The 57,671-nt window shown below is 59.1% G+C and carries 48 protein-coding genes and 4 pseudogenes (1 of these 52 running past the window's edge); 16 read left to right on the top strand and 36 right to left on the bottom strand.

Annotated elements, in window-relative coordinates; genetic code table 11:
- From ACPYOI_RS07140 to ACPYOI_RS07130, 3 genes and pseudogenes are all read right to left on the bottom strand, one after another.
- Positions 1-457, bottom strand: the 5' end (the start) of a protein-coding gene (locus ACPYOI_RS07140; protein ID WP_481422720.1) for a sugar ABC transporter ATP-binding protein. Its footprint begins 1,133 nt before the window's first position; 457 of the gene's 1,590 nt are visible here — the first part of the coding sequence; the start codon lies at positions 455-457; its stop codon lies beyond the left edge, outside the window.
- Positions 458-1,025: 568 nt separating this feature from the next.
- A pseudogene (locus ACPYOI_RS07135) lies at positions 1,026-2,580 on the bottom strand (ISL3 family transposase).
- Between the two features lie 287 nt (positions 2,581-2,867).
- Positions 2,868-3,623, bottom strand: a complete 756-nt coding sequence (locus tag ACPYOI_RS07130; protein WP_481422719.1) for an SDR family oxidoreductase — start codon at positions 3,621-3,623, stop codon at positions 2,868-2,870.
- A gap of 750 nt (positions 3,624-4,373) precedes the next feature.
- On the opposite strand from ACPYOI_RS07130, the gene ACPYOI_RS07125 reads away from it, so the two are divergent.
- Positions 4,374-4,577, top strand: a complete 204-nt coding sequence (locus ACPYOI_RS07125) for a cold-shock protein (RefSeq protein WP_481422718.1) — start codon at positions 4,374-4,376, stop codon at positions 4,575-4,577.
- Positions 4,578-4,927: 350 nt separating this feature from the next.
- Here ACPYOI_RS07125 and ACPYOI_RS07120 read toward each other — a convergent pair whose 3' ends face one another.
- The 5 genes from ACPYOI_RS07120 to ACPYOI_RS07100 form a co-directional block, all read right to left on the bottom strand.
- Positions 4,928-6,025 (bottom strand): ABC transporter ATP-binding protein, encoded by a 1,098-nt coding sequence (locus ACPYOI_RS07120; RefSeq protein WP_481422717.1) that lies wholly within the window; start codon positions 6,023-6,025, stop codon positions 4,928-4,930.
- Between the two features lie 5 nt (positions 6,026-6,030).
- Entirely contained in the window at positions 6,031-6,882 is an 852-nt protein-coding gene (locus tag ACPYOI_RS07115; protein WP_481422716.1) for an ABC transporter permease, read from the bottom strand.
- Positions 6,879-7,829: an ABC transporter permease gene (locus tag ACPYOI_RS07110; RefSeq protein WP_481422715.1), complete on the bottom strand. Its 951-nt coding sequence runs from the start codon at positions 7,827-7,829 to the stop codon at positions 6,879-6,881. Before ACPYOI_RS07110 ends, ACPYOI_RS07115 begins: the two co-directional genes overlap by 4 nt.
- Before the next feature lie 22 nt (positions 7,830-7,851).
- The gene (locus ACPYOI_RS07105; RefSeq protein WP_481422727.1) at positions 7,852-8,964 is read right to left on the bottom strand and encodes an extracellular solute-binding protein; all 1,113 of its coding nucleotides are present in this window, start codon (positions 8,962-8,964) and stop codon (positions 7,852-7,854) included.
- A 75-nt stretch (positions 8,965-9,039) separates the two neighbouring features.
- A complete protein-coding gene (locus tag ACPYOI_RS07100) occupies positions 9,040-10,128 on the bottom strand; it encodes a mandelate racemase/muconate lactonizing enzyme family protein (protein WP_481422714.1) in 1,089 nt (362 codons plus the stop codon).
- A gap of 259 nt (positions 10,129-10,387) precedes the next feature.
- Between ACPYOI_RS07100 and ACPYOI_RS07095 the strand changes: the two genes are divergently transcribed.
- Positions 10,388-11,278 (top strand): LysR family transcriptional regulator, encoded by an 891-nt coding sequence (locus ACPYOI_RS07095; protein WP_481422713.1) that lies wholly within the window; start codon positions 10,388-10,390, stop codon positions 11,276-11,278.
- Positions 11,279-12,054: 776 nt separating this feature from the next.
- On the opposite strand, the pseudogene ACPYOI_RS07090 reads toward ACPYOI_RS07095, so the two are convergent.
- A pseudogene (locus tag ACPYOI_RS07090) lies at positions 12,055-12,477 on the bottom strand (LysR family substrate-binding domain-containing protein); the annotation flags it as partial.
- A 398-nt stretch (positions 12,478-12,875) separates the two neighbouring features.
- Between ACPYOI_RS07090 and ACPYOI_RS07085 the strand changes: the two are divergent.
- A pseudogene (locus ACPYOI_RS07085) lies at positions 12,876-13,171 on the top strand (transposase); the annotation flags it as partial.
- On the opposite strand, the gene ACPYOI_RS07080 reads toward ACPYOI_RS07085, so the two are convergent.
- From ACPYOI_RS07080 to ACPYOI_RS07065, 4 genes are all read right to left on the bottom strand, one after another.
- Positions 13,159-14,229 (bottom strand): ABC transporter ATP-binding protein, encoded by a 1,071-nt coding sequence (locus tag ACPYOI_RS07080; protein WP_481422712.1) that lies wholly within the window; start codon positions 14,227-14,229, stop codon positions 13,159-13,161. The pseudogene ACPYOI_RS07085 and the gene ACPYOI_RS07080 overlap by 13 nt on opposite strands.
- Positions 14,230-14,250: 21 nt before the next feature.
- Positions 14,251-15,099 carry a carbohydrate ABC transporter permease gene (locus tag ACPYOI_RS07075; protein ID WP_481422711.1) on the bottom strand — a complete coding sequence of 283 codons (849 nt, stop codon included), beginning with the start codon at positions 15,097-15,099 and terminating at the stop codon, positions 14,251-14,253.
- Positions 15,092-16,030: a carbohydrate ABC transporter permease gene (locus ACPYOI_RS07070; RefSeq protein ID WP_168832915.1), complete on the bottom strand. Its 939-nt coding sequence runs from the start codon at positions 16,028-16,030 to the stop codon at positions 15,092-15,094. The genes ACPYOI_RS07075 and ACPYOI_RS07070 overlap by 8 nt, the downstream gene beginning before the upstream one ends.
- 69 nt (positions 16,031-16,099) lie before the next feature.
- Positions 16,100-17,359, bottom strand: coding sequence for an ABC transporter substrate-binding protein (locus tag ACPYOI_RS07065; RefSeq protein ID WP_481422726.1), 1,260 nt, complete (start codon positions 17,357-17,359; stop codon positions 16,100-16,102).
- 261 nt (positions 17,360-17,620) lie between these two features.
- On the opposite strand from ACPYOI_RS07065, the gene ACPYOI_RS07060 reads away from it, so the two are divergent.
- From ACPYOI_RS07060 to ACPYOI_RS07045, 4 genes and pseudogenes are all read left to right on the top strand, one after another.
- On the top strand, positions 17,621-18,826 hold the full coding sequence (locus ACPYOI_RS07060; protein WP_481422710.1) for an ROK family protein: 1,206 nt from the start codon (positions 17,621-17,623) through the stop codon (positions 18,824-18,826).
- A 39-nt stretch (positions 18,827-18,865) separates the two neighbouring features.
- A complete protein-coding gene (locus ACPYOI_RS07055) occupies positions 18,866-19,966 on the top strand; it encodes a Gfo/Idh/MocA family protein (RefSeq protein WP_481422709.1) in 1,101 nt (366 codons plus the stop codon).
- A gap of 16 nt (positions 19,967-19,982) precedes the next feature.
- Positions 19,983-20,624 carry a ThuA domain-containing protein gene (locus ACPYOI_RS07050; protein ID WP_168832919.1) on the top strand — a complete coding sequence of 214 codons (642 nt, stop codon included), beginning with the start codon at positions 19,983-19,985 and terminating at the stop codon, positions 20,622-20,624.
- Between the two features lie 169 nt (positions 20,625-20,793).
- Positions 20,794-21,791 (top strand): annotated as a pseudogene (locus tag ACPYOI_RS07045) (IS5 family transposase).
- Between the two features lie 154 nt (positions 21,792-21,945).
- Here ACPYOI_RS07045 and ACPYOI_RS07040 read toward each other — a convergent pair.
- The 12 genes from ACPYOI_RS07040 to ACPYOI_RS06985 form a co-directional block, all read right to left on the bottom strand.
- The gene (locus ACPYOI_RS07040; RefSeq protein WP_481422708.1) at positions 21,946-22,941 is read right to left on the bottom strand and encodes an ABC transporter substrate-binding protein; all 996 of its coding nucleotides are present in this window, start codon (positions 22,939-22,941) and stop codon (positions 21,946-21,948) included.
- 80 nt (positions 22,942-23,021) lie between these two features.
- Positions 23,022-24,368, bottom strand: a complete 1,347-nt coding sequence (locus ACPYOI_RS07035) for an amidase (protein ID WP_481422707.1) — start codon at positions 24,366-24,368, stop codon at positions 23,022-23,024.
- 11 nt (positions 24,369-24,379) lie between these two features.
- Positions 24,380-24,760, bottom strand: a complete 381-nt coding sequence (locus tag ACPYOI_RS07030; RefSeq protein WP_168832867.1) for a cupin — start codon at positions 24,758-24,760, stop codon at positions 24,380-24,382.
- Positions 24,761-24,786: 26 nt separating this feature from the next.
- On the bottom strand, positions 24,787-25,713 hold the full coding sequence (locus tag ACPYOI_RS07025; protein WP_481417868.1) for an ABC transporter substrate-binding protein: 927 nt from the start codon (positions 25,711-25,713) through the stop codon (positions 24,787-24,789).
- Positions 25,714-25,771: 58 nt separating this feature from the next.
- Positions 25,772-26,602 carry an ABC transporter permease gene (locus tag ACPYOI_RS07020; RefSeq protein ID WP_481417869.1) on the bottom strand — a complete coding sequence of 277 codons (831 nt, stop codon included), beginning with the start codon at positions 26,600-26,602 and terminating at the stop codon, positions 25,772-25,774.
- A gap of 28 nt (positions 26,603-26,630) precedes the next feature.
- Positions 26,631-27,413 (bottom strand): ABC transporter ATP-binding protein, encoded by a 783-nt coding sequence (locus ACPYOI_RS07015; protein ID WP_481422706.1) that lies wholly within the window; start codon positions 27,411-27,413, stop codon positions 26,631-26,633.
- A gap of 14 nt (positions 27,414-27,427) precedes the next feature.
- The gene (locus ACPYOI_RS07010) at positions 27,428-28,420 is read right to left on the bottom strand and encodes an ABC transporter substrate-binding protein (RefSeq protein ID WP_481422705.1); all 993 of its coding nucleotides are present in this window, start codon (positions 28,418-28,420) and stop codon (positions 27,428-27,430) included.
- Between the two features lie 73 nt (positions 28,421-28,493).
- Positions 28,494-29,207 (bottom strand): cysteine hydrolase family protein, encoded by a 714-nt coding sequence (locus tag ACPYOI_RS07005; RefSeq protein WP_481422704.1) that lies wholly within the window; start codon positions 29,205-29,207, stop codon positions 28,494-28,496.
- Positions 29,208-29,418: 211 nt separating this feature from the next.
- On the bottom strand, positions 29,419-30,768 hold the full coding sequence (locus ACPYOI_RS07000; RefSeq protein ID WP_481422703.1) for an amidase: 1,350 nt from the start codon (positions 30,766-30,768) through the stop codon (positions 29,419-29,421).
- Positions 30,768-31,997 (bottom strand): FAD-dependent oxidoreductase, encoded by a 1,230-nt coding sequence (locus ACPYOI_RS06995; protein ID WP_481422702.1) that lies wholly within the window; start codon positions 31,995-31,997, stop codon positions 30,768-30,770. Before ACPYOI_RS06995 ends, ACPYOI_RS07000 begins: the two co-directional genes overlap by 1 nt.
- Complete coding sequence (locus ACPYOI_RS06990; protein WP_481422701.1) at positions 31,994-32,725, bottom strand: GntR family transcriptional regulator; 732 nt, start codon at positions 32,723-32,725, stop codon at positions 31,994-31,996. Before ACPYOI_RS06990 ends, ACPYOI_RS06995 begins: the two co-directional genes overlap by 4 nt.
- Entirely contained in the window at positions 32,725-33,420 is a 696-nt protein-coding gene (locus ACPYOI_RS06985; RefSeq protein ID WP_481422700.1) for a DUF2848 domain-containing protein, read from the bottom strand. The genes ACPYOI_RS06990 and ACPYOI_RS06985 overlap by 1 nt, the downstream gene beginning before the upstream one ends.
- 321 nt (positions 33,421-33,741) lie before the next feature.
- Between ACPYOI_RS06985 and ACPYOI_RS06980 the strand changes: the two genes are divergently transcribed.
- The 4 genes from ACPYOI_RS06980 to ACPYOI_RS06965 all read left to right on the top strand — a co-directional run bounded on the left by ACPYOI_RS06980 (position 33,742) and on the right by ACPYOI_RS06965 (position 36,546).
- A complete protein-coding gene (locus ACPYOI_RS06980) occupies positions 33,742-34,218 on the top strand; it encodes a MarR family winged helix-turn-helix transcriptional regulator (RefSeq protein WP_481422699.1) in 477 nt (158 codons plus the stop codon).
- A gap of 43 nt (positions 34,219-34,261) precedes the next feature.
- Complete coding sequence (locus ACPYOI_RS06975) at positions 34,262-35,239, top strand: hypothetical protein (protein WP_481422698.1); 978 nt, start codon at positions 34,262-34,264, stop codon at positions 35,237-35,239.
- Positions 35,187-35,369 carry a hypothetical protein gene (locus ACPYOI_RS06970; protein ID WP_481422697.1) on the top strand — a complete coding sequence of 61 codons (183 nt, stop codon included), beginning with the start codon at positions 35,187-35,189 and terminating at the stop codon, positions 35,367-35,369. The genes ACPYOI_RS06975 and ACPYOI_RS06970 overlap by 53 nt, the downstream gene beginning before the upstream one ends.
- A 184-nt stretch (positions 35,370-35,553) precedes the next feature.
- Positions 35,554-36,546 carry an ABC transporter substrate-binding protein gene (locus tag ACPYOI_RS06965; protein WP_481422696.1) on the top strand — a complete coding sequence of 331 codons (993 nt, stop codon included), beginning with the start codon at positions 35,554-35,556 and terminating at the stop codon, positions 36,544-36,546.
- A gap of 1,201 nt (positions 36,547-37,747) precedes the next feature.
- Here the strand turns inward: ACPYOI_RS06965 and ACPYOI_RS06960 are convergent.
- Positions 37,748-38,818: a Bug family tripartite tricarboxylate transporter substrate binding protein gene (locus ACPYOI_RS06960; protein ID WP_481422695.1), complete on the bottom strand. Its 1,071-nt coding sequence runs from the start codon at positions 38,816-38,818 to the stop codon at positions 37,748-37,750.
- A gap of 184 nt (positions 38,819-39,002) precedes the next feature.
- On the opposite strand from ACPYOI_RS06960, the gene ACPYOI_RS06955 reads away from it, so the two are divergent.
- On the top strand, positions 39,003-40,979 hold the full coding sequence (locus ACPYOI_RS06955; RefSeq protein ID WP_481422694.1) for a tripartite tricarboxylate transporter permease: 1,977 nt from the start codon (positions 39,003-39,005) through the stop codon (positions 40,977-40,979).
- An 88-nt stretch (positions 40,980-41,067) separates the two neighbouring features.
- Here the strand turns inward: ACPYOI_RS06955 and ACPYOI_RS06950 are convergent, their stop codons facing one another.
- From ACPYOI_RS06950 to ACPYOI_RS06910, 9 genes are all read right to left on the bottom strand, one after another.
- Positions 41,068-41,616, bottom strand: coding sequence for a LeuD/DmdB family oxidoreductase small subunit (locus tag ACPYOI_RS06950; RefSeq protein WP_481419366.1), 549 nt, complete (start codon positions 41,614-41,616; stop codon positions 41,068-41,070).
- A gap of 9 nt (positions 41,617-41,625) precedes the next feature.
- Complete coding sequence (locus tag ACPYOI_RS06945) at positions 41,626-42,888, bottom strand: aconitase/3-isopropylmalate dehydratase large subunit family protein (protein ID WP_481422693.1); 1,263 nt, start codon at positions 42,886-42,888, stop codon at positions 41,626-41,628.
- A 53-nt stretch (positions 42,889-42,941) separates the two neighbouring features.
- Positions 42,942-44,195, bottom strand: a complete 1,254-nt coding sequence (locus ACPYOI_RS06940) for a CaiB/BaiF CoA transferase family protein (RefSeq protein WP_481419368.1) — start codon at positions 44,193-44,195, stop codon at positions 42,942-42,944.
- Positions 44,192-45,352 carry a beta/alpha barrel domain-containing protein gene (locus ACPYOI_RS06935; RefSeq protein ID WP_481419369.1) on the bottom strand — a complete coding sequence of 387 codons (1,161 nt, stop codon included), beginning with the start codon at positions 45,350-45,352 and terminating at the stop codon, positions 44,192-44,194. Before ACPYOI_RS06935 ends, ACPYOI_RS06940 begins: the two co-directional genes overlap by 4 nt.
- A gap of 104 nt (positions 45,353-45,456) precedes the next feature.
- Positions 45,457-47,133, bottom strand: coding sequence for a thiamine pyrophosphate-binding protein (locus ACPYOI_RS06930; protein WP_481422692.1), 1,677 nt, complete (start codon positions 47,131-47,133; stop codon positions 45,457-45,459).
- Between the two features lie 209 nt (positions 47,134-47,342).
- Entirely contained in the window at positions 47,343-49,106 is a 1,764-nt protein-coding gene (locus ACPYOI_RS06925; RefSeq protein ID WP_481422691.1) for an ABC transporter permease, read from the bottom strand.
- Positions 49,107-49,118: 12 nt separating this feature from the next.
- The gene (locus ACPYOI_RS06920; protein ID WP_481419372.1) at positions 49,119-50,237 is read right to left on the bottom strand and encodes an ABC transporter ATP-binding protein; all 1,119 of its coding nucleotides are present in this window, start codon (positions 50,235-50,237) and stop codon (positions 49,119-49,121) included.
- Between the two features lie 80 nt (positions 50,238-50,317).
- Entirely contained in the window at positions 50,318-51,439 is a 1,122-nt protein-coding gene (locus ACPYOI_RS06915; RefSeq protein WP_481419373.1) for an ABC transporter substrate-binding protein, read from the bottom strand.
- Positions 51,440-51,644: 205 nt separating this feature from the next.
- Positions 51,645-52,508 (bottom strand): IclR family transcriptional regulator, encoded by an 864-nt coding sequence (locus ACPYOI_RS06910; RefSeq protein ID WP_481419374.1) that lies wholly within the window; start codon positions 52,506-52,508, stop codon positions 51,645-51,647.
- Between the two features lie 218 nt (positions 52,509-52,726).
- On the opposite strand from ACPYOI_RS06910, the gene tcuA reads away from it, so the two are divergent.
- A complete protein-coding gene (tcuA, locus tag ACPYOI_RS06905) occupies positions 52,727-54,223 on the top strand; it encodes an FAD-dependent tricarballylate dehydrogenase TcuA (protein ID WP_481419375.1) in 1,497 nt (498 codons plus the stop codon).
- A gap of 44 nt (positions 54,224-54,267) precedes the next feature.
- Here tcuA and ACPYOI_RS06900 read toward each other — a convergent pair whose 3' ends face one another.
- Positions 54,268-55,254, bottom strand: a complete 987-nt coding sequence (locus ACPYOI_RS06900) for an isocitrate lyase/PEP mutase family protein (RefSeq protein WP_481422725.1) — start codon at positions 55,252-55,254, stop codon at positions 54,268-54,270.
- Positions 55,255-55,394: 140 nt separating this feature from the next.
- Here ACPYOI_RS06900 and ACPYOI_RS06895 point away from each other — a divergent pair, with 140 nt between their 5' ends.
- The 3 genes from ACPYOI_RS06895 to ACPYOI_RS06885 form a co-directional block, all read left to right on the top strand.
- Entirely contained in the window at positions 55,395-56,666 is a 1,272-nt protein-coding gene (locus tag ACPYOI_RS06895) for a 3-isopropylmalate dehydratase large subunit (protein WP_481419376.1), read from the top strand.
- A complete protein-coding gene (locus ACPYOI_RS06890; RefSeq protein ID WP_481419377.1) occupies positions 56,663-57,205 on the top strand; it encodes a LeuD/DmdB family oxidoreductase small subunit in 543 nt (180 codons plus the stop codon). Before ACPYOI_RS06895 ends, ACPYOI_RS06890 begins: the two co-directional genes overlap by 4 nt.
- 20 nt (positions 57,206-57,225) lie before the next feature.
- A partial coding sequence (locus ACPYOI_RS06885) for an electron transfer flavoprotein subunit beta/FixA family protein (RefSeq protein ID WP_481422690.1) occupies positions 57,226-57,671 on the top strand: 446 nt, incomplete at its 3' end.

Raw genomic sequence — 57,671 nt, 5'->3', positions numbered from 1 at the left:
AAGACACCGGAAGCGATGGATCAACCTCGACGCCCAACTGACGAAACAAGTCGCCCGCTTCGCGTTCCGCGGAGCGGTCGTCTACCATACCGAAACGGTCCCGCTTCTCCCGCGTGAGAAAAATATTCTGAGCAACCGTCATATTCGGGACTAGGCTGCCGTCTTGAAAAATCATCGCAACCCCGAGGTCGCGGGCTGTAACCGGATTCAAATTTCCGGCCGGTTTCCCACCGACTTCGATGGAGCCATCGTCACAAGCGACGACACCGCACAACACCTTGAGAACAGTCGATTTGCCAGCGCCGTTTTCGCCAAGCAGAGCACGAATTTCGCCAGACTTGACCTCGAACGAAACGTCGCGCAGCGCCTTGATGCCACCGTATGACTTGGTGACATTCGTCAAGCGAACAGCAACTTCGCCTTGAGGCTTTGCACGATCTTCAAATTCTTTGGACATCGAAACCTCCCTTGGAACAAACATTCCGGAATTCTCCTCGCCGGTTAGTTCATTCCAAAATTAGGTAACACTCGGTCCACAATTTTGCAAGCACCACGATGTTGAGTTTTTGCTTTCACATGCGCCGGGCCTAAAGTTCTTTTAGTTACAGCGGGCTAATCAACTACTTTGAATCAATCTCGTCAGAGAATCGTGTTTAACGCCAAGTCCGAGACAGAATGGTTGTATTGCGCCCTGGGAAAAACAAGCGGAGAGGGTTGGAGAGCCAGACGAAATTGCTTCGAAACTCGAAATGATTTCGGATGCCACGGCCATCGCATTACGAGCTTAGCGGGCAGCGCGTTTTGCATGCGGAGCGGCAGAGGACGGCCTTTCTGTCTCCAGTCGTCGACAAAATTTGAAGTCGATAGATATTTCGAATTTCGAACTAATCCGTGTCGGAATTTTAGGAAGAATCGTCTGATTCTTAGTATAGTTGGAGCATCTGCCCGATCGATTCGCCCGCAGAATCCGGAGCTTAGCTAGGGTTCGAATTTGGCTCTGACGCAGTTTTGCTGAAGTGGAACTCTTAGCTCGCGCCGATCAATCGCGCCTGTAGAAGATCGAGTTTTGCACGTCCGTACATCTGGCGCTTGATGAGTTTCAGGCGCGTGATCTGACCTTCGGTCTGCCCATTAGACCAAGGGGAGACTATGGCGTTTCTGACTGCGTCGATATCCTTTTCGACTCCGCCAGCGAAAGATCCAACCAGGCTGTTCGTGGCTCCCTCAAGTTAGCCATTGAGCCTATGCGCTGTCTTCGAGCGCATCATGGATTGGAAGTCGCCAATGGTTTTGCGGGCGACGACCAACTCCGGAACGCTCACTTCAATTGCCGCCACCAGGATCGCCTCGGATTTCGCCAAGTCATCGCGTGCGGTGGTCATCAGCCGGGCGATCACCCGTGCCGATGGCGTTCGCGCAAGGCCGCTTTGATTGGCTTTCTCCGCGAGACGTTGCCGTTGAGCCCATTGCGAGATGACACCGCTCTGTCCGGGGAAACCCTTCGCTTTCATCTCGCGCCAGAGCGCCAAGGCGTTTCGAGCCCCTTCCTCCCAGCGCCTATTGAGCCACGGCAGCCAGCTCTCCAACGAGCTGGGCCGCGTTCGGAAAACATCGAGGCGCTGACCCCTCAAGACGTCACGGACTAGCTTCCGGCTATGGCCGGTTTGCCGGACAATCTGCCGAATTGCGATTCCTTTCTTCGACAGTTCCCGGATCGCCTCATTCGTCTCCTGGCGGCGCAAATATCCATCGTATTGCAGCCTTTCCGCGTAAGTCAGGAGCTTGGGATCAACAACATTGCTGCCGACCGCCTGCTTGATCTGGCGCATCGACTTGCCGACAGCATCGAGAAATGCCCGGCTGGAATTCTCCATCAGGTGCCATCGGTCGGCGACCTGCTCAGCATCAGGCAGGGCCTTCGCGATGGCCTCACCATAGCCGCCGCCCCGATCGCGCGCGACGATCGATATCGACTGGTGTTCGGCAAGCCATGACCGAGACGTATCCAACGCACGATCCGGCAATAGCGTGACAGGCCTCCGCCGCTCCAGGTCGCAAACAATTGTTCCGTAGGTCTGGCCGCGTCTCAAGGCAAAATCATCAATGCCTATGACGGTGAGCTCATCGTTCTGATCGGCAATACGTCGGCGAACCACCCGCAAGAGTATGTCGTTGCTCACCGGCATCATGAGACGATTGGCAAAGGCCGGCCGGTCTGCCGCCGAGCGCCAAACCGAGGTGGTGGACGATTGTCTCCAGCCGTTGGGTCCGCCGACTATAACGAGCTAATACGCCGTCACCAAACTGCTCGCAGAAAATACGCCGGCCGCACAGGACGGCATCACACTAGAACCGACGTGCCACGATCGTCAGTTCCACGCGCCGGCCGCTGAGGGGTAGGTCAGCGGGTCGCCGCATATATCGACTTTGAACTCTCTCGCTTGGCCGTCCGCAGTCTGGACAAGTTCCCGAAGGGCGGCGCGATCGCAGCCGAATTTGCACGCTCTCCGCGGCAATCTTCACGTCGTCTACTGCAAAGCCGTTAGGCGCGAGGCTCGCGCGCCGGAATCGATGCTGCATATGCTGATATCCTCCGATGAATCAGCCAAAGCGTCGCCCGCAACAGCAGCAGTTCTGAGTCAGAGCCAAACCTGCAAGCAAGCTCAAGGGGGTCGCCTGCAATTGATACTTTTTTTCGTCGAAAATACTTGTGTCAATGCTGATAGCGCTGATCGTACCGGCGGCTAGCAGTGAGGTAATATAGTGGATTTCTATAACTGGCATGCTGTCCTCAGGATGTAACAGAATCGCCAGCGTTGGCGGAGGCGCGAACATCGCTCACCGGATTCGCGCCAATCTCCCAATTGCTACGCCGCAAAGCCGCCGTCAATGCGCAGGTTCGCGCCGGTCACCATTCCAGCTTCCGGTCCAGCAAGATAGGCGACCATCCCAGCAATCTCCTCTGGCCGAGCATGACGTCGGATCGCCATGATATCGTGAAGGCCCGGCGCGTGGTCGCCCTTCTCGGGGTTCATGTCGGTGTCCGTCGGGCCAGGTTGCACGTTGTTGACCGTGATGCCCTTAGGGCCGAGGTCACGCGCCATCCCAGCCGATAGCCCCACCAGAGCCGACTTGCTCATCGCATAGACGCCGCCGCCAGCGCTGGGAACGCGATCGGCGTTGCAGCTACCGATGTTGATGATGCGACCGCCCTCGCCCATGTGGGCCGATGCCGCCTGGGATGCCACGAAGACCGAACGAACATTGACAGCCAGTGTACGGTCGAAATCCTCGAGCTTGAAGGTCTCAAAAGCCGACCAATGAAGAACACCAGCATTGTTGACCAGTATGTCCAGTCGACCGAACACCTCGACTGTGAGGCCGATGGCATGCTGTACCGCAGTGGCATCGGCGGCATCCGACTTGATTGCCATAGCCTTGCCGCCCCCGGCAGCAATCTCATTGACCAGCTCTGTCGCGACACTCTCGGAAGACGCATAGGTAAATGCCACGGACGCGCCGTCGCGCGCCAGTCGCTTTACGATGGCCGCGCCGATGCCTCGCGCGCCGCCCGTGACAATCGCGACTTTGCCAGCCAGCGGTAGTTCTCTTTCAATAGCCATATCTTCTCTCTCTTGTAAGGGGTGATCGCGTCATTATGTAATCTTCGGTCCACAACTATGCAAGCGCTTCTCGCGGTCATGGAGAATAACAGAAGCGCAACAAACCCTTCGACGGAACCGAGTATTTGTACCACGCATCCTCGGTCTGTTTGTTGCCCTTGCTTAACTTGTGGGTAGGTCCGAACATCTTCACTCAGTTCAAGCAGCTGTTCGAGGCAGGCACGTGATAAAGTGGGGACGGAGATACGGATCCTGGACCGGCAGATCCTCATTGAACTCCAGACGGCTGCTATGGCGCGCCGGAGGCAAAGTGCGAACAGCTGATCGCGCCGGAGCATTCGCCGAAAAACAACTGGCGGAATTAACTGCAGTGTTGGATCGCGAAGGCTCCTCCCTCGCGACCCGAACTAAACAAACTGTTTTGCGTAGCAACAGTTCCAGCACGCTTCCGCACGGCGACGCTTGTGTGGGCGAAATGGGTCAATGCCGATGGCAAACTGCGTGATCAGTGATGCGAGTTCGTCGCCACGAATGGACGCCAGTGGGCCAGTTGCGATAACGGTATAGATGATGTCCCGGGCATGACGAAAATCCATTCTTCGGCGCCAGCAAGCTCACCGGAATTGATCATGAGCACCATCGCAGTTCGCCACAAAGCGGCCACCTGCATGCTCACTGTTGATCAACGAGCGTTGGCGCTGTAGCTTCCGCTGCGAAATTTGGACAAACGACACAGGGAATAGATTTCTCATGCCAACGGGTACGGTCAAATTTTTCAACGACGACAAGGGCTTCGGCTTCATAACGCCTGATAGTGGTGAACAAGATGTATTTGTTCACGTGTCTGCTTTGCAACGCGGCGGTTCCCTCCGCGAAGGCGATAAGGTCAGCTTCGAGATCGGACAGGACCGCAAGACCGGAAAATCGAAGGCGGAGAACGTCTCGGTCCTCTGACTAGTGGATTTCCCAGCCTGCCTAAGGCAGGCTGGGCTCAGCATCACGATGTCGTTGCAGACCGACTTGATGGCGCCGAGATCTGTGAGCAGCCTTTTCGGGTGTAGGACAGCGTCATGGCCCGCGATCCTCACTTACTGCGTGACGCAGTGTGAGCCGATTCCATCTATCGCCAAGCAACATCGCTCGAGTGAGCACCCCCTGCTCTTGAAGAAATCTGAACTAACGAACACGCTATTCCGATCGCGACCATTCCCATTCGGTGAACGCGCCAGCGTCGAGCCGACACAGTACCTACAGATGTTTCGACCGGCTTTCGTCTGCTGATCCGGATCGACCGGCGAGCCCCCTCAAGGTGTACGGGGCACAGCGTGCGCCTGCTCGAAGACGACACTCACGCTCTGGCCGATATCGATACGATTCGCCTCGGATGTCGGCCGCTCAGCCCGCATCCGTTCCACGCCGGGGATTTCGATGTCCAGTAGTATTGTCGTTCCCTGGTAAATCTTGTCGGTCACCCGGGCTAGAATACCGCTTTGCGGCCCTGTCTCCGCAGGCGGTCGAATTGCGACATGCTCAGGGCGAACGCAGCACCAGATATCCGGTCCAGTGACCAACGGAGACACTGTCGGCAACCAGATCGACAATCCGGCTCCTTCCACATGCGCGTGCGGATCGCTGTCGATGCCAGTGATCGTGGCCTTCAGGAGGTTGTTGGCGCCAACGAAACGCGCACCGAATTCCGTTGCGGGTGTTGTATAGAGATCGACAGGCGTACCGACCTGATCGATCTGGCCAGCGTTCATCAGCACGATCCGATCACTCATGACCAGTGCTTCCACTTGGTCGTGCGTCACGAACACGGTCGTCTGCCCAGCCTTGCGCTGGATATCCCGAAGGTCGATGCGCACCTGTTCGCGCAGCTTGGCGTCCAGGTTTGACAGCGGTTCATCGAGCAGGACGAGATCAGGCTTGAACGCAAGGGCACGGGCGACAGCGACACGCTGTTGCTGACCACCACTCAGTTGTTCCGGGCGCCGGTCGGCAAGCTTTTCGAGGCGAACGAGAGCGAGGAGCTCGTCGACCCGGTTTTTTTTGTCTGCATTGCTCCAGCTGCGCATGCGTAAGCCGAAAGCAACGTTCTCGGCGACCGTCATATGGGGAAAGAGTGCGTAATTCTGGAAGACCAGCCCGATATTGCGCTTGTTCGCCGGCAGCAGGTCGATGCGCCTGTCCCCGAAGCGGATTTCGCCCGCATCCTGCGGCATCAATCCCGAGAGGATCTTCAGCGTCGTCGATTTTCCGCAACCGCTCGGCCCAAGGAAGGTGACGAACTCGCCGGCGGCAATATCGAGCGAGAAATCGCGAAGCACGTTGACGGCGCCGAATGATTTGCGGATGCGGCTGATATGCACCGGCTGCGAATGGTTGTGGTCTTGCGAAATCATGATGTTCAACCTTTACGGCTCATGACGGAGCCCGCCATGTATTTGGGGCCTAAGACGACCGCGACCATCGTGTAGAAAGCGATCGCGACGTAGACGAGAATTCCGGCCATGGCGACGGCATAGGGAACCACGCCACGATCAACGATATCGCTGAACAGCCTGATCGAAATCGGAGTCGCATTGGGACCGGCGATGAAGAACAGAAGCTCGAAGGTCACGAGATTCTGCATGAAGATGAACAGGGCCGCGATGGCGATGCCGGGCGCAATCAATGGCAGGGTGACGATGCGAAACGTCGTCAGCCGCCCGGCGCCAAGCGTATGGGCTGCATGCTCGTACTCTTCCGGCAGGCCGGCAAGCAGGGCCTCCGTGAAGCGCAGGCCAGTGGATAGGCTGAGTGCCACGAGTGCGAGCAGCACACCGGCAAAGCTGTTGGACAGGTGCAGCGGGATAAGCACTGTCAGCAAAGCGATGCCGAGGATTAGCTGAGGCACCACATCGGGAATAAGCACGAGATTGCTCATCAGACGACTGCCAGACAGCCTTCCGCGGCTCATGGCCCAGGCCGCCGGTACGGCCACGAGAAGCGCGACGATCGTCGCGGTCAAGGCGATACGCACGGTAAACCAGAAGGCCTCCCAATAGGCAGGGGGAATGGCCTTGTAGGCTTCGAGAGAAACATCGCTCAGCGATAGGGAAACCTCGAGCTTGCCCTGAAAGGAGGCGAGAAGCACAAGCACGATCGGAAAGAGCAGCCAGATCAGCATGAGGCCGACATAAATGGTCAGCAAGCCTTTGCCGAAGAGGCCGCCGAATGTCCAGCGGCGGGTTGTCACGGTTTCGATATCGGCGCTCATCGTTCACCTCCTTGCCGCCCGTAGCGCATGAGGATGAGTTGCGACAGAGCTGTGACGCCAATCGCAAGCACGGAAACGATGACCGCTTGCGCGTAAGCCAGATGCGGCTGCTGAAGCGTCAGCAGATTTGCCGAGACGAGCAGGGATACCATGTAGGGAACGCGTCCGTTCAACATGACCGGAATGGCATAGGATGTTACGACCGACGTTAAGATCAGAGCGCTCGCAGCAATGATGCCCGGAATGGCGAGCGGAACGGTGATGATGAAGAAGGTGCGCAGGCGCGTCGCCCCCATGCTGACGGCGGCATCCTCAAGCTGAGGATCGACCGACATCAGCACGCCCGTCAATACCGCGGTCGCGACCACGACGCCGCTATAGGTAAAGGCGATTGCCTGCCCCGGCCAGTCGAAAAGAATGAAGGCTGGCTGCAACAGGATGCCAAGCGCAAGCAGGACCTTGTTGACGACACCCGTCATCGGCGCAAGCAGCAGGATCATCGCATAACCGATGACCACGAAGGGCAGCATGCGCGGGATGGTGATGATCGGCATGATGAAGTTGCGCAGTAGCGTTTTGCGAGCAAGCAGATAGGCCATGGGCAGCGCAAGCAGGATGGAGATGACCGCAACCCCGAAAGCCATCAGGATCGTGGTCGCAAGCGTGCGCATGAAGAAAGCACTGCCGAACGAGGCGATATAATATTCGAGCGAAAACGCGCCGCTTCGCTGGTTCCTCAGACTATTGACGAACAACAGCCCGAGCGGAATGAGCGCGACCAGGCTGGTCACGAAGATGGCAGGCAGCGTGCAAAGGCGGAAGAAGATCTTTTCGCGGAGAATGCGCCGGCGCAATGTCTTGTAGCCGTCATCGTCTGCCGAAGCTTCCGGTGTTAACGAAAGCATCGGCGAACGAGCTTCTTCCGTGGGAGGACGAAGGACTGTCATTGAATTCCCGCGTGTGAGAGGGTTATTGCCCTTGGATCACGACCCGATTGTAGAGGTCGAGTACTTTTTCGTTGTAGGCGGGGTCGAGCATGGCATCGCGAAAATCGTCGACCCAGAGCATCTTCGCCTTGCTGGCGAAATCTTGCCATTGGGGCGATGCAGATTCGCCGGTGCGCGGCAGCTTGTTGAGGTAGCCGACCTTCTGGGCGATCTCGTTTGCTTCGGCAGAATGCACGAATTTCGCCCATTCGACGGCTGCGATCGGATTTTTCGTCTTCGACGAAATCACCGGGCCAGACTGTACCAGCGCGACCACGCCTTCCTTGGGCTCAACGATATGCACCGGCGTGCCGGCCTTGAGCTCTTCCACCGCATTGTGCCACCACCATGCCGAGATCAGCGATTCACCGCGGCGCAGGAGCGGACGGATGGAACCGGACCCCTGGGTCAACGTCAGCGCGTTCTTGGCCCACTTGGCGACCAGGTCGAAAGCCGGCCGAGCAGCCTCTTCATTGAACTGGCCGTTCTGGAACCATGTGTGCCAGTCGTCCCCGCGGATGGTGGCCGCTGCGGCAATCGCATTATAGCCGGAACCAACAGAGAGGGCGGAATCGAAGGTGATGCGATGGGCGAATTCCTCCTTGCCGAGATCGTCCATGGAGCTGACGGCACCCTCGGCAAGACTGTTTTGCACGACGAGAACCCAGGCGGAGATTTCGATCGGTGCCGAGTAACCCTTGGTATTGAGGGTCTTCATGGCCCCTTGATCAAAGCTTGTCCACTCATCAGCAGTGAACTTGTCCTGCAACGGCATCCAATAGCCGAGATCGATACCTGCCCGGATGTTCTGGTTGTAGAGCCAGTAGACGTCGCCGCTCGGATTTGGCCATTCCGTCTGAAGCTGGGCCCAGACTGTCGGGATCGCCCCGGGCACGGTGCGCACATGCACCGGAACGCCGTATTTCTCCTGCATGTGCTTGGAGAATGGCTCAACGAGGGCGTCGGCGAAATCCGTTGGAATGCCTGTGCCGGTATAGACAACCAGTTCGTCGCCGGGCTTACCGTCCTGGGCATAGGCGCCCGTCGAAAGCGTGCCAAGCGCGGTGAAAGCCGCGGCGGCCATCCATGTCTTCATCTTGAACAATTGTTTCCTCCTCCTTGGAACAAGCGTGTTCCGGAGCTCCGGACAGGTCCGAAGCGCCGGCATTCTTCAGCCGTGGATCTTGAACTTCTCCATCGCAGCATGGTTGAGGTCGAAGCCAAGGCCCGGGCGCGTCGGGGCGCTGATGGAGCCATCGGCATTGACCTCGAGTTGCTGATTGAACATGGCGTCCTTCAGCCGGTTGAGGCTATTGTCGTAATATTCGACAATGAGGCCATTCGGTACGGCCGCCACCAGATGGACGTGAATTTCCTGGTCGCCGTGCGGCGCCACCGGGATATGATTGGCGTCGGCATAATGTGCGCATTTCTGCCATTCCGTAATGCCGCCGAGAATCTGCGCATCGGCGTTGAGCACATCAGCTGCGCCAGCAACAATGAGTTCGCGAAAACCGGTAACGGTATATTCGTTTTCGCCAAGCGCGATCGGAATATCCGTGCGGCGCACGAGGTCGGCGGCGCCGGCATTGTCTTCCGGCGAAAGCGGTTCTTCGAACCAGTAGCAGCCGCGCTCTTCTAGAAAGCGCGCCATCTTCAGGGCGTCCAGCCTGTTATAGGCGTTGTTGGCGTCCGTCAGGACGGAAACGCCGGGACCGACGGCCTCGATGACGGCGTCGACGCGGGCGAAATCCTCGCCCAGAGGCACGGCGCCGATCTTCATTTTGATCGCCTTGGCGCCCTTTGCGGTCTTTGCGGAAACTTCCTTCTGCAGGCCGTCAAGGCCTTTTCCCTTGCCGTAGTAACCGCCGGCGACATAGGCCGGGACGGAGTCGCGATAGCCACCAAGCATCTGGTGGACGGAGCGGCCACATTCCTTACCGATAGCATCCCAGACGGCGATATCGACTGCGCTCTGCGCGCGGGTCTCGAGGCCGCGGCGGCCAAAGAGCTTGGGACGGTAGATCAGGCTCCAGATGCGCTCGGTATTCAGGGGCTGGCCGACTACAACTTCTGCGATTTCACGCAGCGCTTCATAAACGATCTTGCCACCATGTGTCCAGCCAACGCCGACCACACCGGAACGGGTTTCCAGCTCGACCACGACGATTTCCGTGTGCGTATAGGTGTAAAGGCCGTTGGTGATGGGCTCCTCATAGGGGGCCGAATATGCGGTTACGCGAGCCGACTTGATCGTCATCTTATCCTCTTGAATTTTCTAAGGCGACAGGAACTGGGGCTGGATTTCCTGGAAAGTCGCACAGATAGGACGATCATCGCCACGCTCGCAAAACGGCATGCCTCTCCTCGCTCGTCAGCAATGCTCCACCTTCCTCCGCCCTTGCCACTCCAGCCGTGACTCCGTAGTATCAACTTAAAGATTTCGTCACCAATGCCGATTTCAAATACAATTATTACGCGTGGTTGTCCCAATGGATTCCGCATGGCTGATGGATTTCGTGGAACTTGCCAAGAGCGGCAACTTTTCGCGTGCGGCAGAGTTGCGCAATGTCACTCAGCCCGCCTTTAGCCGCCGGATCAGAATGCTTGAAGACTGGGCAGGTGCCACGCTTGTCGACCGCAGCTCGCATCCCGCAGAGCTGACCGATGCAGGTCGTCAATTCCTGGAGCACGCAACCGAAATTCTCGACAGAATCAACAAGGCGCGCCAGGTGGTCCAGGAGATAGAACAGAGTTCGAAGGCGACCCTGCGCTTTGCGGCAACACAGGTTCTTTCACTGAATTTCTTTCCGAAATGGCTGAGGACCATCACTGGCAAGTTCAAGATCGACGGCATTCACCTGACTTCGGGTGGCCTCGAGCCATGCGAATACGATATGCTCCAAGGGCGAGCTCAATTCCTGCTCTGCCATCACTATGACGGCATGGCATTCCGCTTGCCCGCCGATGAATTCACATGGATTTCCATTCTGCCTGACCGCCTGATGCCTGTCGTCGCCACCGATGGGGAGGGCAAGCCCCTCTACCGTCTCGACGCCGGCGCGACAGACTCGATTCCGCTGCTCGCCTATGAAAAACAGACGGGTTTGGGGCGAATATTCGGCACGGTTTTCGACATCGAGAATTTGAAACCGAAACTCATCCCTGTCGCCACCTCACATTTGGCGCTGCTGCTTGGTTTGGTCCTGGAAGGCAGAGGAGTTGCATGGGTCCCGGCAAGTGTGGTGCGCACCGAGCTCGCCAACGGAACGCTCGTTGAGGCCGGCGGCGTGCATTGGAGCATCCCAATGGAGATCCGCCTTTTTCGACCGCGGGAAAAGCTGAGTGTGGCATCGGAGACGTTCTGGAGTTACGTCAGACCTATTTCCCCTGATGAAAACTGGCCTTGATCGGATCACTTTTGTAAGGACACCTGCGGGCTCTCCTCTTAAGTGGATCAACAAGCCGGCCCACCACACATAGAGGCCAGGAAGAGCACGACATAACCTGACGCGCTCGCGGGGTTGGAGCCGCTAAACCGACTGCTGGGCCGCGACGGTGGCTATAGCCGGGTCGTGACGTATCACACCGATGACGGGGAGGTCTTCGGATTACCGGCCATGCGCAAATGGCGCTCGCCGGAAGTATTGCTTCTACCGCTTGGCTGAGATGCTCGGCGGTTTACGCGCCATTCTGATGCGGTGGGATGCATCGGTGAAGATTTGATGGGTGCGAGGATGTTCGTGGCAACACCCGTGATCCTCGCGGTGTTCGGCGGAGCGACCGTTGTCAGCCTCTTGAAAGGTGCCTCCCATCAGAGCTCAGAGTGAACCGACCGGCTTCTACCTCCGTGAACGGCTCTCTCGCCGGGAAGCGAAAAGATGTCTCGTCATACAGTCACCGGAGGCGATATCGCCGGCTTGCAATGATTGCCATCCTGGCCGGCGCCTTCTGAGCAGCCGCGACAATCGGCCGGCTTCGCGGCTGCCTCAATTTTTGCGACAAACCTAAGACCAGGCTTCCATGGCTGCCGTAAATGAACGTTGCCATAATACATCCGCATTCAAAACGCGGATAAGACGCGTCGCCAGAATCTCTTAAGCACCGCTTGCTTTCTGCTAGAAAAAATTTCCCGTGGTAGTGCCGGAAAATCCGACTTGAACGGGGTAGCGGCTGGATTTTCCCTTCACCGCCCCGGCCTCGCCAGCGATCGCGCAATATCGACAATGTCATCGCGCGAGGCGGTCGGATCTTCCTTGTTCCAGGCAACGCCTAACCCGATCCTGAAATCGATACCCCTGACCGGCTTCAGCTCAAAAGCCCGGTTCGGCAGATCCTGTGTCCATTCCGGCGCAAAGCCGATGCCAAGCCCGGCCGAGACGAGCGAGACCAAGGAGTAGGTGTCATCGCAGCTATAGGCGATGTTCTTGGTCAGATCATATTCCTCGAACTTCTCATTGAAGTAGCGTTCGGTGAAGGAGAGGTTCTGCCTATTGAACGAGATGATCTTCTGAGAGCGTAGATCCTCGATGCCGATCTCCTCCATCCCGGCAAGCGGGCTCGTCCTTGCAACCGCCAGCAGATAGCGCTCATGGGCAATGGAGAAGAATCAGAAGGGCGTCATGGGCGCGCGCGGCAAGGACTGCGGCTGGAAGAATCGCCACATCGCGCTTACAAGCGTAGTGATAGCTACTCGAATCAACGGCGTCAAGCGTTTTCGCTACACCCGTATTCATTTTGTGGGTTTTTATGGCTGCACTTACGCCGGAAGCAAATAGGGCCGCTCGCGCGATACTAAAATGGTCGGTCAGAGACCTGGCTAAAAATGCCGGAATCGCATTCTCGACAGTGCATCGATTCGAGTCGACTGGATTGGCAACCGAAGCGACCAAAGAAAAGATCAAAGCCGCTTATGCCGCTCATGGCGTCGAAATTACAAATGGTGATTACACAGGCGCTCGTCTGCTTCTGCGACGGTCTCAAGACTAGTCCACCGCCTAAGTTCGATATCTGAAATGGGAGCCACCGCCGCTTCGAGGCTGGGGGCCGAGGGGAAAAAACGCCTGCGCAGCTTCGCCCCGCACGGCCATTGGCGCACCCTGACCTTCCTCGGCGTGCTGCGCTGCGATCGGCTTGCCGCACCTTGTGTCTTCGATGGACCGATCAACAGTCAGTGCTTCCGAGCCTGTGTCGAGCAGCAACTCCTACCGGTGTTCGAACCCGGTGACATCGTCGTGATGGATAACCTCGGTTCCCACAAGTCGGCCGCCATCCGAGTTGAAATCGGCTTTTACAGTGCCAGGCCGCTGCCACTGTCGAAAACGTAGACTTGCTCGGCATTGACGGCGACCTTCAGCTGTTCGCCATAACGCACGGGTGCCTCGCCGTCGACGACGGCGGTCACCTGCTCGCCGGCAAGCTCGAAGAGCACATGCGTCTGCGCGCCCGTCGGTTCGACCAGCAGCGTCTGGCCGCTCAAGGGCGATCCATTGGCTGACAGGCTCAGATGCTCCGGCCGAAGCCCGATCTTGACGGACTGGCTCGGCTTTACCTTGCGCGCATCGGCAATGCGCACCGCTGTTCCGTCCTTGAGCCGGACCGCGGGCGCGCCGGCGACGCCGTCCACCACGCCATCGAGGAAATTCATCGCCGGCGAACCGATGAAGCCGGCGACAAAGAGATTGGCCGGCTGGCGATAGAGTTCGATCGGCGTGCCCTGCTGTTCGATGCGCCCCTGGTTCAGAACCACGATACGGTCCGCTAGCGTCATTGCCTCGATCTGATCATGCGTGACGTAGACTGAGGTAGTTTGCACCTTCTGGTGCAGCGCCTTGATCTCCGAGCGCATCTGCACGCGCAGCTTGGCGTCGAGATTCGACAGCGGCTCATCGAAAAGGAAGACGGCCGGATTGCGCACGATGGCGCGGCCCATGGCGACACGCTGGCGCTGGCCGCCAGAGAGCTGCGCCGGCTTGCGATCGAGCAGCTTGGTAAGGTCGAGCATGCGCGCCGCCTCGCTCACCCGCTGTTCGATGACCGGCTTCGTTTCGCCCGACAGTTTCAGGTTGAAGCCCATGTTCTCGGCGACGGTCATGTGCGGATAAAGCGCGTAGGATTGGAAGACCATCGCAATATTGCGCTCGCGCGGGGTCATGCTGTTCACCACCTGCCCGCCGATCGAAACATCGCCGTCGGTGATCTCCTCGAGCCCGGCGATCATGCGCAGCAGCGTCGATTTCCCGCAGCCCGAAGGCCCGACGAGGGCGATGAACTCGCCGTCCTCGATGGCGAGTGAAATGCCGTGAATGACGTCCATCGCGCCATAGGCCTTGCGGATATTGTGAAGTTCGACGGATGCCATAGGCCTTGCTCCGATTGTGGCTCAGGACTTCACCGCACCGGCGGTCAGGCCGGCGATGATGTGCTTCTGCGCAAGAAAGAAAACGATGATGGTGGGCATGATGGTCAGCGTAATGAACGCCAGCACCAGTTCCCACTCCGTGCCGAACTCGCCGCTATAGACCATCATGCCAAGCGGCCAGGGGTAGATCGAGTCCGAATTGAGCATGATCAGCGGCAGGATGTAGCTGTTCCAGCTGCCGACGAAGGAAATGATGCTGACGGTGGCGACGATCGGCCGGGAAAGCGGCAGCGAGATGTGCCAGAAGAACCGGATATAGCCGCAGCCGTCGACGAAGGCCGCCTGGAACAATTCTTCCGGAAGGTTGCGAAAATAATTCCTGAAGAGGAGAATGCTCATGCCGAGCCCGAAGGCCACCTGCGGCAATACCACGCCCCAATAGGTATTGAGCAGGCCGAGATCGCGGATGCGGATGAACAGCGGCAGGATCGCCGTTGCCGCCGGGAACATCAGGCCGATCAGAAAATAGTTCAGCAGGAAGTTGGATCCGAAAAATTTGACATGGGCGAAGGTGAAAGCCGCCATCGCCGATACCGATACCGTCAGGAACACGGTCAGCAGCGCGATGATCAGCGAATTCATCATCTGCCGGCAGTAGCGGTCGCCGAACAGGATGCCGGTATAATTCTCGAAATGCCACTCGGTGGGCAGTCCGAACGGATTGGTCCTGAGATCGCCTAGCGACTTGAAGCCGCCAAGCGCAGTCGTCAGCAGCGGGATCAGCACGATGGCGGCGATGATCGTCAGCGACACGTAGAGATAGATTTTCGTGCCGGTGCGCATGCGAACGGATGAAGCCATGTCAGTCATTGCGCATAAATATCCGTTTGTAGCCGAAAGCGAGGGTGACGCAGATCACGAACAGCACCACGCCGACCGCGCTGCCGAGGCCGACCTGCATGCGGGTGACGCCGAAATTGTAGAGGAAGGTCACCATCGTCTGCGTCGAGTTGAACGGTCCGCCGCCGGTCAGCGGCATGATCAGATCGAAGAGCTGCAGCGAGCCGACGACCGCAAAGAACACGGACAGGCGCAGCGTCGAACCAAGCAGCGGCAGGGTGACATAGCGAAATTTCTGCCAGCCGGTGGCGCCGTCGATCTCGGCCGCCTCGAGCACGCTCTTGTCGAGCGACTGCAGGCCGGCGATGAACAGCATCATATGGAAACCGAAATATTTCCACACGATGACAGCGAGCACCGCATACATCGCAAGGTTCTTGTCGGCGAGAACGTAAGGCGTCTCCACGCCGAGGAAATGCGAAATCGCGGCAAACAGGCCATAGTCGCCGTCGTAGACGAAGCGCCAGATGAGGCCGGCGGCAACTTCCGCAAGGACATACGGCAGAAAGAAGATCAGCCGGAACAGCACGACGCCGCGAATGCGGTTTGCGAGCATGGTCGCGAGCCAGATGGCAAGCGGCACCTGAATGCAGATGGAAATCAGGATGATCAGCGCGTTGTTCTTGAGTGCGGTCAGGAACGCCGAGTTCTTGAACAGAACCTGGAAGTTACGCAGACCGATGAACTCCGTCGGCGGACCGTAGCCGTTCCATTTGTAGAGACTGTACCAAGCGGCCTCTCCCATCGGCAGGATGACGAAGATGGTAAAAAGCAGCAGTGCAGGCGGCAAAAACAGAAGGATCACGGGCATTCGACCGCGCGCTGCCGGGCTCTTGCGTCGCGTCGTCGATTTCGCCTGCGCGGTAGGCCCGAGGGCGGTCGTTGCGGTGATGTTCGTCATGAACAATCCTGATACTCGGAATTCAGAAAATCGATGACGCCAGCGGCGGACCGCCGGCGTCCGTCTCTCTTAGAGCTGGTCTTGCTCGAATGCGTCCTGCACCTGCTGGGCGCCGTCCTTCGGGGTCATCTGGCCGGAGACGATGCCGACCGAAATGTCGTTGACGACACGGCCGACGGACGGACCCAGATCCTGGTCGAAGAAGTTCTGGTGCCAGGTCGAATGCGCCAGTTGCTCGGCCGATGCGTGCATTAGCGGGCTCTTCACGCCATCCTCGGAGCCGATGGTGACCGGGATGATCATGCCGGCCTGCGCCATGGTCCGCTCATTCTCGGCGTTGGTCAGATAGGCGAGGAAGTCGAGCGCTTCCGGCGGGGCTTTCTTCGTCACGGCCCAGCCGTTGAGACCGCCCAGCGTGTCGGTTGCAAGGCCGGCGCCGCCGGTCACCGCCGGGAAGGCGAAACGGCCGATATTGTCGTCGGCGAGGCCCTTGCCGTCGCCGGCATTGGTGCGCTGGTTGGCTGCGGTGTTTTCGAAGCCGAGGATCATTGCCGCCTTGCCGTCTCCGAAGACGCCGAGCGCTTGCGGCCAGGTGGTGCCGAGATAGCCGGGCTGGAAGGGCTCGAGCTTGCCGAGTTCGGCGAGCTGTTCGCCGGCCTTGATGATCGCCGGATCGTTGAAGCCGTTGCCCTGGCCGTTCTTGGCGTCGGTGAAGACCTTCTGGCCGCCGTCACGCATCACCAGATAACTCCAGTAGAAGTGGATCGGCCACTTCTCGCCGCCGCCGCCGGCGATCGGTACGATACCCGCATCCTTGATCTTCTTGACCGCGGCGAGATAGTCGTCCCAGGTCTTGATCGCGCTGGCGTCGACACCGGCCTTGGCAAACAGCGCCTTGTTGTAGAAGAACGAGACGGTACCGAGCTTGAACGGCACGGCGCTGATCTTGTCGTCGAAGGTCAGGCCTTTGATGGCCGCCGGGTTATAGGTCTTCACCCAGGCGCCATCCTTCGCGTTCATCGCCGAGGTCAGATCCATCAGCGTGCCGGTCTCTTCCTGCTGCTTCAGCACGCCGCCGCCCCAGGTGTAGAAGAAGTCCGGCGCGTCGTTCGACTGCAACAAAGTCGGCAGCTTTGCCTTGAAGGCTTCGTTCGCCAGGAATTGCATCTCGACCTTCACGCCCGGATGCTGCGCTTCGTACTGATTCGCGATCTTGCGCCAGATGGCGACATAGTTCGGATCGAGTTCCAGGTGCAGCCACTTGACGACAGTTTCCGCCGCGGCGCTGCCGGCGCCCAAGAGCATGGCAAGACCGGTCGCGGCAGCAATGGCGGCAACACGCGTCCGCCGGAGGGCCTTCGCCCTACGTTAGTAAAACATGATCTTCTCCTCCCAAGGGAATAAGAGCTTCAAAGAATTTTTCCCTTACGCGGATTAATTCAGCGGAGCTTTGCCGAAATGTCAACCACCGACCCCAAAATTTCGGCAATACGGCTTGACACCAGGCAACAACCATAGAGTATTTAATTCGCATCCCGTCAAAAATATCAAGCCGTCGCCGAGGCGGAGATCCCACTCGGCAAGATTTTCATGAAAACAGCAGATCCCGAACTTATGCGGGCGATAAACCGCTTCAACGTGCTGGATACCATCCGGCGGGCGGGTTCGATCGCACGCGTCGAAATCAGCGAACGCACGCAACTGTCGACGACCACCGTCTCTGCGATCACGGCTTCGTTGCTCGATGACGGCCTCATCCTTGCCCGTACCGAAGGCGACCTGCGCGAGGCCGCCGCCCGTGGCCGACCGCGGGTCATGCTGGAGCTGAACCCGGATGCCGCAAGGGTCGTCGGCGCCAAGATCGCCGCCAACAGGATGGTGTTTGTCGTTGCCGACTTTCGGGGCGAGGTCCTGTCGAAACTGACGCTGGCGCTGCGCGTCGACCGCCAGCCCATCAGCGTCATTGCCGATCTGATCGAGGATGGGGTCAGGCGTTGCGTCGTCGATGCCAACCTGTCGCTGGAAGAGATCGATTCGGTCTGCCTGGGCCTGCCCGGCGTCATCGAACACCGCACCGGCCGTGTCCGCACCAGCCCGATCTTCCGCGAAAGCGGCGTCAATTTCGCGGCCGAGATGACCGAGCGCCTCGGAATCGCCACCATCGTCGAGAGCGACGCTCACGCCATCACGCTGGCGCACCATTGGTTCGGACAGGCCAAGGACCTCGACGACATGGTGCTGGTGTCGCTGGAACAGACACTTGGCCTCGGCGTTCTGCACGCCGGCCAGCTTTTCCGCGGCGCCGGCGGCCTCAGCCACAATCTCGGCGACCTCGTGCTCGGCATCGGGCCGCAGGGCACCATCAGGCTCGCGAGCCAGGCCGGCGAAAGCGCCATCCTCGGCGACCAGCCGACCGGCGGACGCTTTGCCGAGGCGATCCGGCTTGGTCGCGGCATGGCGCATGCAAAAACCCTGATCGCCGCCGAAGACAGCACCCTGATCAGCGCCGCGATCCGCGCCGGCGAGGCATGTGGCATGGCGCTCGCCAATATCGTGACGCTGTTTGCGCCGCCACGCGTCATTCTCGTCGGCTCCAGCCTTGCGCTTGGCCAACCCTTTCTCGACAGCCTGCGGCAGGCTTATTCCGTGGCGATCCCGCCCTCGATCAAGGGCGTCACCGAACTCGTCTTCGACCAGTCAACGGATGAAACCTGGGCGCAGGGCGCCGCAGTCGTCGCTCTGCGCGAACTTTATGAATCACCCTGGGGAACCACCGGGCCTGCTCCGGCGCTCTGATCCCCAAGGCACAACAAGATACTTCATTTGGAGGAAGTTATGGAAAAGGTCGGCATTGGCATCATCGGTTGCGGAAACATTTCCGGTGCCTATCTCAACGCGATGAAATCATTCCCCATTCTCGATATCCGCGGCGTTGCGGACCTGAACCGCGAGCTGGCAGAAGCCAAGGCCGCCGAATTCGGCCTGAAGGCCGTCGATGTCGCGTCTCTGCTGGCCGATCCCTCCGTCGAGATCATCGTCAACCTGACGATCCCGAAGGCCCATGTCGCGGTCGGCCTGCAGGCGCTCGATGCCGGCAAGCACACCTATTCGGAAAAGCCGCTCGGCATCAATTTCGCCGAAGGCAAGAGGCTTGCCGATGCGGCGGCCGCCAAGGGTCTGCGCATCGGCGCCGCGCCCGATACCTTCCTCGGCGGCGGCCATCAGACGGCGCGAGCCATTATCGACGAAGGCGCGATCGGCATTCCGGTCGGCGGAACCGCGACCTTCATGTGCCCGGGTCATGAACGCTGGCATCCGAACCCGGCCTTCTACTACGAAGTCGGCGGCGGCCCGATGCTCGACATGGGTCCCTACTACATCACCGATCTCGTCAACCTGCTCGGGCCTGTCGCGCAGGTCGCCGGTTTCGCGGCAACGCCGCGCAAGGAACGCATCATCACCAGCGAACCGCGCAATGGCGAACACATTCCCGTGCACGTGCCGACCCACGTCGCCGGCGTCATGGCTTTTGCCAACGGCGCGGTCGTGCAGATCGGCATGAGCTTCGACGTCGCCGGCCACAAGCATGTTCCGCTCGAGGTCTACGGCACCGAGGGCACGCTGATCGTTCCCGATCCGAACCGCTTCGCCGGCCCGGTCGAGTTCCTGAAGAAGGGCGGCCAGTTCGAGGAGCGCGAAGTGACGGCACCCTATGCCGACGGCAACTATCGCTCGCTCGGCGTCGCCGACCTTGCCCATGCCATCCGCTCCAACCGGCCGCATCGCGCCAACGGCAGCCTGGCGCTGCATGTGCTCGAAGTCATGGAAGCCTTCCAGACGGCGTCCGACACCGGCCGCACGGTCGCCATCACCACCAAGACAGAACGTCCGGCCCCCTTGTCCGAGTCCCTCGTAGAGGGAAAAATCGGCCGCTAATCAGGAGAAATGCAATATGCGCGAAGCACTTATCGTCTGGGGCGGCTGGAGCGGCCACGAACCGCAGGAATGCGCCCATATCATCCGCGACATGCTGGAAGAAGACGGCTTCAAGGTCTATCTCGAAAACAGCACCGAAGCTTTTGCCGATCCGTCGATCCATGATCTCAGCCTGATCGTGCCGATCGTCACCATGTCGAAGATCGAAAAGGAAGAAGTGAAAAACCTTGCCGCGGCGATCGAAAGCGGCGTCGGCATTGCCGGCTACCATGGCGGCGCGGGCGACAGCTTCCGCGAAAGCGTCGAATACCAGTTCATCATCGGCGGCCAATGGGTCGCGCATCCCGGCAATATCATCGACTATACCGTCAACATCACCCGGCCCGATGATCCGCTCATGGAGGGAATCACCGATTTCCCCTACACGTCGGAGCAGTACTACATGCACGTCGATCCTTCGAACGAAGTGCTCGCCACCACGACCTTCACCGGCGACCATGCCTATTGGATCAATGGCGTCGTGATGCCCGTCGTCTGGAAGCGCCACTATGGCAAGGGCCGTGTCTTCTATTCCTCGCTCGGCCACCAGGCCAAGGAATTCGATGTGCCGCAGATGAAGACCATCTTCCGCCGCGGCGCCAACTGGGCGGCCCGCTGACGATCGCTACACTCTGGCCCCGCCGCGATGTGCGGGGCCAGCCATCCTTGCGCAGCAGGTCTTGGCGATAACAAGAAGCATCCGGCGCGAGCATTGGTGCAGGGATCAAATTTCAACGATTTCCGCCTATGGGTCCGCAATCGCAAACAGCGTGATTGATCCGCACACCATGCCGCATAAGCACAACGCCGCCCGCCGTCATCGCATCTGCAAGATGAAATTCAGGGTGACGAACTGGCGGGAGTATGAAGCGGGCCTTCGCCGTCTCGGCAGTCTGACGCTGTGGCTGACGCCGGAAGCACTTGCCGGATGGGCTGCGCCACGACGCAAGACACGCGGTGGCCAGCCGCGCTATTCAGATATCGCCATCGAAACCACCTTGACGCTCGGCATGGTGTTTCGGTTACCGCTCCGCCAGGGCGAAGGATTGCTGGGCTCGGTGCTTACGTTGATGGGCCTGGATCTGCCGGTACCTGATCACACGACCCTCAGCCGGCGGGCAAGAACCTGGAAGCCGCCTGCCCAAGGCAATGGCCGTCAACCTGTGGCGGTTGGACCCCTTCATGTTCTGGTCGATAACACCGGGCTGAAGATCTATGGCGCGGGCCAATGGTTGGAAGAAAAGCACAGCGCAAAGTCCCGCCGTGGTTGGCGTAAGCTGCATGTGGCGCTTGATGCCGGCAGTGGCGAGATCATTGCGCATGCGCTCACAGATCACGACACCGGCGACGCCTCGCAGGTCGAGCCGTTGCTCGATCAGATCGACGATGAGATTGGCCAGCTCACCGCCGATGGCGCCTATGATGGCGATCCAACGTATGACGCCGTCCTGTGCCACAGTGCCGAGGCAAAGGTCGTCATTCCGCCGCGATCAACTGCGGTCGCAAGGCAAGACACAGAATCGCCAAACCAATGGGATCGTCATGTCGCATCAATCCAAACGACGGCCGGCTGAAATGGCAGGCCTCCACCGGCTATGGCAAGCGGGCTTTGGTTGAAACGGCGATGGGCAGATATAAGAGCATCATCGGGCGGCGTTTGCAGGCCCGGGCATTCCCCGCTCAACAGACGGAGGCTGCCATCGGCGTCGCCATCCTTAACCGAATGCTCATCTGTGCACGCCCGAAATCCGTGCGGTGCAAGGCGACGACGCCGGCGACAAAATGACCAACGTCATCAAAGACTGAATAGCGCCTGCATAACTATCCGCGCACCAACGCCGCAAAAGACGGCACATCGTCCGCCCCGAGAATTGCAAGCGATGCAGGGCAATGAGGCGTACGACGACAAACGTGGGACCGCCCCGAACTGATGCTCAAGATCAGCTGGTCCAGAGCTCGCTGAATTGTGTCGCGACTATCTCGTCTGGATTCAGCTTTCGCTCTGTCAGCCCATTGGCGTAAGCGAACCTGTTAAGCCCTTCGATTGCCTCCGCCCCGATGTCCGCAGTGTAATAAGGACTATCCCGGGCCACGAGGGTGGGAATGAGTTCGGTCTGATCCTTAGGGAAGAGAAGGTCGGCACCCACCTGTCGTGCGAGGGATGCGTCCGCTTTCAACGCCTGCTGTGTCGCCCGTATTGCGCGGATGGCGGCGGCGGCAATTTCAGGTTCATTCTTGATCAGCGCGTCTGTGACTGTGAGGGCAGCGAAGTTGTAGTATTGCGCTCCGTGCGGTCCATCGCCACGTCGCAGATCGAGATGCAACTTGGCGAGACCGGCCTTCTCTGCCAGGGCAAGCCGCATGCCATTGCCCCAAAACGCATCCGCATGGTTTTGCTCGATGGCTTTGACGCCATCGAGACTATGCCATTCCGACTCCGACGCTAGGCTCTCGACGATCTGCACGTCATCGAGGTTCAAGCCCGCCTCCATCAGCATGTGTCGCAGCGCCGTCCGAGGAAACTTGAACGAGGATGCTATGCGCAGACCCTTGAGGGCAGCGACGTCACCGCGAGGAATGTCGATATCCTTGCGGATCCCCATGAACCAGTAGGAATATTGCGCGAGGGCGCATAAGAGCTTGGCGCCTTTCCACATTGGAAAGGCTCGCGTCGCCGCGAACGCCGGGCCACCAAAAAAGTGGATTGAACCGTCTTTGAGTTTCTCTGGCCCGCTTTTAGCGCCATATTCCGGCACGAATTCTACATCGACGCCCTCCGCCTTGAAGAACCCCAGTTTTACGGCCGCCGTCGCGACGAAATATGAAGGGGAATCCACATCAGCAACCATCAACCTATACATTTTACCCTCCAATAGCTTCAATTTGCGGTTTCGAATTAAGGCTGGCGCCTTGCCGTAGGCGCCAAGATCTTCCAAGGCGGGTCAATTGTCAGGTCGCAAATTGAGATTGAGCGACCAATTTATCCGCGCTGACGTGCTGCAACTTCCCGACGCCGTTATCGAAACAGGTTTTCAATCGCGGAACTCACACTGAAGACCGCTGTGTCGTGTCCTGGCAGGCCTGCAATCGTTAGACCCGTGGGTGCATCGCCTTGTCTGTGCATTGGAATTGAGATAGCGCATCCATCCAACAGATTGATCGTCGTTGAGTTTCTGAGCACAAGAAGATTCTGGTCGGTGAACGACTGGTCGTCGTTCAGCTCCGAAATCGCCGGAGCGACTATCGGAACGGTGGGGAAGAGGATGGCATCGAAGTCTCGGATCCTTCGGGTCACACCGGCGATGTAGGCTTTGCGGGCAGCCTGTAGATCTATGTAGTCTGCGGCAGACATCTGCTGGCCGCGCTCGATCCGCATCTTGATGCGCGGATCGTAGCGATCCGGATACCGGTTCAACAAGTCGCGATGCCAAGCAAAACTTTCCGCGGCGGCAAAGCCGCCCTTGGCATTGATGCGGGCGATATCGGCAAATTCGGGGATGTCGATCTTCGTGATCCTGGCACCGGCTCTCGATAGAAGGGACAAAGCGCGATCGAAGTCGGCGGAAACCGTCGCGTCCATCCGGTCGAGCACCAGCGTGTTCGGCACGGCAAGCCGTAATCCTTCGATGGATGCGGGCACAATATCTCCAAGCGAGCTGTCGGCGATAACAGCATCCAACGCTGCGCAGCAGGCAACGCTCCGGGCCAGCGGGCCGACGGAATCGAGACTGGTCGACAGCGGAACTGCTCCATCTGTCGGCACGCGCCGTGCCGTCGGCTTGAAGCCGACAATGCCGGTAAAGGCAGCCGGAATCCGGCATGATCCGCCCGTATCCGTGCCGAGCGTCGCATATGCCATTCCGTCGACGACCGACACGGCGCCACCAGAAGTCGAGCCACCAGGAACGCGCCCCGTTTTCCTGTCCCACGGGTTACGCGGCGTATCGAAATGCGGATTGAGACCCAGGCCGGAAAAAGCGAACTCGCTCATGTTGGCGCGGCCGATCAATACGAAACCGGCACTGCGGAGACGTGCCACAGCCGGCGCATCCTCCGTTGCAGGCTTCGCCTCCGACAGTACTTTGGCGCCAGCTTTGGTGACCTGACCCCTTACGTCGAACAGGTCTTTGATCGATATGGGAATGCCGGCGTACCGGGAGGGTTCCGCGCCTACCGCCCGAAGCCTGTCCATTGCATCTGCCTGAGCGAGCGCAGTTTCTCTATCGGCCGCGATGAAGGCCCGCCGACCCTCACCCGCCGGATCTTCAATCCTCTGGAGGCAGGCTTCGACGAGCGCGCGACTCGTCGTCCTGCCATGCGCCAGATCTTCGGAAAGGCTTCTCAAAGTGGCATCGGGGGACATCGCGCTACGCCTCAAGCCGGATCGAAATAGTGAATTTCGAGAAGCAGGCAGCCGGTCTTCGACAGGAAGGGACCATGGAATGCGCCCGGTGGACGGCAGGCATAGGTAAAGGGCGCGAAGGCTTCGCCGCCCTGCCCGTTTTCGTCGTTACCGACGGTCAGATCGCCGGAGACAAGGAAGACCTCCTCCCAATAATCGTGAACGAAGGGCTTGGTCGTGAAGGTGCCGGCGTCGAAACGCAGCAGGCGTGTGCGACTGCCTTTCTTGTTCGTCTCGTCCAATGAGCCGGATATGATTTTCTGCTGGATGCCGGAAGGATAGCCTTGTGGTACTTCCCAGCCGGAAGACATATCCAACGTATGAAATTCGTCGTGTAATTTATTGATTGCCATGGATTCATTTCCTTTCGTATCGCGAATTACGCAGCGTTCCAGAAGTGGCTGAACCGGGTCGCCACGATGTCGTCATAGTCGACGTCGTTCTTGAGAAGCCCGAGATCGCGTGTGAAGCGGTTCATCCCCGAAACGGCCTTTTGGGAGATCCGTGGGCTGTAATAGGGAAGATCACGGCGGATCAGCTCGGTGATGAGACCCGCCTCGGTTGGCGGGAAGAGCGCCTTGCCCGCCGTCCCCGCCCGTCCGACGTCGGCCCTAAGAGCCTTCTGCGTGGCGACGATGCCCTTTACCATCGCCGCGGCGGCTTCCGGCTTCTCGGAGATGAGACGGTCGCTGGTCGCAATAGACGAAAACGTGTAGTCGAAGCAGCCTGCGGGTCCGTCGCCGCGGCGGACATCCAGCACGACCTTGCCGACGCCGCGTGTCACGGCCACTTCCGTGCCCATGCCGTTCGCCCAGAAGCCGTCGATCTTGCCTTCTCCCAGCGCTTTTGCCGCAGTCAGCCCGAAGTTGACACCGGCACCAACTGCGCCCGGTACCGGCGCAATGGTAACCTCGTCGCGCTGTTCATCGATGCCGGCAGCCTTCAGCAGTTCCTTCAAGCCCATATCGACCCAGGGGGCCGCACCGATGCGCTTGCCCTTGACGATGCTGAGATCACCTTTCACGGGGTTGAGATCGGCGCGCATGACAAGAAACCAGTACATGCCCTGCGCCTGCGCGCAGAGAAGCTTGCAGCCCTTCCAGTCGGGAAATGCCGCAAGAGCCGAATGGGCAGATCCGCCAACGAAGTCGACTTCGCCGTCGCGGAGCGCTTCATACGCTTTGCTCACCGGAAAAATCAGTTCGAGGCTGATATCGAGGCCGAGGTCTCGAAGGAACCCTAGTTCGACCGCCGCGGCGGCGGGAAAATATGAATTGGAAATGAGATCGGGGACAGCGATACGCATGGTCCTGCTCCAATTTCTGTTACAGGTCTATCGGAATGAGATCAAAGTAGCGGATCGCTTAATTGCGATCCGTCAGTTCGTATTGCCACGGCGCCACCCAGCGCTCGACGAGGCTCACGAGGCCGTTGAGCAGCGTCGCCAGGATCATCAGGACGAAGATCGGCACGAACATTGTCGCCGTGTCGAAATTGTTGGCGGAGTTGATGATGATGCCGCCGAGACCCGAGATCGCGGTGAAGAATTCGGCGATCACCATCGCTACCACGGCGCGGCCGACGGCAAGCTTGATGCCCGTCATGATGTAGGGCAGCGTCGCCGGCAGCACAATCCTGCGGATGATCACCGAATTCGGAGCCACCAGGGCACGGCCGACTTCAATCAGCGTTTTCGGCACAGCCCGAACGCCAAGCCACGTGTTGATGCAGATCGGGAAGACCGACATCAGGAAGACGATCGCGGCCTTGACCATGAAGCCCAGTCCGAACCAGAGGATCAGCAGCGGGACAAAAGCAACGAGCGGCATCGCGTTGCCGGCGGTGATGTAGACACCGACGGCATTTTCGAGAATGCGTGACCGACCGATGATGAGACCAAGCGGCACGCCAATGACAATCGACAGCGCAAAGCCGACGGCAAAGGCCTGCATGCTCGTCATCAGCGCTGTCGGCAGCTCTCCGGAAACAAGAAGTCCCCAGAAGGCGATCGCGATTGCGGATGGGTAGGATCCGAAGATTGGATTGATGTCGTGGCCGAAAATCTGCCAGACGGCGATAATAACCACGAGCGAGATCGTCGTGATCATCCAGCCGGGCATCTCTCGGGGCTTTGCAGGCTCGATATCGTCTTCGGCAGTTTGCTGCGTTTCCGATCGAAAGGCTGGTGTTGCCATGATGCTGTTTCCTTTCATCGTTCAACCTTCAGTGCACGCTATCGGGCAGTTCGTGGAGCGCGCGCCAGATCCGGTAGCGTGCCGCCGCGAATTCCGGCGAACCGCGCAAGGCCCCGAGGTCGCCTCTCGGGCGGGGCAGGTTGATGTCGATAACTTCCTGAACCGTGCCGTTGCGCATGACGATAACGCGATCCGCCAGAAGCACGGCCTCGTCCAAATCGTGGGTCACGAACAGGATCGTCTTGTTCGTTCGTGCGTGAACTTCCAGAAGCTCGCTCTGCAATCCTTCCCGCGTCTGGGCGTCGAGAGCGCCAAAAGGCTCGTCCATCAGCAGAACAGACGGATCGATAGCGAGAGCGCGGGCAATGCCAACGCGCTGTTTCATGCCACCCGACAACTGGTGGGGCCGCCGGTCGGCTGACTCTGCCAACCCGACCAGATCCAGGTAGCGCATGGCGGTTTCCCGCAGCTGCGCGCCGCGCATTCCCTTCATTTCCAGGCCAAACATCACGTTCTGCAGCGCGCTCAACCATGGCAGCAATTCTGCATGCTGGAAGACAAGGCCGCGGTCATGGCCGCAGCCGTTGACATCGCGACCATCAACGACCACGCGGCCGCGCGTCGCCGACTCCAGTCCCATGGCGATCCGCAAGGCAGTCGTTTTCCCGCATCCACTGGGTCCGATGAGGACGGCGATTTCACCGTCCCTGATGTCGATATTGACCGATGATAGGGCCCTTACCGTTTTGATTTCATTGTTGATGCGCAAGTTGAAACGCTTGGACACATCGACGAGGCTGACTTGGCCCATCTTCGATCCCCTTATTATTTCTTGACGAGCGTCAGCGCCTGATCACGGGCGCTGGTATCGATGAGCTTGGTGAGGTCGTTGGGCGTCTTGAGGTTCTTGGTCTTGACGAGCAGATCCTGCATCCAGCTAAGCTTTTCGGCGGGGACAGGCATCGTGTTGTCAACCGCATGGTACTTCTGCACTTCGTCGAACATATCGGCGGCGCGCGTATCGTTTGGATCCGCCTTGGTCAGTGTCTTGGTCAGCGCGATCGACTCGTCACGATGATCGAGCGCGTATTGAACGCCTTGCATCTGCGCGGCCAGATAATGCGCGAGCTCATCCTTGCGGGTTTCGAGCGTCTTGCTGGTCACATAGGTGCAGAAGCGCAGGAAGTTCGGGGCTACGTCCTGAGCGTGGACGAGCAGCTTAATGTTGTTTTCCTTCGCAAAGTCGATGAACTCGGTCGAGGCGGCTGCGGCATCGACGACCCCTGTCGTCAATGCGCGCATGCGATCGACGTCGCTACCCATCTGCGTGAAGCTCACCGACGACGAAGCAAGGTCGTTTGCCTGAAGAACGGCACGAGTGATCAGATCCGGCAGCGAACCGGGGCCGGAAATCGCCAGCGTCTTGCCGGCCAGGTCCTTGGCGGAATTCAGGCTCGGCTTGGAGAAGATCGCGTAGGTCAGGCCCGGCCAATAGCAGCCGACGATCTTGATGTCGGCGCCGCGCGAGGCTGCCAGAAGCGGGCCGCCCGGGCTGCCTTCATAGCTGTCCAGTTCACCTGCGATGAGAGCCTTGAGCGCCAGTGCGTCTCCGGTGAACTGCACGACATTGAGATCAATGCCCTGGCCTTTGGCGAAGCCCTTGTGATCGGCCATCAGCACGATCCCGGCATCGCTTTTGGCCTGGACGATCCCGTGGCGCCACGGCTTTGCATCTTCGGCAGAGGCTGCACTGAATGCTGCACACGACAGCGATGCGGTCGCTATGAAGGCGATGATGTTTCTGATTCGGTTATTCATGTTCCACTCCTATTTTTATATGGGCTCTATGGCCGGTTTTCTGTTTATCCGCTGATGCTTGCGAGAATGGGGATCAGGCGGCGCCCCCCAAACTCTTCATGTCCGAAAGATGCGCGATGATCTCGTCGACATGCATGACGTCGGCGTATTTGTGGTGCATATCGAACAGGTTGACCTTGTGAGTGAGCGGTGCCCGGTCGAAGGTGCATTCTTCGGCGATCGTCACATGCAGTCCGGAGGAAAAGGCCTCGATCACGCTAGCGCGCACGCAACCCGACGTCGCCTCGCCGCAGACAATCACGCTGCGGACCCCGAGCAGGTTCAGATGCGAGAGCAGCGGCGTGCTCTGGAACATGCTGGCACGCTGCTTGCGGATCACCACATCGGTCGGTAGCACCTCGAATTCGTGATAGATGTCATAGTCGCCGGGCATGACCGGATGCTGGGTACGCTTGGTCGACACCGTGTTCGGCGGCTTGCTGTGCGCCGCAATGTCCTTGGTGCAGAAGAAGACCGGGAGCCCGGCCCGACGCACGGCGGCGAGCAGGTGGTTCGTCGGTTCGATCGCCTGATGGGCATATATGCCGCAGCTGTTCGGATATTGCTTTTCCAGCTCGTAAGGGGAGCCCGGACCACCCTTGTAGACGATATTGTAGTGATCGATCATCAGGAGCGCCGGATGCGGGCCGACGAAGGTCTCCCGGCGATAGGTCGCGTAGAGCTCGATATCCTCCGGAGGAATGACATCCTTCCAGCAGTGATCTTCGAATTTGTCGATGGACGCCATGCTGATTTCCTACTCCGCTATCGATCACATCCGCCCTTCGCCGCGCGTCGCGGCCGGTAAGGCGTACCGCCCGTATCCCGCGGTCAGCGTGGTACAGGCTCGTTCATGGCAACGATCTCCCGGGGATCGCGATAGCCGGCCCACCGGACGGCGCATATTTGTTCAGGGAAGCAGGAATGGGCGACGGTTTTTCGGACATGATGCGACGTCTCTAGTTGAGATGATTTGAAAGCCAGGCGGCGAGGGAAAAGAGGTTTCCGTCGGCACCGGCAAATCCGATGATCTGCAGGCCGAGCGGCAGATTTCCCAGCCTCAGCAAAGGCAATGACAGTGCCGGCACGCCGAGCAGCGAGGCCGGAACCGCGAAGGTGGCGTCGCCCGTCGAGGCGAGGCCGAGCGGCGCGACATCCGGCGCAGACAGCGTGATAACGGCATCGTAATGCCCGTCGAGCACGGCATGGGCACTCCGCGCGGCATCGCGCTCGGCAAGCGCCCTGCCGTAATCGTCCTGGGACATGGCTTCCGCGTGCCCCAGTCTGGCTTGCATCACGGGGCTCAGTTTGGCGAAATCGCGGTCCCTATATGTATTGAGCGGCCAGCGCGACTCCCAGGCGTTGATCCGCCGGCTGAGTTCCTGTGCGTGCTCGATGGCACTTTCCAGCTCAGCGAGCTGCGGATCGCTTTCGGCATCGGCGATATCCAGTCCGACGAGGGCCAGCCGATCACAGGCGCGAGAAAAGGCATCGATCGCCTCCTGCGGCGCGGATGGCCAGCCGCCCGTGCGCACCAGGGCAAGCCGGGCGGGACGCTGCATCTTCGGCAGGGCCATCGGGCCGGACAGGCCCTGGTATCCCGCATCTCCGCCGCAGCGCGCGGCAATTTCGCGGGCCACCTGCCAGGTATCGGCGAGATCCGCGCCCAATACGCCGATCGCGCTCTGGCTCATATAATCGTGGCTGCCGCCGCGATTGAGGGCGTGGACCGTCGGCTTGAAGCCGATGCAGCCACAATAGCCGGCCGGTCGGATAATGGATCCGATGACCTGGGTTCCAAGCGCCGCGCTGAGCATGCCGCAGCCCACCGCCGCAGCAGAACCGCTGCTCGATCCGCCGGGTGTCCGCTCACGGTCGTGAGGATTGCGCGTCTTGCCCGGCTGGGTTGCCGCAAATTCCGTGGTCACCGTCTTGCCGACGATGATTGCACCGGCTTCCCGCAATGCCTTGACGCTAGCCGCATCCCGGTCCGATCGCCAGCCCTCGAACAGAGGCGACCCCATGCCGGTCGGCATGTCGATCGTCTCGATGATATCCTTGATGCCGAGCGGCATCCCGTCGATCGGCGAGATCGCCCTTCCCGACCGCCAGCGATCCACCGCCGCATCTGCCGTCTTCCGCGCGCCCGCCACATCCAGTTCGACGAAGGCGCCGATATCGGTCTCCCGCTCGTCGATGACCGCCAGGCAGCGTTCCAGAAACGCGCGCGGGGTATCATTCCCCGCGGCGAAAGCCGGAGCGGCCTTGAGATAGGGCCGTGTGCTGGAAGGGGCAGAGGCGAGGGACATCAGGCCGCCTCCAGGCTCAGGTTCGCGACCCGGCGCTGGGCCGACAGCATCGAGGCGCGCAGCAGGAACCCGCGTGCCTTGTCCGGATCGGCCGCGACCTGCGACAGCTGGTCGAAATTGCGCTGACGCGTTTCCTCGTCTCGGGCCTCAAGCTGCCGCTTGTTGGCAATCGACTGTTCCTGGACGAATTCGGTGGCAACGGTGCGCCGCTGCAGGCTGTAGAGATCGAGCAATCGATCGTCAGCGCCATTCAGCAAGATATCGAGTAATTTCTCGCAGAGATTGCCAGCATCCTGAAGGCCGCCGTTCAGCCCCATACCACCGATCGGATTGTTGACGTGCGCTGCGTCACCGGCAAGCACCACGCGGCCGGACCGGAACGTCGTCGCGACGCGCTGGTGCGTCGTATAGAGATTACGATGGACGATATCGTAGGGCTGTTCGGACGGGAAGAATTTCTGGAGCCGCGCCTGCACCGCCTCGTCGCTCATCAGCTCGGCTTCGGTCAGCGCCGGATTGGTCGGGAAAACCGTCCGCCACAGGCCGGGCGGTCCGTCTGCTGCGACCTTGAAGCAATTGCACCATTCGTCCGGATCGGCGAAGTAGCTGCGATAGGAGTAGCCACGATGTTTGAGGAAATCGAATGGCGTCGTAAGAACGATGAACCGTTCGTCCCAGGTAAAGCCTTCGAAAGCGATATTGGATTGCTTGCGTACGATGCTTCGGCCACCATCCGCACCGATCAGATATGATCCTTTGTGCGTGCTGATCCCTTCCGGACCCTTGACGGAAACCTGGACACCGTCCGTCGACTGCTCGACAGAAAGCACTTCGTGCTCGAAAAGAACCTCGACATTGGCAAGCTGCGTCACGCGCTCGAGCAGCAGCTTCGACGTCTTGAATTGTTCGCACTGGATCACGTAAGGGAATTTGGTTTCGCCGGCGAGCAAGGCATGGTCGAACTCGGCAACGCGACGTCCCGACGGACGATCCCAGAATTGGAAGATAGGCGCGACTAGGCCGACCCTTGCCATGTCCTCGACCAGGCCGTCGACGGCTGAGAGAACCTCCAGGGTCGCCGGATGGGTCGTGGCCGCCCGCGGATCACGCTGCAGGGTCGCATTGACATCGAATACCCGCACGCTAACGCCCTGCCGTCCAAGCAGGAGAGCGGAGAACAAGCCGACCGGGCCTCCGCCGGAAATCAACACTTGCGGGTTCGTCGTCATTTCGAGCCTCCTTCATTCCACACCGGCATCGATTGCCCAGGCGCGGCACTTCTTATGATGTTTCGCTGGAAGTCCTCGATATGCAGACGCATCGCCTGTTCGGCAGCATCGGCATCGCGATCGAGAATGGCCGTCAGGATCGCTTGATGCTCTTCGTAAACCTTCTGCAGATGACCCGGCGCATTGAGCGAGATGATCCAGAAGCGCAGTGAGCGGTCGTGCAGACGGCCAAGTTGCTCACCAAGCACATCGTTGCGCGATGCCTGCGCCAAGATGCCGTGAAACTCGCGATCGAGCGCCATCATCATTTCATTGTCACGGGCCGCCATGCCGTCCTTGGAACGCGCAAGCACATCGGCCAATTGATCGATCTCGGTCTGACTGGCTCGCGTTGCGGCGAGCCGCACGCCGTAACATTCGTTGAGCAGGCGCACTTCGATGATCTGCATGACCTCATCGAGGCTGATCGGCTTGACGATGATACCCTTGCGCGGCATCACTTCCACGAGCCCCTCGACCTTCAGGCGGTCGATTGCCTGATGGACAGGTGTGCGGCCGATGCCGAGCGTTGCCGAAACGAGTGCCTCGTTGAGATACTCCCCCGGCTTGTAGGCACAGGTCGTAATCCTCTGCTTGATCATGTCGTAGGCGACATCGCGAAGTGAGCGACGCCCGCCCTCCTCCTCGTCCGCGCCGAGGTTCGGCAATGTCGTGATTTTTGGCGACATCAGCCAGCCACCGGAAGTGTGATGATGTCGTAGGCGTGGCTGATTCTGCGGTCGCGGACCGGATCTTCTATTTCGATCTCGAAGCGGCTCGACGGGCGTATCCCGCCATGCACGGCAAGTGTTCCACCGAACATGAGCGAGCCGTCCTCAAGACCGCCGTCATTCCAGCGACTGAGCAAGCCGTCGGGAGGAAGCATGCCGGCCACCGGCCCTTCCTGGTAGACAGCCCGCTGACCATTTTCGTGAATGTAGGAGCGCAGGACGAGCTTGTCCCAGTGCGATGCGACATCTTCGTATGCCCAGAATTCCGGGGAAATCGGCTTGTCGCACATCTGCTTCGAGACGGTCACGCTATAGGTTTCGACCTTGCGGTCCGTATGGTCGGAACCGACGCCGACCCACATCCGCCCGTCAACTTTCATCAGCACGAATTCGACTTCGCCGCTGGAATCTTCGCCACTGACCTCGACTGCGTTCTGTGTGGTCAACCGGGTGGAGGCAACCCGATAGAAGACCGGCGTCGAAGCGGGGCGCTTGACGCCCAACTCCTCCAGTTCGGCGATGTGCTTTTCAAGCGCAGCAGTGTCGCGACCGGTCCAGCCGGCGACGATTGCGCTTTGAATATCGATTTCGCTTTGGGTGACCTCAGAGCCGCTGTGCAGAACTGCCGGGAAGGAGAAGATGGGTGGTTTCACTCCGAAGTTCCTCTTAAATTTTTCTTCCATTACAGTGATATTTCACACCGACATCTAAATCTCAGCCGAAAAAATAGTCAAGGCATAAAAATAGGCAAAAGCGCAAATTTTTTTAAAGCCGATTTTCGAGGAGAATTTTAGTCATCGTAAGCAATTGAAAAAAATAGTAAATTGGAAAGGAGCCTCCAGCCCGCTTTAGGCTCTCCATCGACTGGACTGACTCGAAATCCTCGTCTGCTGCGCCACACACAGTCTTGACAACTATTTTCACCGGATATCATTTCATATGAAACTAGTTGGCCAACGGGCATTGGGGGCCGGATGAACGCCTTTGAAGAGAAGTTTAAAAACGAGGAATTCCTGCTCTATCTGCTGCCGTCAGTGGCACGAAAAATGTCCCGTACCTGCGATGCGGTCTACACGGAGTTCGGCCTGACGATTACGGAATGGCGCCTTCTCGCGCAGATCAGCCGGTTCGGCAGCATTTCCGCCAAAGAGATCAGCGAACGTATTTCGCTCGATCAGGTGAGCATCAGCCGCGCGGCGCACAGCTGCGTCAAGCGCGGTTTGATAAAAGAGATTCCCGATGCTGATGATCGTCGAAGCAAGAAACTGGTTCTGAGCAAAGACGGCGAATCCTTCATGGACCGGTTTCTCCCGCGTGCCTGTTCGCTCGCCGAAGCGATGGAAAGCGGACTGTCCGCCGAAGAGGTCGCGACGCTGAAAACCCTTCTGAAGAAACTCGACGGGCACCTCAGGACGATGCCGCAGGTCGCGGAGGCGGATGCCGCCGCCTGACGTTCCGGGTCGACCTGTTTTCGAGATTGGGAGTTACACGGACATGATCAACTGGCGGGCGCCGCATACCATCAGCCGCGACGAGCTGCTTTCGACCTCGGAGAAGCTGCTGGCCAGGCCAAGCATGCCGATCGTCGAAACCGAAGATATCTTCCGCATTGAGGCGCTTGAGCTCGAATGGGATATCGGCGTCATGTCCTATGCCCCGCTCGACAAAAGCAGAATACCGACCGCCATTGACGGCCGCAGGATCGGCTTCTTCCTGCTGCATGGCGGCGCCGCCGATTTTCGCTTCATGGCACCTCTGGCACGCCTTCTTGCCGGAAAATACGGATATCATGTCGCAAGCATGACCTATCCCGGCCGGCTCAACCTCAACGACCCGTCCCGCGATTGGCCGGGGGATACGATTGCCCCCGACGGGTCGGTGCGCCTGCCGATCTGGCTGGCCGGCGAGGATATCTCGCAGGATCAGGTGGAGATCGTCGAGGACCAGACCTTACGAGCCCGCTACGGCACGCGCACGAATGCCCGGGCCAGGCCGGGCACTCGGTTCTACGACCGGATGGCAGCCTGGCCCGTCGCCTTCGAACTCGGGTTGAAGACGGCCTGCAGCCGTCAGTTTCCGCAGGATCAGTATTCGGTCTATGTGCACGGCCATTCGACCGGCGGCCCCTTCGCGCACATGCTGACGCAGCGCGTCGACAACATCGTCGGCGTGGTCGGCATGGAGAACTCCCCCTTCGGCTACATCTATCAGCGGATGCTGGACATCGAATGGCCGGTTCCGTTCAACGACCTCTATATCAGGACCTGGCGCGACATCGCCCGCTATTCCGGTGCGGAGATCTATCATCAGGAGGGCGCGCAGCTACACTCGGGAGCTCCCGGGGCCGAAGCCGGTTCCGCCGATCCTTCTCAGCATCGCCAAGTTCAGCCGGGACCATCGTCCCGAGATCTACGAGTCGGTGGTTCTGCCGAGCTTTGCGGACATCCGGCCCGCGCCGCGCGTCGAGCTTAGCCGTTTCGATGCCGGCACGCATGCCTATGAACGTGCGGAAGACGGCCTGCCCTTCGGGCTTGTTCCCGCCATGGTCGAGCTGTGGAAAGAGGCGATCGACGCCGGCTATTTCACGCCGCAACCGCTGTGACATTCAGCCACCCGTTCCTGTCTGAGGGAGGTCAGGCCAGAACGGAACGCGCTGAGAACGAGACGACGCACCGGCGCGGACATCCAGCCCGAACGTCCTCGGGGATATGAAAGGCAATCGTCAATCGGCCCGACCGTCGCCGCAAAAGAGGCGCGGCCCAACCATAAAAAGGGAACGTGCAATCATGAATATTCGGCGCAGAATCATCGGAGCTTGCCTCCTCCTCCTCACGTCCGTCCTGCTTTCGAGCGCAACTGCGATGGCGCAGCAACTGCCGCAGTGGAAGCACGGTATCACCGCCTCCGATCTCGACTCGGCCTTCACCACGCTGGCATCGACCCGCGACTTCGCGAAGAAGCAGGGTATCGATATCACATTCGTCAAATTCAACAGCGACGCGATCGCGCTCAAGGCGCTCATCGCCGGCGAGATCGACAGTTACGAAGGCAGCCCGGGGAGCCCGCTGATCGGCATGTCGAAAGGCGTGGACCTGCGGATGGTTGGTTGTTACTGGCCGGGCCTAACCTATGGAATCTACAGCAAGGACAACATCAAGGCGCCTGCGGAACTCAGCGGGAAGACGATCGGCATTTCAGCTCCAAGTTCGTTGCCCGACATACTGACGCGCGTCATCCTCGCCAACAGCAAGGTAGACCCGAAGAGCGTCAATTTTGCCGCGCTCGGCACCGATGCCGCCCGCTTCAATGCGCTTTATGCCGGTTCGGCCGACGCAGTCGCCGCCTCCACATCCTATGTGCCAGTCGTCCAGAAGGGTTACCATCTTCTCGCCTCTGCGCTCGAGGATGCACCCGAATTCCTGCGCCTCTGCACCTATATGACACCGGCTGTTATTCATGACCGCCATGATGCGGCAACCCGCTTCATGGCAGCCGAAATGAATGCGATAAAGTACGGCCTGCAGCATCGCGACGAATTCCTGGATTACGCCCGCAGCGCCGCGAAGCTGCCGGCCGAAGATCCGCGGCCAGCCTACATTTTCGATGAAGCGGTGAAATACAAGGCGATCGATCCTGCGATGACGATCCCCGTGGACCGCGTGAGGTGGCTGAAGGAGCTGCTCGAAAAGACAGGAAGTATCACGGCCGATTTCGACGCCGCAAAGATCGTCGACGACACGGTCCGCCAGGATGCGCTGACACGAGCCGACAGCCACTAGGACGGCGAGCCTCACGCACATAATTCGAACGTCTTTCCGAACACGAATGTGCGTTTTCCATGGAGACGCCCAACCCCGAAAAACCGCCCTACGGGTTTCCGTTACGCTTTACGGCATGCTGGGCGTATCGCAGCCTGGCATGAATTGCGGGAAGGGTTGGGCGTCAAAGTCAATCTTGTCTTGTTCGTGACATTGATCCTTCAAAACGGGTGTGCCGAGAACTTGCTCATCAGGCGGACCTGAACCGAACCTACATTCGGTCTTAGGGCGCAGCGTTTACCGCCCAACCATTGAAGACGTGGATCGTTTTGCAACCGTTTTGGGAGTTGATGCGGCTGAGTTGGTCAAAAAATCGTGGGTACTAAGCCCCCCGTGCGCGTTGCGAACGCGCGCTGATCTCTATCTGGGTCTATCGCGCGGGCTCCGACTAAGAGAGGGCGCTCTTGAAAGGAGTCGAACCGTGCACCCGAAATTTCGTTTCTGCAGCGTAAGACGAATACGGACGCTGCCAGGCTGCGCTATTCCTCCGACAAGGGCTTGCAGAATTACAGGATAACGCCGCTGTTTATCCCATTGACGGAGTATAATGATGGAGACGGGGCCTGGAGAAATCTGTCAATCGACGTCGCCATCGACGACCTTAAGGTCCGACCTTCCGCCTTCGTCAGGTTGATCGCCGGCTGGATAAGATGTGCGAGGCCGTCCAGCGTGAGAAGCTCGAATGAATGCCGAGGAACTCGCCGACCTGGCCACGGCGCAACCGAACAAGATTTTCTTTTCTTTTCGTTGTCCGGCACGACCGATAGGAAACTGTAGCGCCCACAGGCAGCATCTGGCTTCCGCACTTGTCAAAAGAGTCTAGTCCATCATTTATCGGGGGATAGTGAGCTCCGTTTCTTCTGTATCTACTACGAAGAATCCGCCGCGCCATCTGGTGCTTGCGCCCTCGGCTTCGGTGCTCTCACGAACAAGATGGAGGACCGGGTTGCCGAGATCGAAGAATGGCGGGAACTGAGACTCGGAGCGGATTTCCCCAAGGCCTGAATTGCGGGAAGCGCGAGCTGGCAACTGGTTTAACACGCGCCCGTTTGAGGTTGGTGGCAAGCTTCGGCTTCACGAGCCGAAGCTTGCCAAGAAGTGACCGATCTCATGATCTAACCCCGCGTGAGCTGCCGATCTATTTGGCGGAGCGAGGTCGAAGTCAGCCGTCTGTTTGCTTCTTAATCCAGTCCTGAAGCCACACGTATGTGCTTTCATCAAACTTCACCGCGCCATGAAGCACATCGGCTGCCTGCTGGCCGAGCGCCTGCGGATAAGGGCCGACGATTTCGTCTGCTTTTTCCTTGTAGTCCGGCTTGGAAAGGTCTTCCACCACTGCCGCCATTGCCTTGTTGTAGGCTTCCACGACATCTGCCGGTGTTCCGGCCGGAAGTGCCAGTGCTTTGGAGGCCATGATATTCAGATTGAACACCGCCTTCCAGGCATCGAAGCCCGGCCCCTCGGGATCTTTTCCCATCAGCGATTTATAGACTTCAACGAATGTCGGAAGATCCGGAACAGTCGGATCGCGGACGATCGTACCGTGCTCGTCGGCTATTCCGAAGGTGAAGAGCGGGATAGCATTTCCCGCCTGCACGAGTGGCGTTACCTGCGTGGGATAGGCCTGTGTAGAGTCGAAGTTGATGTTGAACTCGCCGCGCTCGAAGGACGGGCGCGCATCACCCCTGTTGATACCATAGATCGGCTTGACGCTCATTCCGAGCAGATCGAGACTGAGGAGGACTCGCATATCGCCGCCCGAAGGATTGTTGGCGCCCATGACGAGCTGCTTTCCTTTCAAGCCCTCAACGTCACCGGCCTTCTTCGCACCGATATCGGCGCGTCCATAGACCACGGTTCCGGCAGGCGAACTGATGATCGGAATCCAGCTATCGAGTTTGTATTTGACGCGCTGATCGCGGAAGACATAGTTCGACGTCACCGAAGCGGCGACGGCGATGAGTGTCATGCCATCAGGCTTGGCTCTTTGTTGGAATTGATTGCTGCCGGCAATCGCCCCTGCACCCTCGATGTTGGTCACGATAACTGTCGGTTTTCCCGGCAGGTTTGCCGAAATGAGCGGCGCCAGGAAACGCGCGTAGAGATCCGTACCGCCGCCTGCTTCATAGGGGACGACGATCTCGACCCTTTTGCCGGAGAAATCGGCCGACAAGGCCGGCATTGCCATCAGCAGACCAGCTGCCACAGCAGAAAAAAGTGATTTCACAACCATCTAAACCCTCCCAAGTTTCATATGGTGAAATTTAATTCCAAAATATGGTATGGATCGTAAAATGGAAAGTCAAGCGCCCTTCCGATTTTTTCATCATATGAAATTGTATTTCATTAATTGTTGACGCCAATCCAATTCGTGCTTAGCGTTCGCGAGGGATAGCTAGCGATCATAGGGGAGGAATATGGCCGTCGTTCTACAGGCTCTTGGTGAGCTGCTCACCTTGCAGCATTTTCTCTACCTCTGGCTCGGTGTGCTGATTGGCCTTGTCGTCGGAATCGTTCCGGGCATGGGAGGTGCCGCCGGCATGGCGCTTCTATTGCCTTTTGTCTACGGCATGGAGCAGGCATCCGCTCTCTCGCTGATGATGGGCATGCTCTCGACAACGGCGACGGGAGATACGTTCCCTTCCATTCTGATGGGAATCCCCGGCGGCTCTTCGTCCGCGACGGTGCTGGACGGGTTTCCGCTGGCGCGACAGGGACACGCCGCACGTGCGCTCTCGGCGGCGTTTTCCGCATCTTTGCTGGGAGGTCTGATCGGCGCCATTGTTCTTACGCTCTGTGTCTTCATTGCCCGACCGCTGATTCTGGGAATCGGCATGGGCGAACAGCTCCTGCTGATCGTTCTGGCACTCAGCATGGTCGGTTCTCTTACGGGCAACAGTCCGCTGAAGGGGCTGGCGGGCTGCGGTATCGGCCTCTTCATCGGCACGATCGGATCGGCGCCCGCGACGGGCGAACTTCGAAATGCTTTTCAGACGACCTATCTCAGCGATGGCGTACCACTGGTCGTTCTGGCGCTCGGCTTTTTCGCCATGCCCGAAATCATCGACCTCATGCGTCAGCGGTCGTCGATCGCGGAAGTCAAGACCCTGGGAAGCGGGTGGCGAGAGGGTATCGCCGATACGCTGAAGGAATGGTGGCTGATGCTTCGCGTCTCGGCGATCGGTTCCGTTATCGGCATCATGCCCGGCGTTGGCGCCTCTACCGCCGACTGGCTGGCCTACGGTCACGTCGTGCAATCCTCACGCGACAAGAGCATGTTCGGCAAGGGTGACATCCGTGGTGTCATTGCGCCGGAGGCCGCAAACCACGCGGTGCGCGGCGGCGATCTCGTTCCGACCCTGTTTCTCGGCATACCGGGTTCCGGTTCGATGGCGCTTTTGCTCGGTGCTTTCGTTCTTATCGGCCTCGAGCCCGGCTTCCAGATGGTTGGACCGCATTTGGATCTGACCTTCGTCATTATCTGGTCGCTCGCGCTTGCCAACGTCTTCGGCGCCGTCATCGCCATCGTGCTTGCCGGTCCGATCGCCAAGGTCACTCTTATCCGCTACGCCTACCTCGCACCGCTGATCATCGTGCTGATGTTCTTCACGGCCTACCAGGCGACCCAGGACTGGGGCGATATCATCACTCTCCTGGTGCTGATGGTGATTGGCCTTTACATGAAGCGCTTCGACTGGCCCCGCCCGGCTCTCGTCGTCGGTTTCGTTCTTTCGCAGGGCCTCGAGGCGAGCAGCTATCAGACGGTGCAGGTCTACGGCCTTCGCTTCATGGAGCGGCCCCAGGCCATGGTCATTGCAGCCCTCGTTGTTGCCTCCGTTGCCGCTGGCGTCTGGAGTGCAGTCCGCAACAGGCCGAACACGCCGGCAAACGACGGTGAGACATCTCGCCCTGTCAATTGCCTCCCCCAGTTACTTTTCACAGGCGCACTGATCGGCGCGCTAGGGTGGGGCATCTATTCTATCTCGGCCTCGGCCTATCTGACGAAACTCTTTCCGACGACGGTGGGGTTCGTCACGCTCGCCCTTCTCCTCCTGGTTTTCATTCGCCAGATCATGGTTTCCAGTTCCAGCGGCATACTTGCGGATCTCGAGTATTCGGAGCGCCACCTCTACGAACGGCAGCCAGGCAAGTTCGTTTATCTCGGCTGGATCGCCCTCTTCGTGGCGATGATCTGGTTCTTCGGCTTTACCATCGCCGCAGCTGTTCTTGTCGTCTCGATGATCTGGAAGGAATGTGGGCGGCCTTATGGCAGGGGTATCGCACTTGGCGCTGCAACAGTGCTTGTGCTCTGGCTGTTGGCCTATCTGCTTTACCTTCGGTATCCCGAAGGCCTGCTGCCGGGATATCTCGGCCTGCCGTGGTGGCTGCAATAGAAAAAGGCCCTGCCGGGATGCCGGCAGGGCCAGTTTGCAACGATCATGCAGCCTTTCAACGAAAGGGAAGGCTGCATTTTTTAGACCGCTATTCCTCCAGGCCGATCTTCGGCGTGAACTGCTCATCCACTCTCTGTTTGAGTAACGGCAGGATACCGCCCGCGTCGAGAATACGCTCGACGGTCGGCGGAAAGCTCGCAACGTCGTGGCTGGTGCTCTTGCCGACATTACGGACCTTCCAGTGCGTCGTATCGATCTCGGCTTCGTCGCCTTCGTCGAAGAGCCTGGTGGCGTCAGCCAGTTCGAACACCGGCAGACCGGCGGCAATAGCGTTGCGGAACCAGATGCGCGCCGCCGATTCAGCGATGATCGCCTGAACGCCCCAGACATTAAATATCTGCACGGCCGGCTCGCGATGCGAACCCGCTCCGAAATTCTTGCCGACGACGAAGATGTCGCCAGGCTTGACGAAAGCATCGAGGCCGGGCCGGATCGCCCGGAAGACATGAGGTCTCAGCGCAGTCAGCTGATGGTCGTTGTCGGCCACCTGCAGCCGGTATTCGCCCGGCGCGATGATGTCGGTATTGACGTCGTTGAATGCCAGCCGCACGACGCGGCCCTTCATTGTCTTCAGCATCGCATTTCCTCAGTTTAAGACATCGCGGGGGTCGGCGACCCCGCCCATGACCGCCGACCATGTGACGGTCGCGGGACTGCCGAGATAGATCGAGGCATCGGAGCTCCCCATCCGTCCGGCGTAATTACGCGTGGTGGCGGTGATGCAGACTTCTCCGGGCGCCAGATAGGCGCCCTTGCTGCCGCAGACGCCGCAACCCGGGCTGAGAAATTGTCCACCGGCCTCGATGACGACCTGCGGAATACCCGCGTCCAGACATTGCTTGTAGATTTCCCAGGAAGCCGGCGAGACCAAGAGCCGTACGCCGCGGCTCACCTGCCTTCCCTTCAATATCTTCGCAGCGATCTCGATATCTTCGAAGCGGCCGTTCGCACAGGAACCGACGCAGGCCTGATCGATACGAATGCCGGTCAGGTCATTGATCGGCAAGACATTCGAGAAGCTGTGCGGAGCAGCAATCTGCGGCGGCATATTGGTGACGTCGACAACGATATGGTCGCAATACCTGGCGTTCTCGTCGGCAAAGACCGGCGTGTAGGGTTGCTTCGCAGTCTTGTCGAGGAAGGCCTTGGCCACGTCGTCGATCTCAAAAAGCGCAAATTTCGCGCCCACCTCGATTCCATGATCCGCCATGGTGAAGCGGTTATCCATGGAAAGCTGCTTGACCGTTTCGCCGACAAATTCGATCGACTTGTAGAGCGCGAAGTCCTCGCCATATTTGCCGGCGAGATATAGCATGATGTCCTTGCCGGTCAGCCAGCTGGGCATGGTGCCGGTCAGTTCGACCTTGATCGTTTCCGGCACCCGGAACCAAAGTTCCCCGAAAGTGGCGGCATAGGCGAGGTCCGTTTCACCGATACCGGTGCTGGCGCAATTCAGCGCGCCGGACATTACCGTGTGAGAATCGCATCCGATCACCAGCTGACCGGGCAGCGCATGACCTTTGTCCACCATCATCTGGTGCGCGATCCCGCAAGTCGTGTCGTAAAAGTTCTGGATCCGATAGCGGTCGGCGAGCTCGCGCAGTTTCATCCCGCGAAGCGCAATTTTCAGATTGGCGGCGGGCTGATGATGCTCCACCATCATGAAGAACTTGGCCGGATTCCAGATCTTTGGCAGGCCGTTCGGCAGTCCAGCCGCAACGGCGTTATTGTGGGTTTCCACAAAGCCTTGCAATGCCACCACACCATCGACCTTGCAGTCGACATATTCGCCCGCGGCGACGCTCTCCTTGCCCGCAGCCCGGGCCAGTATCTTTTCGGCTATCGTCATGCCCATTTTCTTCGACTTTCTCTCTGCGGGATTTTCCCGGCTGCGGCGTTTCGTCATGGCTTGCGTTCGACGTTCAGCATCTCGGATGATTTGAGCACCGTCCGGGATTGCTTCAGTGCCTCGATTTCGGCCGTCTCATAACCAAGCTCTCGAAGCAGTTCGTCGCTATGTTCGCCAAGCGTTGGTGGCTGACGGTCGAGAGTGAAATCGATGCCGTCGAAATGCACCGGCATCTTCGGCACGCGGATATTCACGCCGGCACCTTCGACCGCGATCCAGCGCTTGCCTTCCTCGAGATGCCGATGGTCCATCAGCGTCATCGGCGTATTGACCGCCGCAAAGGGGACGTTTGCTTTTTCGAGAACGCTGGTGATCGTGTCGAAGGGCATCGTTTCTACTGCGGCCTGTATCCGCTCGGCAATCTCTGCCCGTCGCGCCGACCGCTTCTTGTTGCTGGAAAATTCCGGCAGATCGCGCCAGTCGGAAAATCCGAGCACATCGCAAAGCGACTGCCAATGCCGGTCACTGGTGACGGCGATAAAGACCTGGTGGTCGTCGCTGGTGGAAAACAGCTGATAGACGGCCCAGCCCATCATCTTGCCCATGCCGCTGCTCTTGCCTTCGCCGCGCGGCGGCGGATCCTCACCACTGATCTGTGCCTTGGCAAGATGCTGGCTGAGCCAGAAGACGATGGTCTCGAAGAGGCCAGCCTCGATATTTTCGCCTTCGCCCGTCGCATGGCGCTTATGCAGTGCAGCGAGGATGCCGACCACGGCATAGGTCGCAGCCCCGATGTCGGTGATCGAGGCGCCCGCGCGCAGCGGGCGTCCCTTGCTGCCGGTCAGATAGGCCAGTCCCCCCTCCATTTGCGCCAGCTCGTCAAGAAGCGGGCGGCCCCAGTTGGGGCCAGGCAGGAAACCTTTGACCGAACAGTAGATCACCCGCGGATTGACCGACTTCGCCCATTCGTATCCAAGACCGAGCCGATCAAGTGCGCCCGGCACGTAGTTGTTCAGCACCACATCCGCGGTCAGCACCAGCTTTTCGAAGATCTCCTTGCCCTTCGGCTCCCGCAGATTGACCGCCACGCTGCGCTTGTTGCGGTTGAATGACAGGAAGCCGGCACCCTGGTTGGCTTGGTTGCGGGCGGTGTCGCCAATATCGGGATGTTCGATCTTGATGACGTCGGCGCCGAGATCGGCGAGCATCAGGCCGGCGCTTGGTCCCGCCACGATATGGGTGAGTTCCAGCACGCGAATGCCTGTCAAAGGCAGTTTCTGCCTAAATTTCTGCGGCGTTTCCGTCATGATTTGCTCCGGAGTTGGATGTCCGCACCGGCTTCAGGCGGCTCGTCGACCGTACTTGCTTCGGCGCGTTGATAGCTCCGGATGGGCGTCTTCCAGGGCGATGGAGCGCCATCGTAAGCGGCCGGTCCGCGGATGAAATGCCTGGCTTCCTCCAGGCTTTCCACCCGAGGCATATCCATCGGGTAAAGCGCGTCGTAACGCGGCCGCGGTCCACATTTGGAAACGAAGCCGTACAGCGAATGACCGACGATCTCTTCCGCCAGCCACACGGCTTCGATGAGCTTTCGCAAATCGACCCCGGTGTAGATGCCCATCTCCTCAAGCATGTGCATCAGATCTTCGGTCGCCGCCATCATCGCCGCGCGGCCGTTGCCGCAATAGGGACAGCCGGCCATGCCACCGATCGAAGTCTGCAGCCGCAGGCTATCGCTGCTACCGAGGATGCGAAGCGCGGCATAGATCGACGGCATTGCCATCCCGCGGCCATTGTGCAGATGCAGATTGAAGTCCTTGATCTCTGGCCAGCGCTCTTTTACGGCGACCAACTGGCGCTCGACTTCATGCGGCATGCACCAGCTCATGGCGTCCGAGAAACTGACCCGCGTCACCGGAATACCGGCAGCAGTCCAAAGCGAATGCATCCTGTCCAGTTCGCGCATCCGCTGATCGAGCGTGAATTCGCCCGTCCAGTTGGAGCCGAAAGCTGCCGTCAGATGCACACCGCCATCTGTCACGCCATCGTCGATTGCCCTCTGCACCTTTTCCGGCCAGCCCGCAATATCCTGCTCCTGTGTTCGATTGACATTGCGCCGCAGGAACACATCGCACATGGAATAGCTGAGCTGGGTTTCGCGGACTCGCGGCGACAGCGGCGGCGTGAACGATCTGGCTCGCTCGAAGCCCTGCTTGTTGTAGGCAGAATAGGTGTAGCGAATACCCGGGCGCGGCGTGAAGCCACGAATGACATCATCGATCGCGGCCATCTGCGGCGTCCATTTCGGGCTGGCGAAGGAACCGACCGCGATTTCCTGCAATCCCGTCTCAGACAGCGCGTCCAGCAGGCGGATCTTGTCCGCGACCGATATCGATGCGTTCTCGATCTGCAGGCCGTCGCGCATCGCTTCTTCGGTATGCAGTATTTTTGGATATCCGGCCAAATCAGCCTCCCGTCATCAGCATTCGGTTCGGGCGCCCAAAACGGAACACCGCATCACGCCTAGGTTCGTCATCGGTTGCGGCAGGCATTTTTCGCGTCGCCCCGTTAGTGTTTCTTGCGCGCATTGAAGTTGCGCATCCTCGGCGACACGACGTTCCGCGACACCGGGAAATCCCAGATCTCCGCGGTGTCCTGCGCCTCGTAAGCGGCAAAATGCTCGTCAAGCATCAGAAGGTCGTCGATCCGGTTGCCCCTGAGACCGAAACCGCGTCCGATAGCGCCAAAATCCGGACGCCCGAACACCGCACCGCTTTCGTCCACACCGTCCGCCTTCAATTTGTGGATTTCCGCGCCATACGCCCCGTCGTTGAGAGCGCAGATCAAAAGGCGGATACGATGCCGCCGGATCGTCTCCAATTCCTGGATATGCATGATCAGGCTGCCATCACCTTCCAGGAGGACGACTTTTCCGTTGCCCGTCGTCGCGGCAATGCCTGTCGCGATGGAAATGCCGTTGCCGATCGCCCCGAACTCGCGGATCACATGGAAGCTGGTCGGCCGGCGATTCCGCATGTGAGTATAGAAATAGGACGAGTGCCCCGAGCCGCTGACGATGTCCCAGTCCTTGGGAATCACCCGGTCAAGGGCGGCAACCAATGTGCGCGGATCCACGGTGCCGCGCTCGATTTCGAATTCGGCATTATCGCCAAAGAGATGCTTCAGCCGTCCAATGACTTCAGGCGTCCTGAACCCCGGCGTAGCGCGTCCTTTGTTCCGCATTTTTGCAACAAGCGCATCCGCCGCCCGTCTGGCATCGGCCCGCAGATAGGCGTTCGCAGCCGCATGTCCCTGCACCAGGCCCTGGGGCGCCTCGTCCACCTGGGCAATGAAGGCATTCGGATAAAGGGAGCCTCCATCCATCGTGTGATGGGTCAGCCTTGCACCGAAAGCCAGCACCATGTCCGCATCGTTCATCAGCGCGGTTGCGACCGGGGTCGCGAAGCCACCGCTGACGCCGAGCGAATAGGCGCTTTCATCAAAGAGGCCCCGCGCCGGCAATGTTGTGGCCAGCAGGGCACCGGAGAGCTCAGCAAGCTCCAGAAGGCGGTCGCGCGTCGCGTCGGGAAGAGCTCCCCTGCCCGCCAGGATCACCGGCCGCTCGGCAAGCCGCAGCCGTTCCGCAAATTCATCGAGGATTCCGGGATCCGGCTCGACCGGAAGCATGGCTGGAAGCAGCGCATGCGACGTCGTGTATGCGCCGAGCCCTGCCGTCCGGTTCTGTTGCAGGTCATAGGGCACACCGATCACAACCGGCGTGCGCTCGCTTCGCGCGATAAAGAATGCCTCCCGCACATAGTCGGGCATTCGACGGAGGCTGTGGGCACGGATATAGGTCGCGCCGGATGCCGTGACGACCGGACCCTGGTCAATCATCTGATTGTGCCAGGCGGCATTGATCGGCGATTCCCCTGAAAATATGACGAGCGGCACATGGCCGTGCACAGCGGAGGCAAGCGCCGTGGTGATCTGCGTAAGACCCGGCCCGCAGGTGGTTGAAGCAACGCCAGGCTTGCCCGTCGCGCTGTGATAGCCGATTGCCATCGCCACGGCACAGTGCTCGTGCCTGACATGGACGGTGCGGACGCCCGGCAGATGGGACAGCGCAGTCGCCCAATGCATGTTGCCGTCGCCCATCAGGGTGAAAAGCACGTCGGTGCCCTCGCGCTTGAAAGCATCCGCAAGCACTTCGTAGAGCCTTGATTCAGTTGTGCCGCCGTCCATCGATCCTCCCGCAGCGCCGTCAGGACTAGCGCCTTCCGTCTTCGCCGGCGTCGCGTGGTGTTGCTGTGCCGCCAAGCCCGTAATCGTCCGTATATTTCACAATATGAAATACTATTTCACAATAGAAATTTACTGTCGTGCCATCTTCCCTGTCAACTCCATATTTGCCGGCCGCCTTCGAAGTCCGGCGCCATGCGAAAAGCCACGCGTCAGGTCGTCGGTCCGCGGATGATGCGCTCGAGCGCCAGAAGTGTCGTGACGATTGCCAGCTGGACGACGGCCATGGCCGCCAATGTGCCCATGATGCCTTCTTCATAGTAACGCAGCAGCGCTACGGTCAGTGTTTCCGTGCCATTACGGTAGAGCAGCAGCGGAATGGTCAGATCTCTTGCCGAGATGGCAAAGACGATGATGAAGGTGGCGATCGCACCGCGGCGCAGCAGGGGGCTGAGGATATAGAAAACGGTTTTCAGCCAGCTGCCGCCATGCACGCGCGAGGATTCTTCGAGCTCGTTGCTGATCTGCCCAATGGCGCTCTGCATCGTCGAGGTACCGAGCGGCAAGCCTTTCATCACGAAACCGATCATGATGACACTGGCGGTGCCATATAGGTTGAAGGGAGCGGGCGGCAGGGCCCAGGCCCAGAGCAGCGCCAGCCCGAGGACGACCCCCGGCAGTGTCCACGGCGCCCATGCGAGCATTTCGAGCCATGGGCCGAGCCGGTGGCGCGACCGTGTCCGAATATAGCCGACAAGCCCCCCGATGATCACCACGATCAAACCGGACGCGCCGGAATAGATCATCGTATTCTTCAGCCCGCGGATTGCCCTGTCGTCCTGCCAGAGCGTCACCCAGTTCGCCAGCGTGACCTGGTCGAGCTTGTAGAAGCCGAAGACGGGGAAGAATGAACTGATGACGATCTGCAAGACGGGTGCTACGACCGCCAGAACAAAATAGATGACGAAGACGGCAAAGATCGACCAGCGCGCCACGTTCGGCAGACGAAGCACGGCCGGCCGATAGCCCTTGCCCGTTATGACCGTATATTGCTTGTCTGCGATGATCCGCCGCTGGATGAAGAGCAGGGCCAGCATGATGGCGATGATCACAACCGAGAGCGCCGTCGCGGCATTGTATTGCGGCGGATGCCGGTAGTTCAGCATTCGGTAGATTTCGTTCGAGAAGACGTAGACGCCACCCGGGTTGCCAAACAGCAGGGGATTTTCGAAGGACTCGAGCCCTTGTACGAAGACCAGGATCGATACCCCGATGATCGCTGGCGCCAGCATCGGCAAGGTGATGACAAGAGCGGTCTTGTATTTGTTGGCACCGAGCGTGATCGCCGCCTCCTCAAAAGACGCATCCATCGACTTGAAGAAGCCGACGAGCATGAGAAAGATGAACGCGATCGTGCTCAGGGAGGAATGGAAGATCAGTCCGGTCCAGCCATAGAGATTGATGATATTTCCCTTGATGCCAAAGACCTCCTGGGCCCACTGGTTGATCAGGCCGTTCTGGGGATTGCCGAGCATCAGCCAGGAGATGCCGGTGAGCAGATCCGGAATGAAAAACGGCACCGGTATCAGCCAGGTCATCAAGCCGGCGAAGGGCACGTCGGTGCGCGCCACCGCCCAGGCGAAAAGCAACGCGAAGACAAGGCCCACTGCGAGGCGCGAAACCGCGAAGATGATGCTGTTCATCAGAATCGGCAATAGTTCGCCTGCCTGCAGCAGGACCGAATAGCCGTTAAGCGTCAGGGTGCCCCAACGCCCAGGCTGTCCGGTGAAGAAGCTGGACGCAATCAGCACCGCCAGTGGATAGAGAATGATGACCACCAGCAGCAGCGCAAGGAGATATACAAGCAGCGACGGCCGGATACCGAGACGGTGAATAAGCGCGGTCTTCGGCCGGCGGCCGGGCGTCGTGCGATCGGGAACATGTGTTGACGGAACCCCGTCATCGGTGTCGTACAAGGCCATCGATCCTCACATGTAAAGGGCGAGATCACGTTCGGCAAAGCCGAGATACGCCTTGTCGCCGAGCGCCCATCCAGCATCGGCGGGGGCGCTCACGCGAACGGTCAGCGTGTCGTTGATATCCACCAGAATATCGTGCCGGTCTCCGACATAGGCCTTATCCTTGATCCGGCCTGCGACCCAGACGCGGCCATCGGCTTCCCTGTCGCGATTGAGACTGATCTTCTCCGGACGAATGAAAAAATGACCTTGAGTGCCGGCTTGGGAAGCGTCGTCCGCATTGCTGGTGCGGATACCACCGGCGGGCACCACCACGCGGACCGCCCCGTCGAAGGTCGGCAGGTCGATCGCCGCATCCCCGCCTCGACGCTCAACGGATGTCCGGATCTCGATCATGTTTGCCTTGCCGATAAACTCGGCGACAAAGCGGGTGGCCGGCCGGTCGTAGATCTCAACAGGCGTGCCGACCTGTTCGACACGTCCACGGTTCATGACGACAATCCGGTCCGACAGCGTCAACGCTTCTTCCTGGTCATGTGTCACGTAGATCGACGTCAGATTCAGATTGCGCTTCATCATCTTCAACTCGAAGCGCATCTGCTCGCGCAGCTTGGCGTCAAGATTCGAAAGCGGCTCGTCGAGAAGCAGCAGATCGGGTTTGAAAACGAGTGCCCTTGCGAAGGCGATACGCTGCTGCTGCCCGCCGGAAAGCCGGGTCGCGGGCTTCGATTCCAATCCGTCGAGCCCCACCATCTTCAGCACCTCGCCCACGAGATCCCGGCTTTCCTCCTTCGAGACGCCTCTCATCTTGAGGGGGAAGGCAACATTTTCGGCAACGGTCATATGCGGCCAGATCGCATAGGACTGGAAAACCATACCGAGCCCGCGATTTTCGATCGGCACGTTGGTCTTGCTGGACGAATCGAAGATCGTCCGCGAACTTGTGCGGATAGTGCCGGCAGACGGCTCCTCCAATCCGGCGATCATCCGAAGTGTCGTCGTCTTGCCGCAGCCGCTCGGCCCCAGCAATGTCAGCATTTCGCCCGGTTTTGCCTCAAGGTCGACCTGGTGCACGGCGACGAACGCACCAAACTGCTTCATCAGTTGCCTGACTTCGATACCGGACATCCTGCATCCCCTTCCAAAATGTGCGAGAGAGACAGGCCCGCCCCAGAGCTTTGGCGGTCCCGTCGCGTTACCTCAGGACGTCAGCGAATGCCGAACACCTGCTCCATCTGGTCGAAGAACGGATTGAGATCGGCCAGCATCTTGTCGGGAATGGGCTTCATCAGCTTGTTCTTCGTGACGCTCATCTCGGGAATGGGTGCATCGACATTGGGATGCGGAACCCCGCGTGCGACCGAGGCCCACAGCTTCAGCTGCGGAAGCTCGTAGAACCATGTTTCCAGAACCTTCGCCGCATTGGGATGCGGCCCGCCTGCCAGAAGCGCAATGGACGACGGCGTCCAGGCCAGCCCTTCGGTCGGAACAAGAAATTTCATCGGCGTGCCCGGCGGCAGGTTCAGCATGAACTCGCCGCGTCCCGAGAAGCCGACGGCAAACTGACCCCGGATGACCCCATCCTTCGTCGCGCTCGTGCCGCCCTGGATGATGACCGGTTTCGTTACTTCCGCGAACTTCTTGATATAGTCGAGACCGAGCGCTGGATCATTGTAGATCGCCGCCATCTGTGCGCCGCCGCCGTCCAGCGAGCGGGGATCCCGCATCACCACCTTGCCCTGCCATTTGGGATCGAGGAGATCCTTGTAGGACTTGATCTCGCCGTCCTTGACGAGGTCGGTATTGATGAGCAGGCCCTGAGCGCTGATCTGCACCGGAAACCAATAATCGGGCGGGTCCTGAACGAATGCGTCCGCATTGATATTGGCAAGCTCCGGCGCCGGCGGACGCCATTTCTCGAGAATACCGTTACGCTGCAGCTCGATCATGTATTCGTCGTTGCCGAGGAAGACGTCCCCCTCTGTCTTGCCGACCGCGCTTTCCGTAGACAGACGGTCCGTCAGGTTCCGCAGGCGGCCGTTGACCAGCTCGACTTCGATCCCGAAACGCTTCTTGAAAAGATCGGCACCGCCAGCCTTGATGAAGTCCGATGTCGTCGTAGCACCATACCAGACGACTTTTCCTTCCTTCAAAGCCGCATTGAAGATTTCCGGTCCGACGGCTTTGGCGACGGGATCGTCGGCAAATTTTTCAGGCAATGTTTCCTGAGCTGCTGCCGGAACCAATTGTCCTGCAAGACAGCCAGCCGACAGAAGCGCTCCCAAAACGAGGCTTCGCAGAAACGGTCCATGATTCGCCTTGATGCACATGCCTTCCTCCCAGAGACGTGTTATTATATTTCACATTGTGAAATACGATTTCATATATTGGCGTTGCCCGCGCGGATTTGTCAAACGCTTTCTTCCGGTCGGAGAAACTTCCTAGGGCACAATGAGAAATGGCTGCCGCATCGAAGATGCAGCAGCCATCCCAACTGCAGGGCAAGTTGGATCGCGCCCAGCTTAACTCACTGCATCAGCTGGACTTTTTGTCGGTACCTTTGCGGTAGCCGAGCCTTTCGGATATCTGCAAACCGCCCGCCAGCATGGTTTCGATGCACTTCTTGCGATGTTCCGCCGTGTATCTTGGCTGAGGCGTGAGGACATCCAAAGCGGCAACCGTGCGCCCCTGATAGTCCTTGATAGGGACTGCGATCGCGCCTCCGCCCGTCACGAACTCCCCCCGGCTTTCGGCGTAGCCGCGCTCGCGGATAACGGCCACTTCCTTGCGCAGCTCATCGGCGTTCGTGATCGTGTTTTCCTGGATCTGTACGCGATCGACACGCGTCAGATATTCATCCAGTTCCTCATCTGTCATCCCTGCCAAAAGGATTTTGCTCGATGCGCCGGCATAAAGCGGTGCATGCAGGCCAAGATCTGCCATTCGCCGCATGGCGTGTGTGCCCTCGAGAGAATCGATGTGCACGCGGCTATCGCCTGATCTAACGGAGAGGACAATGGTCTCCCCCAGCGCATTGCGGATTTGCCGCATGACCGGAATCGCCACGGTGTGCATATTACTCTGCCTTCGCCGGACATCTGCAAGCCTTACCAAGGTGAAGCCTAGGCTGTATCCATTGGTGTCAGGGTCGGTTTCGACGAAATCGTGTTCGTTGAGAACGGCCAGAATCCGGAAGACCGTAGGTTTGGGCAATCCCGTCGACTTCGCAATATCGGCCAGCCCTAGGGGTCCGTCCGAAGACGACAGGGTATTCAGGATGCCAACGGCGCGATCGAGGACCGCAATCGAATAGGAACTCGTCTTTGCTTCACCCTCTGCCGCCTGATTCTTGGGCTTGCGTCCCTTTTTGCGGGGCTGCTGGTCATTTGTGATTGTCATCAAGGACGCTCCATTTCACTATATGAAATAGCATATTAAATTATCGCGACTGTCAAAGCACCATGAAATTTTCGAGCAAATGGTTGCCACATATTGATTTCATATTGTGAAATCATATTTCACATATATTGACACGTACTTTTTCTTACGTAATTTTAGAGACAACGATCGGCTGATCGTCACTTTGCTCATCAATGAATTCGGAGGATATCCACGCGATGGAAACAAATGCCTATGATGTGATCGTCGTCGGCGGCGGGAACGCGGCCCTGACGGCGGCCTTGTCGGCTGCGGAAGGGGGAGCCAAAGTGCTGGTCCTCGAAAGGGCCCCAGAGCACAAGCGCGGAGGCAACTCTGCATTCACAGGCGGTGGGTTCAGAATGGTCCACCACGGCGCGGCGGATATCAAGAAAATCGTGCCCGATCTGAGCGAAGAGGACATCGCAAGAACCGATTTCGGCGAATATACGGCCGAGAACTACCTCGACGACCTTGGCCGCATCACACAATACTATATCGATCCAGACCTTGCGGAGATCATCGTTAAGAACAGTACCGATACCGTTCACTGGCTCATGGGCAGAGGCGTCAAATTCGTTCCGAATTATGGCCGCCAGGCGTTCAATCACAATGGCCGCTTCAAGTTCTTCGGCGGCGTTGTCATCTACGCGAACGGTGGCGGTGCCGGTCTCGTGGAAGCCGAATACAAGGCATGTCAAAAACATGGCGTCGAAGTGCGCTACGGCGCTCGTGCAAAGTCGCTGATCCGCGACAAGAGCGGTATTCGTGGGGTCCGTGTCGCTTCGGGTGGTGAGGAATACGAAATCTTCGGCCGTGCAGTGGTCCTTGCCTCAGGCGGCTTTGAAGCCAATCGCGAATGGCGCAGCCGTTATCTCGGTCCAGGCTGGGAACTCGCCAAGGTTCGCGGAACCCGGTACAACACCGGCGACGGGATTCAGATGGCGCTTGACGCCGGCGCTCAGTCCTACGGCCAGTGGTCGGGCTGTCACTCCGTTGCCTGGGAGCGATACGCCAACGACTACGGCGACGTCGACGGACAGCATACCGCCGGATACCGGCACAGCTATCCGTACAGCATCATGGTCAATTCGGAAGGCAAGCGCTTCCTCGACGAAGGTGCCGACTTCCGCAACTACACCTATGCCAAGTATGGGCGCGTCGTCCTGCAGCAGCCGGGCAGCTACGCCTGGCAAGTCTTCGATGCGCAGGTTGCTCATCTCCTGCGCGACGAATACAAGATGCGCGGAGCGACCAAAGTCAAGGCCGATACGCTCGAGGAGCTTGTCGACAAGATGGGAGACGTGGACTACCACAACTTCCTTCAGACGGTCCGCGACTATAACGCGGCTATCAAGAAGGATGTTGCCTTCGATCCGAACAGCAAGGATGGCAGATCCACCGTCGGGCTCGCCGTCAACAAATCGAATTGGGCAAATACGATCGAACAAGGCCCGTTCGAAGCCTATTCGGTCGGCTGCGGCATCACCTTTACCTTCGGCGGGCTGAAAATCGACACCGACGCACACGTCCTCGACATCGAAGACGAACCACTTCCAGGGCTTTTCGCGGCTGGCGAACTGGTCGGTGGACTCTATTATTTCAACTATCCGGGTAGCACCGGCTTAATGGCGGGCGCCGTCTTCGGACGTTTGGCCGGTCGAGAAGCTGCAAGCTTCGCCCTGAAGAGTAAATAGCTATTCGATGTAAGGAGGGCGGCTTTGAGCCGCCCTTTTGCTTTTCAGGATTTGTATTTGGCAGACGCTGCTTCACCGAAGTAGCGCTCTTCGAGCAATTGCTGAAGGGCTGCCCCTTCCCCGTCTGGCCCCACGAACGGAACGGGATAGGGATTGTCCTTTCGCGTTTCCTGAAACGCCTCGTAAGCGGCAATGCCGTGCTTTTGGAAGTCGTGCATGAAGTCCCAGACTGCGGCCCACATGACATGATGGGTGAAGCCCGGAAGCCATGCGAGGTTGACGCCCAGCTCGAGATGTTCCTCAAACGAGAGATAGCGCGGCAATTTTCCCTTCATGAAGGAAAACGGTCCTTTGAACGCGGCCCGGGCGAGCCGGATCTCATCGGTTGAATGGGGAGATTCAAGCTGCACCCAATCGACCCCGGCCTCTTCCCTGTAGGCACGAAGGCGGGCGATGGTGGAATCGAGGTCTGAACCAACGGCGTCGCGCGCATAGCATTGCGCCATTATGACGAAGTTGGGATCCAACTCGTTCTTCATATCCACAGCCGCCCTGTAACGCGCGATAGCCTGATCCAACGGCACGACTTCTACGCCCGCGTCACCGGTCCGGCGCTTGCCTTCGAGCGGCTGATCGTCGATTCGAATGCCGGCAATACCAGCTCGAATGCATTCCCGGACCATGCGGCGCACCGCCATTATTCCGCCATGGCCGGTATCTCCATCCATGATGATAGGGAATTTGACGGATTGGGCAATCCATCCGGCAACCGTTACGCATTCCATCATCGTCAGAGTCCCGACATCCGCAAGACCGGTATAACTGCCGACAACACTGCCCGTCCCTACGAACCCTATCTCGCAGCCGGTCGACTCCATGATGCGTGCAACTGCCGCACTTGGCGGATGCAGTACCGGCACCACGCGTTCGGTTTGATTCATCAGCTTTCGCAGCCGCACCGCTGCTGGCTCGCTTTCTTTCATACCGCCACCCAATACGCCTGGCTGGCGAAAATCTGCTGGTGAGTTCATCAGGACCACTCCTCTTTCTGACTGTTTGGTCGTTGACAGTATTTCCAATTTCGCTGTAACGTGCAAGCCATGTGAAATGCGATTTCACAATATGAAATTAGGGCAGCTACCCCGAACTGTCCTTGGACGGAGAATTAGCCATGCATGCTTTGGCAAAAATCATTGCGGCACACGCCGGTGTCGCAAGCGTCGAGGTCGGCGAAATCGTCAATGTGACTCCCGACTACATCATGCTGAATGACCGCGGCGCCGCACGAGCGCGCGCCCTTCTCAAGGAAATGGGCGCCGATCGCGTTTTCGATCCGAATCGCATCGTCGTCGTCTTCGATCACCATTACCCGGCGATCAGACCGCAGGACGCGGAAGCGCAAAAGGCGACACGCGCCTGGCTCAACGCCGAAGGCATATCGAAATTCCATGCCGGCGAAGGCATCGGACATGTCCTGTTTCCGGAAAAAGGCTATGCCTATCCCGGCGCCCTCATCTTCGGCACGGATTCCCACACGGTGACGAACGGAGCCGTTGGCTGCGTCTCGACGGGCCTCGGCCATTCCGACATCGCGTCCGGGTTGGCGCTGGGATACAATTGGGTACGCGTACCGGAGGTCGTCCGGTTCGATCTCCATGGCAAGCTGAAGCCCTTCGTGACTGCCAAGGATATCATCCTACGCATCGCGCAACTCTACGGGGAAGACGCCGCTGTTTATCAGGGTGTCGAATTCGCCGGGCCGGTGGTTTCCGAGCTTGGCATGGATGAGCGCCTTGTGCTCACCAATCTGGTCATCGATTTCGGCGGCAAGGCCGGTTACATACAGCCCGACGAAGTGACCTTTGACTTCCTCAAGGGACGATCGGATCCGGCGAAGTGGCAGGTAGCCACGACCGATTCCGACAAGGACTACGCAAACATCATCGAACTGGATGTCTCCGACATCGAACCGCTTGTCGCTTTGCCCCACGATCTCAGCCATGTCGTCGACGCCAGCGAAGCGTCAGACATTCGTATCGACGAGGCGATCTTCGGCACCTGCACCGGCGGCCGGATCGAGGATTTCCGTATCGCTGCACGGATCATGAAGAACAAGAAGATTGCGCCGCATTTGCGCATGATGGTCAATCCAGGCTCAGCGGCTGTCTACGCCCAGGCTGTCAAGGAAGGGCTGATCCAGACGATGGTCGAAGCCGGCGCCGTCATCGGCGTCCCCGGTTGCGGCCCTTGCTCGGGATGCCATCAGGGCATGATGGCGGCAGGAGAGGTCGGCATCACCAGTGCCAGCCGCAATTTCCGCGGCCGCATGGGGAGCCCGGATTCGAGCCTGATCGTGGCATCGCCCGCCACCGTCGCCGCATCCGCCATTGCCGGCTATGTCGTCTCACCAAAAGAATTCGCGTCATCCGGAGAAAATAAATGAAGATCAAGGGAAACGCTTGGACGTTCGGTAGCAATATCAACACCGATCTGATCTTCCCCAAAGCGTATTTTCGCCCCACCTACGAACCCGGCGAGATGGCGAGCCATCTGATGGACGGCATCGACGCCGACTTTGCGAAGAAGGCAAGGAGTGGCGATGTCATCGTCGCAGGCGCCAATTTCGGATGTGGATCGAGCCGAGAGGAAGCCGCAGCAGCCATGAAGGAATTCGGCATCGGCGCGGTGATTGCACCGAGTTTCAGCCGGCTTTTCATGCGCAACGGCATCAATTTCGGCCTGCCGGTGCTCACCTCCACCGATATCGACAAGCATGTCACCGAGGGCGACGTGATAGAGATCGACCTCACCGGCGGCTATTTCAAGAATATCACCAGCGGATATGAGACACGCCTCCCCCCTCTGTCGCCGGAGGCACTGAAAATGATGAGGGATGGTGGCATCAAGGCCTATACCAGGCGGGTCCTCGACGAGCGAAGGGCCGCGGCCGCATTGGCGAATGCAACGAATCCGGCGGCGTGACCGGTCAAAGGAAAATATCGATGAGAGTGCTTGTTCCCGTCAAACGACTGGTTGATTACAACGTGAAGATCCGTGTGAAGCCTGATGGCACGGGTGTGGAGCTTTCGAACGTGAAGATGTCGATGAACCCGTTCGACGAGATCTCGGTCGAGGAAGCGCTGCGGCTGAAGGAGGCCGGCAAGGCCGAGGAAGTCGTCGCCGTGTCGATCGGTCCGGCCAAGGCGGAAGAAACTTTGCGCACCGCGCTTGCCATGGGCGCCGACCGGGCGATCCTGGTCGAGACCGACGATCAGGTCGAGCCGCTCGCCGTCGCCAAAATCCTCAAGGGCGTCGTCGAAGCCGAGCAGCCGGGGCTGATCATCGTCGGCAAGCAGGCGATCGATGACGACTCCAACCAGACCGGCCAGATGCTGGCGGCACTGCTGCGCATTTCGCAGGCGACCTTCGCCTCGAAGATCGAGATCGG

The sequence above is a fragment of the Rhizobium sp. SVR5-2C genome, assembly GCF_056755115.1.
The sequence above is the reverse complement of the archived record's forward strand: the minus strand, read 5'-3'. Positions and strand labels throughout refer to the sequence as shown.

Bases quoted from the DNA above. Each gene is read 5' to 3' on its own strand.
- ACPYOI_RS07130 (WP_481422719.1), bottom strand. From the start codon at position 3,623: ATGGCTATTGAAAGAGAACTACCGCTGGCTGGCAAAGTCGCGATTGTC.
- ACPYOI_RS07125 (WP_481422718.1), top strand. From the start codon at position 4,374: ATGCCAACGGGTACGGTCAAATTTTTCAACGACGACAAGGGCTTCGGC.
- ACPYOI_RS07120 (WP_481422717.1), bottom strand. From the start codon at position 6,025: ATGATTTCGCAAGACCACAACCATTCGCAGCCGGTGCATATCAGCCGC.
- ACPYOI_RS07115 (WP_481422716.1), bottom strand. From the start codon at position 6,882: ATGAGCGCCGATATCGAAACCGTGACAACCCGCCGCTGGACATTCGGC.
- ACPYOI_RS07110 (WP_481422715.1), bottom strand. From the start codon at position 7,829: ATGACAGTCCTTCGTCCTCCCACGGAAGAAGCTCGTTCGCCGATGCTT.
- ACPYOI_RS07105 (WP_481422727.1), bottom strand. From the start codon at position 8,964: ATGAAGACATGGATGGCCGCCGCGGCTTTCACCGCGCTTGGCACGCTT.
- ACPYOI_RS07100 (WP_481422714.1), bottom strand. From the start codon at position 10,128: ATGACGATCAAGTCGGCTCGCGTAACCGCATATTCGGCCCCCTATGAG.
- ACPYOI_RS07080 (WP_481422712.1), bottom strand. From the start codon at position 14,229: ATGGCATCCGTCGAACTTCACAATATCCGCAAGGCCTATGGCGCGATG.
- ACPYOI_RS07075 (WP_481422711.1), bottom strand. From the start codon at position 15,099: ATGACTGACATGGCTTCATCCGTTCGCATGCGCACCGGCACGAAAATC.
- ACPYOI_RS07070 (WP_168832915.1), bottom strand. From the start codon at position 16,030: ATGACGAACATCACCGCAACGACCGCCCTCGGGCCTACCGCGCAGGCG.
- ACPYOI_RS07060 (WP_481422710.1), top strand. From the start codon at position 17,621: ATGAAAACAGCAGATCCCGAACTTATGCGGGCGATAAACCGCTTCAAC.
- ACPYOI_RS07055 (WP_481422709.1), top strand. From the start codon at position 18,866: ATGGAAAAGGTCGGCATTGGCATCATCGGTTGCGGAAACATTTCCGGT.
- ACPYOI_RS07050 (WP_168832919.1), top strand. From the start codon at position 19,983: ATGCGCGAAGCACTTATCGTCTGGGGCGGCTGGAGCGGCCACGAACCG.
- ACPYOI_RS07035 (WP_481422707.1), bottom strand. From the start codon at position 24,368: ATGTCCCCCGATGCCACTTTGAGAAGCCTTTCCGAAGATCTGGCGCAT.
- ACPYOI_RS07030 (WP_168832867.1), bottom strand. From the start codon at position 24,760: ATGGCAATCAATAAATTACACGACGAATTTCATACGTTGGATATGTCT.
- ACPYOI_RS07025 (WP_481417868.1), bottom strand. From the start codon at position 25,713: ATGCGTATCGCTGTCCCCGATCTCATTTCCAATTCATATTTTCCCGCC.
- ACPYOI_RS07020 (WP_481417869.1), bottom strand. From the start codon at position 26,602: ATGGCAACACCAGCCTTTCGATCGGAAACGCAGCAAACTGCCGAAGAC.
- ACPYOI_RS07015 (WP_481422706.1), bottom strand. From the start codon at position 27,413: ATGGGCCAAGTCAGCCTCGTCGATGTGTCCAAGCGTTTCAACTTGCGC.
- ACPYOI_RS07010 (WP_481422705.1), bottom strand. From the start codon at position 28,420: ATGAATAACCGAATCAGAAACATCATCGCCTTCATAGCGACCGCATCG.
- ACPYOI_RS07005 (WP_481422704.1), bottom strand. From the start codon at position 29,207: ATGGCGTCCATCGACAAATTCGAAGATCACTGCTGGAAGGATGTCATT.
- ACPYOI_RS07000 (WP_481422703.1), bottom strand. From the start codon at position 30,768: ATGTCCCTCGCCTCTGCCCCTTCCAGCACACGGCCCTATCTCAAGGCC.
- ACPYOI_RS06995 (WP_481422702.1), bottom strand. From the start codon at position 31,997: ATGACGACGAACCCGCAAGTGTTGATTTCCGGCGGAGGCCCGGTCGGC.
- ACPYOI_RS06990 (WP_481422701.1), bottom strand. From the start codon at position 32,725: ATGTCGCCAAAAATCACGACATTGCCGAACCTCGGCGCGGACGAGGAG.
- ACPYOI_RS06980 (WP_481422699.1), top strand. From the start codon at position 33,742: ATGAACGCCTTTGAAGAGAAGTTTAAAAACGAGGAATTCCTGCTCTAT.
- ACPYOI_RS06975 (WP_481422698.1), top strand. From the start codon at position 34,262: ATGATCAACTGGCGGGCGCCGCATACCATCAGCCGCGACGAGCTGCTT.
- ACPYOI_RS06965 (WP_481422696.1), top strand. From the start codon at position 35,554: ATGAATATTCGGCGCAGAATCATCGGAGCTTGCCTCCTCCTCCTCACG.
- ACPYOI_RS06960 (WP_481422695.1), bottom strand. From the start codon at position 38,818: ATGGTTGTGAAATCACTTTTTTCTGCTGTGGCAGCTGGTCTGCTGATG.
- ACPYOI_RS06955 (WP_481422694.1), top strand. From the start codon at position 39,003: ATGGCCGTCGTTCTACAGGCTCTTGGTGAGCTGCTCACCTTGCAGCAT.
- ACPYOI_RS06950 (WP_481419366.1), bottom strand. From the start codon at position 41,616: ATGCTGAAGACAATGAAGGGCCGCGTCGTGCGGCTGGCATTCAACGAC.
- ACPYOI_RS06945 (WP_481422693.1), bottom strand. From the start codon at position 42,888: ATGACGATAGCCGAAAAGATACTGGCCCGGGCTGCGGGCAAGGAGAGC.
- ACPYOI_RS06940 (WP_481419368.1), bottom strand. From the start codon at position 44,195: ATGACGGAAACGCCGCAGAAATTTAGGCAGAAACTGCCTTTGACAGGC.
- ACPYOI_RS06930 (WP_481422692.1), bottom strand. From the start codon at position 47,133: ATGGACGGCGGCACAACTGAATCAAGGCTCTACGAAGTGCTTGCGGAT.
- ACPYOI_RS06920 (WP_481419372.1), bottom strand. From the start codon at position 50,237: ATGTCCGGTATCGAAGTCAGGCAACTGATGAAGCAGTTTGGTGCGTTC.
- ACPYOI_RS06915 (WP_481419373.1), bottom strand. From the start codon at position 51,439: ATGTGCATCAAGGCGAATCATGGACCGTTTCTGCGAAGCCTCGTTTTG.
- ACPYOI_RS06910 (WP_481419374.1), bottom strand. From the start codon at position 52,508: ATGACAATCACAAATGACCAGCAGCCCCGCAAAAAGGGACGCAAGCCC.
- tcuA (WP_481419375.1), top strand. From the start codon at position 52,727: ATGGAAACAAATGCCTATGATGTGATCGTCGTCGGCGGCGGGAACGCG.
- ACPYOI_RS06900 (WP_481422725.1), bottom strand. From the start codon at position 55,254: ATGAACTCACCAGCAGATTTTCGCCAGCCAGGCGTATTGGGTGGCGGT.
- ACPYOI_RS06895 (WP_481419376.1), top strand. From the start codon at position 55,395: ATGCATGCTTTGGCAAAAATCATTGCGGCACACGCCGGTGTCGCAAGC.
- ACPYOI_RS06890 (WP_481419377.1), top strand. From the start codon at position 56,663: ATGAAGATCAAGGGAAACGCTTGGACGTTCGGTAGCAATATCAACACC.